The sequence below is a fragment of the Gammaproteobacteria bacterium genome, from assembly GCA_016195665.1.
Lineage (GTDB): Bacteria > Pseudomonadota > Gammaproteobacteria > SURF-13 > SURF-13 > JACPZD01.
The window spans coordinates 1-47,215 of record JACPZD010000026.1; the positions used below are offsets into that span (position 1 = coordinate 1).

Consider the following 47,215-nt stretch of genomic DNA (forward strand, 5'->3'; position numbering starts at 1 on the left):
GGAAAACAAAATGATTTTGATGTTATCTCTTTGCGTTCTCTGCGGTGAACGCAGTGTGTAGGGTGGGCACGTTGTTTGTGCCCACACGGAATCATATGCAGTTGACATGTGGGCACAAACAACGTGCCCACCCTACCAACTGGAAGGCCGCGGCATCGTGGTCAAGAATCATTGCTACGGCTGCACCGCCGGGCAGGGCAGTAGTTGCGGTGGGGCGTTAAATTAAAAACGATTCACCGCGGAGGACGCGGAGGAAAACAAAATGATTTTGATGTTATCTCTTTGTGTCCTCTGCGGTGAATGCAGTTCTTTTATGAGGAAAAGACTATGAACGTGCAACAGAATGTCATGGAGCGTTATTCCGAAGGCGCCAAGGAACGTCAGGCCGCCTTATGCTGTCCGGTGAGTTACGACCAGGGCTTATTAAAAATTCTGCCGCAGGAAATCATCGAAAAGGATTACGGCTGCGGCGACCCCTCCCGTTATGTGCGTGAGGGTGATGTCGTCCTGGATTTAGGCAGCGGCGCGGGCAAGATCTGTTACATGGCGGCGCAACGGGTGGGCCCGCACGGCCGCGTTATCGGCGTGGACATGACCGACGACATGCTCGCCCTGGCGCGCAAGTATCAGCCCGAGATGACGCAAACGCTGGGCGGCGACCGGGTGCGATTCGTAAAGGGCTATATCGAAGATCTGGCGCTCGATATCGAGGCGATGGAGCGCTATCTGGCGGAGCACCCGGTGAGCAACGCCAACGATCTTGCCGCACTCGAAGGCTGGAAGACCGCGCAGCGCAGCAAGCAGCCACTGATCGCCGACAATTCCGTAGATCTGGTGATCTCCAACTGCGTGCTCAATCTGGTGGATGAAAAGCACAAGCAGCAATTGGTGCAGGAGATCTTCCGTGTACTCAAACCCGGCGGGCGCGTGGCGATTTCCGACATCGTGAGCGACGAGGTTGTCCCCGCGCATCTGCGCGCCGATCCCATGCTGTGGAGCGGCTGCATCTCCGGCGCATTTCAGGAACAGGAGTTTATCCGTACCTTCAAAGATAGCGGTTTCCTCGCAGCCTGTTATGACAAGTGGGACGCCGAACCCTGGCAAGTGATCGAGGGCATCGAATTCCGCTCCGTGACGCTCACGGCGGTGAAAGGCGCAGACACGGAGTGTCTCGATTACGGCCATGCCGTCATCTACCGCGGCCCGTATGCCACCATTACCGATGACGAGGGCCATGTCTATCTACGCGGCGAACGAATGGCGGTCTGCGAGCGTACTTATAAGTTTCTGACTGAAGGTCCGTACAGAGATGATTTCATCGGTATCGCACCGGCCGTGCAGCGCGAACCGGTCAATTGGTGCGCGCCCGCCGGCGCCTTGCGCCCCGCGGCGGAGACCAAAGGGGCGGCACATACGCAAACCGGCGTAAGCTCGGGTTGTTGTTAGCCGCAAAATCTTTAAAAAAACGATTCACCGCGGAGGGCGCGGAGGGAAATATTGTGTTTTGATCTTGCCCCCTGCGGTGCATAAGGTCTTCTTGCGCCGCCATTGAATGGCGGTATCATAAGCAATGGCGCGTCACATCGCATTCCTATTCCCGCTCCTCTGCTGCTTCTTCCAAGTCGCGCACGCAGACATCACGCTGCGTCTCTCAGAAGTTGCCAGTGGCCTGAAAAACCCTCTCTACCTCACCAGCCCATCCGGCGATGCGCGCTTGTTTATTGTCGAGCAAGCGGGGCGCATTCGCATCGTCGAAAACGGCAAGCTGTTATCCACCCCATTTCTCGACATTGCTGGAAAGATAAAGAGCGGCGGTGAACAGGGCCTGCTGAGCGTCGCTTTTCATCCTGATTATGCGAAGAACGGATTTCTTTACGTCAATTACACCGACAAAAACGGCGATACTCATATTGAGCGCTACCATGTAGCTTCCAACCCTAACCGTGCTGATCCCGGTTCGGCTAAGCTGCTGCTCAAGATCGAGCAGCCTTACGCCAATCATAACGGCGGGCTGAATCTGTTTGGTCCCGACGGCATGCTTTACATCGGCATGGGCGACGGCGGCGCCGCGGGCGATCCGCACGGCAATGGGCAAAATCTTAAAACCCTGCTCGGCAAAATGTTGCGGATTGATGTGAATAAAGGCGATCCCTATGCGATTCCTTCTGATAATTCCTTTGTCGGGCGCAAAGATGTGCGTGCCGAGATCTGGGCCTACGGTTTGCGCAATCCCTGGCGCTATGCCTTCGATCGCAAGGAAAATCTCTTATATATCGCCGATGTGGGGCAGAACAAGATTGAAGAAATCAACGTCGTCCCGGCCGCGCAGAAGGGGCTCAACTACGGCTGGAACATCTTGGAAGGGTCATCCTGCTTTTCGCTGTTGTTCAGCCCCTCTTGTAACAAAAGCGGCCTCGTTTTACCTGTGTTGGAATACGATCATAACCAGGGCTGCTCGGTGATCGGCGGCTTCGTCTATCGCGGCCGCGCTATCCCGGAACTCGCCGGTCACTATGTGTATTCTGATTACTGTGCAGGTTTTCTCAAGAGTTTCATATACGCCGGCGGTAAGGCGACCGAACAGCGCGACTGGAACGCGGGAGAGATCGGCAACGTATTGTCGTTTGGCGAGGACGCGGAAGGAGAGTTGTATGTCATGTCGGACAAGGGCAGCGTTTACCGCCTGGTTAAAGGCGATTCACAGTAGTTACTTACCGGTGAAGATAATATCGCCATAATAAGCCGTCGCCGTCTCGCCTGTGTTGTCGGTATCGGTCATGATGGCGACGCCGGAGATCATGGGTGGTTCTTCGCCGAAGGCCTTTTTATAATCTTCATAGACGTTGCGGGTTTCCTCCATCCACTGGCCGGCGTTTGCCGCTCCGCTTTCCACAACGACCATTTTTACAAAATCGGTGTAGGCGTTGTCGACGATAGTATCCTTGGGCGTTTTTGATTCCCAGATGTAGTTGATCGCGCCGATGGGCAGTTCGGAGCCGAACAACAGTTTACCTGCGTTGTATTTGAGTTTTTTACCGAAGCCAACCTTGTCGGCTTCGTAAGCAAAGGTGATGTAGATGCGCGCGGCGTAGTCGTCGCCTTCTTTGCGGGTTACATCGCTTTTTTGGATGACGTTATCCACTTTCCAGCGCCAGTGCAGGATGGGAGTCTTGCTGAGATCAATGGCGACCTTGCGGGTGAGGCCCGACGCGGCAGCCTCGCTCACCGCCTTGACGACAAGGGTGTCGTTGTCTTTGACCAGTTCATAATCGGTGTGTTTGGATATCTTGGGAAAGATGAGCGGTTCCCAACCGGCAGGCGGTGTTTTACCTTCTCCGGCGGCGGAGAATTTCCCCGCCTCGATAATTTCCTGAGCGTTGGCTGAGGAAATCGAAAGCAAAAGAAGCGTTGAAAACAGTCGATACTTTAGCGTAGTAGACCGCACTTTATCAGCCCTCGGCGAGCAATGATTGAATCTTCTGCTCAGTCAGCGCGTATTCACCTTCGCCGATGTGCACGTAACGGATGACGCCTTGTTTGTCTATCAGATACATGGCCGGCCAGTAGCGATTGTTGTAGTTTCGCCAAGTGGCGAAATCATTGTCTATCGCCACCGGGTAGGTGATGCCGTGTTCTCGCACATAGCGTTTGACGTTCTCGATGTCGCGCTCGCTGTCGAATTCGGGACTGTGCACGCCGATGACCACCAAACCTTGCGGGGCGAATTTTTTATTCCATTGTTTGACGTAGGGCTCCACATTGCGGCAGTTATAGCAGCCATAGGTCCAGAATTCCACCATGACGACTTTGCCCTTCAGGTCTGTCAGATGCAGCGGCTTGGTATTGAGCCAGGTCTCGTTCAAGAGTTCCGGGGCCGGGTGGCCAAGGTTATCAGCGAGTGTAACCGCATAGGCAGTCAGCATTATCAGACCTGTTAATAAGCTTAAAATTATCCTCATCATAAGGCTCCTTTAGGCACGCTCTGTGCTAGTAGCAGTGCTGTTATCTATTGAAGATAGCTTTATACTCTAGCTATTAAAAATCACATAGTTATCACAAAAGGATCATAATTCAGGGTGTTTGCTAGCGATGCAACGACAGATACGAATATCGGCCGATCTGGAGGCGTTAAGCACCGCCGCCGCAAAGCGCTGGGTGGCGCTTGCGTCAGAGGCCATCGCCGCTCGCGGCGAGTTCCACGTGGCGCTCTCGGGCGGCGCTACGCCAAGGCGTTTGTACGAGCGATTGGCGGCGGCGCCGTTTGCGCGCGAGATTGATTGGTTGTGTGTGCACATTTATTTCACCGACGAGCGCTGCGTCCCGCCCGATCACCAGGACAGCAATTTCTGGATGGCGAGCGAGGCGCTGCTGCGCCACGTCCTCATCCCCCCCGAACAAATCCACCGCATCGGGGTCACCCTGGCCACTATCCGCCAGGATGCCGCGGCCTACGCCGAGTTGTTGCGCAAGCACCTGCCTAAGTCGGTCGCTCCCGGCGTGCCGCAATTTGATTTGGTGCTGTTAGGGCTGGGGCCGGATGGGCACATCGCCTCGCTGTTCCCTGCGGCTGGGATCGCGGTTACCGAGCGGGAAGACCGTTATGCGGTGGCGGTCTATGCGGACAGGCTCAAGGCTTGGCGTATCAGCCTTTCACTGCCCGTCATCGCCCATGCCGAGCATATCCTGATGCTGGCGGCAGGCAAAGAAAAGACCGGGATTGTGCGACGGGCGCTGGGCGCGCCCGAGTCACCCCCCTTACCCGTACAACGTTTGCAACCCGTTCATGAAATGGAGTGGTATCTGGATGAGGCCGCCGCTGCACAACTGCACGATCGGGTGAACGGATGAAGGTGTTGGCGGGCGATATCGGCGGCACCAAGACCTTGCTGCAGATTGCCGACTATCAACAGGGGGATAAAAAGGGACAAGTCATCTTTGAGCAGCTCTATGAGAGCGCGCGCTACTCCGACTTTACGGCTATGTTGAAGGAGTTTATTCAGGCGGCGGGTTGGGCGGCTGGCCGTCATATCAATGCCGCCTGTTTTGGTGTGGCGGGGCCGGTGGAGCAAAATCCGAGCGGGCAGTCGGTCAAGGTGACCAATCTGCCGTGGCAGGTGGACACCAAGACTCTCGGCGTTGAACTCGGCTTCGATAAGATCCTGCTCATCAATGATTTTCAGGCCGTCGGTTACGGCATCGAGGCCTTGGCTCGTGAAGATCTGGTGGATCTCCAGGATCGCCCGCCGGTGCCGCAGGCCCCGCGTCTGGTGGTTGGCGCGGGCACAGGGCTCGGCATCGCCTTGCTGGTCTCGCGGCCGGGGGGCTATGATGTGTTGCCGTCCGAAGGCGGGCACGCCGGATTCGCTCCCTCCGATACCTTGCAAGTCGCGCTGCTGGAGTACCTGATTAAACGCTTTGGCCGCGCCGGTTACGAGAAGATCCTGTGCGGGCCGGGACTGGTGAACATCTATGAATTCCTGCGCAGCCGCAGCCGCTTGGCCAATGACGCATTGCCGCAGCGCCTGGTGCAGAATAACGATCTGCCCACCGCCATCACCACGCTGGCGTTGAGCGGGATGGACAAAACTGCGCAGGTGGCGGTGGATCTTTTTATCGCCATCTACGGCGGCTATGCGGGCAATCTTGCCTTGGTTACGCTGCCGTACGGGGGCGTATACATCGCTGGCGGCATTGCGCCCAAACTGATTGAGAGAATCAACGCGGGCGGATTCATCCGGGCCTTTATCAACAAAGGTGCGATGTCGCACTTGCTGGAAAAGATGCCGGTGCGGGTGGTGATGAATCCCAAGGTGGGGCTGATGGGTGCGGCGCTGGCGGCGGCCCGGTTATGAGCTTTATGAGGCCTTGCATAGCATGATGGTTAGCGAGAAAATGAAGGGCATGAATAAATCTCCTTATAGTATCAAGGTTGATGTCCAGACGGCCTACATCGGCGAGCAGTCCATCCCGGATCTGCACCGCTACGTATTCGCCTACACCGTCACCATCAAAAATACCGGCTCTCTTCCGGCCAAGTTGCTGACGCGGCATTGGATCATCACCGACGCCAACGGCAAGGTGCAGGAAGTGCGCGGTGAAGGCGTGGTCGGCGAGCAGCCTTACCTGCGGCCCGGCGAGGGCTTCCAATACAGCAGCGGCACGATGCTGGAGACGCCGGTGGGGAGTATGCGGGGTAGTTATCAAATGCTGGCCGACAACGGCGTCGAGTTCGACGCCGAGATACCCGCCTTTACGCTGTCACTGCCGAATACGCTGCACTGATCGCCCCCGCTACGATTCGAGCGTAGTAAAAACGATTCACCGCAGAGGACGCGGAGGAGAAACAAACCCATTTGATGTTATTCCTTTTGCATCCTTGATGGTTTGTGTATTTTCCTTTGTGTTTCTCTGCGCCCTCTGCGGTGAATGTAGTTCTATAGAGTGCTTGCCACGTTACTTAAAACCGCATACTCCTCGAGGCTCAGGGTTTCGGCGCGGCGGCTCTGATCTATGCCCGCGGCGCGCATCTGCTCTTCTGTGACCCTGCCGCGCAAAGTGTTGCGCAAGGTCTTGCGGCGCTGTGAGAACGCTTGTTTCACCAGCGCGGCGAACCGAGCTTCATCCTCGATTGTCACCGGTGGAGTCGTATAAGGCGTCAATCGCACCACGGCCGATTCGATCTTTGGCGCGGGCGTAAACGCGCCCGGGCCGACATTAAACAATTTCTCCATCGCGCAACGGTATTGCAGCATCACGCTCAAACGTCCGTAGTCGGAACCGCCGGGCGCGGAGATCATCCTCTCCACGACCTCCTTTTGCAACATGAAGTACATATCCCGGATGCAGCCGGCCTGATCGAGCAGATGAAATAGCAGCGGCGTGGAGATGTTGTAAGGCAGATTGCCGGTGATGCGCAGTTTTCGGCCGTCGCCCGCGAGGTGCGCGAAGTCGAAGCGAAGCGCATCTGCGTTGTGGATGCGCAGGATGCCGTGTCCTGCGCAATATTCAGTGAGCTTGGGGATGAGATCTCGGTCCAACTCGATGACATCTAATTCACCCGTCGCTTGCAGCAACGGCAAAGTGAGGGCGCCCAATCCCGGCCCGATCTCCACGATGTGTTCGCCGCGCAAGGGTTGAATGGCCGCAACGATGCGCCGGATCACGCCGGGGTCGTGCAGAAAGTTTTGTCCGAAGCGCTTGCGCGGCCGGTGTTTGCCGCCCGGCTCAGCCACGGCTGCGTCTCACCAGATCGAGTGCGGCGTGTAGCGCCGCCTTGAGGCTGCCGGCATCGGCCCGTCCCGTCCCCGCCAAATCCAGCGCCGTGCCGTGGTCTACCGAAGTACGGAGGATGGGCAGACCCAAGGTGATGTTGACCGCGTTGCCAAAGCCCTTGTATTTCAACACGGGCAGGCCTTGGTCGTGATACATGGCCAGCACGGCGTCGGCCGCCTCCAGATTTTTCGGAGTGAACAGGGTATCGGCGGGAAGCGGTCCCGTGAGGTGCAGCCCCTCGGCGCGCAGCGCCGCCAGCACGGGCTCGATAACCTCGCTCTCCTCGCTCCCCAAGTGCCCGCCCTCACCCGCATGCGGATTAAGTCCGCACACCAGGATGTGCGGCCGGGCAATGCCAAAGCGCGTCACCAGATCATGATGCAGCACACGTAGCACTGCTTCGAGGCGCGCGTGGGTGATTGCTTGGCTCACCTTGCGCAAGGGTAAGTGGGTAGTCACCAGCGCGACGCGCAAACCCGGCGTCATCAGCATCATCACCGGCTGTGGTGTGTGCGTCTGCTCGGCGAGAAATTCGGTGTGGCCGGAAAAGGCGATGCCGGCATCGTTGATAATACCCTTGTGCACCGGGCCGGTTATCAGGGCATCGAAGGTCTTGTCCATGCATCCTGCAACGGAGGCGCGCAAGGTACCAAGCACGTAAGGCGCGTTGCCCCGATCAAGTCTCCCTGCAACTACAGCACACGCCAGCTTTACGGGAAAAACCTTCAGCACACCCGGCGCGGTTGCGGCAGGCGCCGTATGAGGATCGAAATGCTCGATGCGCAGGGGCAATCCTAAAATGCGCGCACGCTGTTCAAGCAAAACAGGATCAGCCACCACGACGATTTCAGCAGGCCACACCTCTTGAGCGATCTGCACGCACAGATCCGGCCCGATACCGGCGGGTTCACCTGGAGTATGGGCGAGGCGGGGGATCATTTATTAAAGTTGGTAGGGTGGGCACGTTGTTTGTGCCCACATGTCAACTGCATATGATTCCGTGTGGGCACAAACAACGTGCCCACCCTACACACTTACTCCTCAGTCTTATATTCCACATACGCCTCATCCCGCAAACTGCGCAGCCAGGCTTGCGTTTCCTCTTCGGTCTTGCGTTGCATAATCAGTTCACGGGCGCTGGAGCGCCGGAATTCCTCGGTGTTGTCGTGATCCCTGCGATCTATGAGCTGGACGATGTGCCAGCCGAACTGGGTCTGGAAGGGGGCGCTGATCTGGCCGGGTTGCAGTGAATTCATCACCTCCTCGAAGCGCGGCGCCAGGTCGCCGGGATTGACCCAGCCGAGACTGCCGCCGTTCACGGAGCTGGCGGCGTCGTCGGAGTGAGAGCGCGCCAGCGAGGCGAAATCCTCGCCGCCCTCGATACGCAGCTTGAGTTGCGCGAGGCGGGTCTCTGCCTCCTTGTCGGAAACCAGTTCGTTGGTGCGCACCAAAATATGGCGAACCTGAGATTGCTTGACGATGCGCCCGCCTTGCGCGCCGCCGCGCTTGTCCAGCAGCGTGACGATGTGGAAACCGCTGGCGCTGCGGATGAGATCGGAAACATCGCCTGGTTTCATGGCGGGGACAACCTCCGCGAACAGGGTGGGCAATTGTCCCGTCTTGAGCCAGCCCAGATCGCCGCCCTGCAAGGCTTGCTGGTCGTTGGAGACGGCGCTGGCGGTTTGCTTGAAGTCCGCGCCGGCGCGTAATTTGGCCAACACTTCTTCGGCCTTTTTGTTCGCCGTCTGCACCTGCTCCGGAGTAGGCGCTTCAGGAAGCGCGATGAGGATTTGCGCGATGTGATATTCACTGTCGCCGCCGCCTGTGTCGCCTTGCAGCTTCTGGGTGGCGAGCAGGTTCTCCACCTCTTGCTCCGTCACGGTGATGCGATTGGCGATCTGGCGCTGGCGCAGGCGCGAGAGAACGATCTCGGTGCGGATGTTTTCCCGGAAGGCGGCGAAGTCGAAGCCGTCGTGTTCGAGTACGCCGCGAAACTCTTTGAGCGACATGTTATTTTGCTTGGCGATGGTCTCGATGGCGCGATTGAGCGTGTCATCGTCTACCTTGATGCCCGAGGCATCGGCGAGTTGCAGTTGCAGGCGCTTGAGGATGAGCCGCTCCAGGAGTTGTTGGTTCAAAACGTCATTCGGCGGGATCTCGATATTCTGCTGGCGCATTTGCTGGGTCACGGTGTGTTTTTCCGCTTCCAGATCGGTCTTGGTAATCACATTGTCGTTGACCACGGCGAGGATGCGGTCCACCTCCGTGGCGGAGGCTGCGGCGTGAGCGGCGTTGATCGGGAAGAATGAGAGGCAGATCAACCAGGACAACAAAACGATGGATGAGTAGCGTACGGCAACTTTCATAATAATCTTTCCAAATGTTAGAGAAGCTCTGAAAAATATATCGCCAACCGCCAAGGCGCCAAGGTCACCAAGGAAAAAGGCTTGAATTATAAGGGAAAATCTTGGCGTCTTGGCGGTTCAGCACGAGTAAATCAGAGATGCCTTCAGTAAAATTCTCTATCTAAATGTACCAGGGTCCAGCAGACCCGCAAGCCCGCGCTTACCCCGGTGGCCGAAGCTGGTCAAGCCCTTCAACTCCAGTTGCAGAAACAGGGCGTTGTTGGTGTCGCCGCCGACGTTGCTGACGAAGCGGCGGCCCGCAACGCGCAGCGCCCAGCAGCAGGTGTCGTATTCCATGCCGATCAGGGCCTCGAGCGTGCGCCCGTCCCGCAGCGAATAGTTCCAGCGGCCGACCATGTTGATTCGACGATCCGCTTGCTGCGACAGCGGCCACAGCGCGGCCAGGTCGGTCTGTTCCAGTTCATTACGACGCAGCCGATAGTCTAGCTTGAGTATGCGCTGGTTGTCAGGTTTATATTCAAATCCGAGGGTGCTCTTGTCTATGTCCTGGCTCTGTGGGTTCCACAGCAGGCCCGCGCTTGCCTTCCAATCGGGGATAAGTCCGCTGCTGTTCAATTCGGCTACGATGTCGGAGACATTCAGGGTCTCCGCGCTGTTGCCCGGAAGCACCACCCGGCGATCGCTAAAATAGACGATCTGTCCGATCCTGGCGTTGAACCGTTCCCTGCCGCTCTCTTTGTCCAGCAATCGGGAGGTGAGGGCGAGCGTGATTTGATTCGCATCACCGACCCGGTCCGCGCCGCTGAAGCGGTTACCCTGGAACAGGTTGGCGTAACTGAAATCCAGCAGATTGGTGTCGAACACCGGCAGCGACGATTGATCGCGGTACGGTACATACAAATAGTACAGCCGGGGCTCCAGGGTGTGCAGCAGAGCGGCATTGCTCCAGCTCAGGTCGCGTTCCAGATAAACGCCGCTGTCCAGGTTTAATACCGGCAAGGTCCGCGAGGGAGAGCTGCCGCCGGTGCCCGTCGTCTGTTGATCCAGCGCGTACTGGGTATAGCGCAGGTTCAGGCTGGGCGTAACAAAGCCGTAGGCATTCACCAGTGGCAGGCTCATACCGGGTTGCAGGTCAATCCGGTCGCCGACCACGCTGTCGCGCCGGTAGAAGTGCACATACTCGCCGTTGAACAGGGCGTTGCTGCCGTAGGCCTGTTGCGGCAGATTAAGCTTGACGAGCAACTGAGGCAGCCGCTGGTAGGGCCGGGCGCTGCCGGGCAGCGATTCGTCCACTGTTTGATAACTCTGCACGCGCCCGGTGAGCGACCAGAGATCGCCGCGGTACGTGGCATCGGCGCGCCGCTCGAGGTGCGTGGTACTGGCGACGCTCAAACTGGTGCCCAGCTCTCCGAAATAGTTTCTATCCGAGACGTAGCCGAACTCCAGTTCGCTGCTCCAGCGCGGTGCGAAATTCCAGACATTGCGGGTGGAAAGGAAAGCGCGCGACTTGTCGAGCACGTTATCGTTAGGGACATAACCTATGTTGGTGAGGCCGCCGCCGGCCGGGCTGATGTAACGAAACTCCCCCAGAAGCTGCACACCGCGTTTGCTCATCATGCGTGTGGTGAGGGTCGCATCGCGTTGCGGGGCGATATTCCAGTAGAAGGGAATGTGGATGTCGGTGCCGACCTGATCTGAGGTGCCGAAACTGGGCGTGAGAAAACCGGACTTGCGCTCGTCGGTGAGGGAGAAATTGATATAGGGCAGATAGAGAAACGGGACACCCTTGAATTCCAGCCAGACGTTGCGCGCCTCGCCGATGTTTTGCTCGTGATCCAGTTTGAGGTCGCTCGCATGCAGCAACCAATCGTCATGGCCGGGATTGCAGGTGGTGAAGGTGGCCTGGGTAAGGCGTGTGTGGTTGGGATCTTCCATCACCAGCAGGGACGACTCGCCGCGCGCATGGCGCTGCACCAGGCCGTAACGCGTCGCCTCAACCTGACCGTGACGCGCGCCCAGTTCCAGCCTGGCGCTGCCGCCCTCCACGGTCAAGCCATCCTGCTCGAAACGGATATTGCCGTGCGCCTCTACGGTATCCTGCGGCTGATTGTACGTCGCCGTGTCGGCATTGAGCCTTTGGTTGCCGCGGCGCACTTTGACATCGCCGCTGAACTCGAAGATTTCGTTATCCGTGGCCCGGCTCTCATCGGCGTCGAGATAGGTCGCCTCATCGCCCTTGGCGTTGAAGGGCTGTGGCTCATGTTGATGCGAGGGGCCGCCGGGTTCTCCGCACAGCATCCAGTCGGAGGGAAGAACGGCGCCGCCTTGAGCGGCGGCGAGCGGACAAACGAGGATAAGGCCGACCAGGCTGAGACGATTAGACACGTGAGAAACTCTTTAAGGCATATCAAAATTGATTCCCCGCGATTCATGTCGCGGGCTGCAAAATCAGTGTAGTTCCCTAAAATCGCATAGAATGGCTTGCTGTTCAATCCTTAACTCTAAGCAGATAGGTTGCCCCTTGCCGAGCACTTCTAAAAAAATACATAATTATCCTATCCTTAGGCGCTATTCTTACGGTAATAGCACCAATCTGGATCAAGTCCATCCAAAAGGCGATCCCGCCCGCGCGGGGATGGCGACCCAAATTCCGCAGCCGGATGATCTTTTCGACACTACCTACCCCGATGCCTGAACGCCTGGCGCAACTCACCCGCTGGCTGCGCTCGGATATTGGCCTTGCACAGTTTGAGATCACGCCGGCTTCCAGCGACGCGAGCTTCCGGCGCTATTTTCGTATCCGCTACGACGGGCAGACCCGTATCGTGATGGATGCGCCGCCCGCGCAGGAAGATTGCCGCCCTTACATCGTCATCGCGCGTGCACTTTACAGTCTGGGGCTCCATGTCCCTGAGATCCTGGAGGTGAATCTTGAACAGGGCTTTCTGCTGCTCAGTGATCTCGGCTCGCGCCAGTATCTCACCGAACTTAATAGTACTACCGCAGAAAGACTCTATGGCGATGCGCTCGACGCATTGCTGGTATTGCAGTCGCGGTGCACCAGTCAACTCATCGAACTTCCGCCTTATAACCATGCGCTGTTGATGCGCGAGATGGCGCTATTCCGCGATTGGTTCGTGCGGCAACACTTATCCTTGCAGTTGCAGCCCGCGCAGTCCAACGGGCTTGAGCAAATTTTTGAGATACTGGCGCAATCGGCGCTGCAGCAGCCCAAGGTCTGTGTGCACCGTGATTACCACTCGCGTAATCTCATGGTCACGGATATTAATAATCCCGGCATCCTGGATTTTCAGGATGCGGTGATAGGGCCGATCACCTATGACTTGGTATCGCTGTTGCGTGATTGTTACATCGCCTGGCCGCCCGATCAAGTGTATGCCTGGGCCAAGGCATACCGCCAGCGTCTCCTCAAGGCAGGGATCCTGCCGGAAGATGACGAGACGCAATTTTTGCGGTGGTTCGACTGGATGGGCATACAGCGTCATCTCAAGGCCATCGGCATCTTCGCACGTCTGCACATCCGGGACGGCAAACCCGGTTATCTCCAAGACATCCCCCGCACCCTGGGCTATGTGGTGGCGGTGAGCCGCCGCTATCCAGAATTGCAGGCGCTGTACGATTTGCTGCGCGAGGCGATTGTTCCGCGCCTCTCGGTGTTGCCTGAATGAAGGCCATGATACTTGCCGCCGGCCGCGGCGAGCGCATGCGCCCGCTCACCGACCATACCCCCAAGGCCTTGTTAACGGCGGGAGGGGAGCGGCTTATCGGCTATCACATCGAGAACCTGGCGCGCGCCGGTATTTATGAAATCATCATCAATCATGCGCGTCTTGGCGAACAAATCGAACATGTGTTGGGCGATGGCAGTAACTTCGGAGTGCGGATTTTTTATTCGCCAGAGGGCGAGCAGGCGCTGGAGACCGGCGGTGGTATCTTTAACGCACTGTCTCTGTTGGGCGCCGGGCCCTTCATCGTCGTCAATGCCGACGTCTGGACCGATTACCCCTTTGCTCAATTACCCGCCGACCCGGAAGGCTTCGCGCATCTGGTGTTAGTGGATAATCCGCCGCACCATTCAGATGGTGATTTCGCATTGAGCGCGGGATATGTATACGACCACTTCCCCTCTCCCCCTGGGGAGAGCGAAGCGAGGGGGGCGAAGCCGCAGGGTGAGGCCCGGCTTACCTTCAGCGGCATCGGCGTGTACCGTCCGGAGTTGTTCGCCGAATGCAAGCCGGGAAAATTTCCGCTCGCGCCGTTGTTACGCCAGGCCATGGAAAAACGCCAGGTCACCGGCGAGCACTACCGGGGAACCTGGTTTGACATCGGCACGCCGGAGCGGCTGCAACAGCTCGATCAATTTCTAAGGAAGCTCTGATTTATGCATGTTGAACCGCCAAGACGTCAAGACTTTTCTTTACAAATTCAAGCTTTTTTCTTGGTGACCTTGGCGCCTTGGCGGTTGGCGATATATTTTTCAGAGTTTCCCTAACTCAGAACCAATGAAACGCCCTCCGCACCTCTTGGTCGTGCTCAGCGCGCACGGTTTTGGACATGCTGCGCAGACCGCGCCGGTGGTGAATGAGTTGCGCCGGCGCATACCCGATCTACGTCTCACCCTGCGCAGCACAGTGCCTCATACCTTGTTGCGCGCGCGTTTTGAAGGTGAGTTTGAACATCTTCCGACAAACAGCGACATCGGCATGGTCATGTCATCTGCGCTCGATGTGAAGGTCGAGGAGAGTGCTGAGGCCTATGCACAGTTCCACCAGCATTGGGAGAGGAGGATTCAACAGGAGGCCCGGCTACTCAAAGGGCTTGCTCCTGATTTGCTGTTATCGAATGTTGCTTATTTGCCGTTGGCCGGCGCCGCTGCGGCCGGTATATCCGCCGTGGCTATGTGTTCGCTCAACTGGGCGGACATTTATCTGCATTACTGCGCCCCAGCCCATAAACCTGCGGCCGAAGGCCGCACCGATTCTCCCTCTCCCCTTGGGGAGAGCGAAGCGAGGGGGGCGCAGCCGTGGCCCGAAGGGCCGGGTGAGGGAGAGGCTGCCCGATTCATTGGCTCCATACATGGCAGTAGCAAGGCCGGGCGGTCTCGCCCCGAGGCCGAGGAGATCCACCGCCAGATTGTCGAGGCCTACAACAGCGCCGCCGGTTTCTATCAGACCGAACCCGCCATGCCGATGCAGGACATCGCAAAGCGGCGGCCCATCGGCCCGGTCGCGCGGGTTGGGATCGATCGCCGTCATGAAATCAACGAACGCCTGGCTTTGTCTGACAAGGCTCGCCTGGTATTGATTGCGCCCGGTGGCATTGCCCTGCGTTTACCTGTCGAACAATGGCCGTCTGTTCGGGATATCTACTGGATAGTACAGTCGGACTGGAACGTCAATCACCCGAACGTAATCATTCTGGAGCAGTTGGGCATGCACTTTACCGATGTGCTGAGAAGTTGCGACGCCCTGATAGGCAAACCCGGCTATGGCAGCTTCGCCGAGGCTGCCTGCAATGGAACGCCCGTATTGTACGTCAAACGCAATGATTGGCCTGAGGAGCCCTGCCTCGTGGACTGGTTGCAGCGCCACGGCCGTTGTGTGGAGATTGATCGCAGTCGTCTGGGACAAGGCGAGGTCCTGGGACATCTGGAAACACTTTGGGCGCTGCCCGCCCCGTCACCGGTCGTCCCCTCCGGCATCACGCAAGCTGCGGAGTACCTCCACGCCTATCTGGATTGAATATGCCTCATTGTGATGAATTCGGTTTTATCGCGGAGAACGCTGAGTCTCTATTCTGTGTTTAATTTTTCCTATGCGGTTATGAGGGAAAAGGGCGCATGTTTTGTATTCCATTCAAATTTCCTCCGGGTCCTCTGCGGTAAATATTAATACCTCACTCTGTACCAAACCATCCCCGCCATCTCGCGCAGCGCCAGGGCGCTCTTGCTCAGGGCGTGCGCGTTCGGCAGCCAGCGTAATACTTCAGGTGTGTCCTGCGCTGGCATGGAAGCGAATCCGGTTGGCGCCGGGATGGTCTTGATGCCCGCCCGAGCGAAACTGTGCATGGCGCGCGGCATGTGCCAGGCATGGGTGACAAGATAGATCTCGACTCCGTGCTCGTCGAGTAGCGCCTTTGTGTAGAGTGCGTTTTCCGCCGTGCTGCGGCTTTGTTCTTCAGTCTCGACATCAGTGATCTGAAAATCCTCGGTCAGCGTCTTTTTCATCAGAACCGCTTCAGGGATCACTCCGCGCTCAAAGGGGTCGCCGGCCGAGACGATGATCGGCAGGCCGGTGAGGCGATGTAGTCGCGCACCGTAGCGCAGCCGTTCCAGCGCAAGCGCCGAAACCGTGTCGCCGCCATACTCCGGAGCCGCTGCGTACCGGCCTGCTCCGAGGATCACGATGGCCTGAGCGCGCGGCGCCTGCAAATCATTTGCGGTCAGTGCGGGATGCGTTTCCAGAGTGCGCATCAACCACTGCGTCGTCAACGGCAGGCTGAGGGCGTAGAGTCCGATCATGCTTAGCGAGATCAACACCCGGCCCAAAACCTTCCTGCGACGCAACAATATCGCCCCCAGCGCAGCGAGCAGCAGAAAACCGCCGGGCGGAAGTAACCAAGCCTCGATACCACGTGTAATTAGAATCTCCATAAGTGCTCCTGAGCATGTTAAAATCAACTTACTGTGACTGTACTCGAACTTAATCCCTTGTTTCAACGCATCAAGGATATGCAAGGGCGCAGCGCCGCCCTCAGGGGGTATCTTTGACTTCGATACCAAGGCTGAGCGCCTGACCGAGGTCGAGCGCGAGCTGGCGAATCCCGCCGTGTGGAGCAACCCCGAACGCGCCCAGGAACTCGGACGTGAGCGCGCCCAACTGCAACAGATTGTCGCTACTTTAACGCGACTGGGCGAAGGGCTCAGCGAGGCGCAGGAGTTGTTGGAGATGGCCGCCGAGGAAAACGACGAGGCTGCGGTCAACGCCATCTGCAAGGATCTCGACGCGCGCGAGAAGCAGCTCCAGGATCTGGAATTCCGCCGCATGTTCTCCGGGCCGATGGACGCCAACAACGCCTTCCTCGACGTTCAGGCCGGCTCCGGCGGCACCGAGGCGCAGGACTGGGCCAACATGCTGTTGCGCATGTATCTGCGCTGGGGCGAGCGGCGCGGCTTTAATCCGGAACTCATCGAAGTTTCGCCGGCTGAGGTGGCGGGCATCAAGAGCGCAACCATTAAATTTACCGGCGACTACGCCTTCGGCTGGCTGCGCACCGAGACCGGCGTGCATCGCTTAGTGCGTAAGTCGCCGTTTGATTCCGGCAATCGTCGCCATACCTCATTCGCTTCGGTGTTTGTCTCGCCTGAGGTGGACGACAGCATCGAGATTGACATCAACCCGGCTGATCTCAAGGTGGATACCTATCGCGCCAGCGGCGCGGGCGGGCAGCACGTCAATCGTACCGAATCCGCGATCCGTATCACCCACCTGCCGACCAATACTGTGGTGCAGTGTCAGAGCGACCGCTCGCAGCACAAGAATCGCGCCACGGCGATGAGTCAGTTGAAGTCCAAGCTCTATGAACTTGAAATGCAAAAGCGTAATGCCACCAAGCAGGCGCTGGAAGACACCAAGGCCGACATCGGTTGGGGCAGTCAGATCCGCTCTTACGTATTAGACCAGTCGCGCATCAAGGATTTACGCACCGGCGTGGAGAAGGCCAATACCCAGGCGGTGCTGGATGGTGATTTGGACGATTTTATTGAGGCGAGTTTGAAAAAAGGATTATGAAAACAGGGAAAAGGGGAAAGGTAAAAGAGAAAAGGTATAAGCAGAGACTCGGGTTTTTGCCCCTTTTCTCTTTCCCCTTTCCTCTTGTATCTGTTTTTATATGAACGACGACAACCAACAAAACGAAACAGACGAAATCTCACAACGCCGCGCCAAGCTTGCGGCCTTGCGCGAAAAGGGCGATCCATTCCCTAACGATTTCCGCCGCAACGTACTGGCCGGTGAACTGCACGCCGAATACGATGGCAAAGACAATGCCGCGCTGGAAACACAACCGTTCCGCGTAAAGATCGCCGGCCGCATGATGGCCAAGCGCGTGATGGGCAAGGCGACCTTCGCGCAGTTGCAGGACATGTCCGGCCAGATGCAGTTGTTTGTGCAGCGCGACGCCTTGCCGCCCAACGTATACGAAGATTTCAAAAAGTGGGATGTCGGCGACATCCTTGGCGCGGAAGGCACCCTGTTCAAGACCAAGACCGGCGAATTGTCGGTGCGCACGGACGACGTCCGGTTATTGACCAAGGCGCTGCGTCCGCTGCCGGAAAAATTTCATGGCCTGGTGGATCAGGAGACGCGCTATCGCCAGCGATATCTCGATCTCATCATGAACGAACCGACGCGCGACACCTTCCGCATCCGCTCCAGAGTGATCGCCTTCATCCGCCAGTTTCTCGAGGCGCGCGCCTTCATGGAAGTGGAGACGCCCATGATGCAGGTCATCCCCGGCGGCGCCACCGCGCGGCCGTTCATCACGCATCATCACGCGTTGGACATGCAGTTGTTCCTGCGCGTCGCGCCGGAACTGTATCTGAAGCGCCTGGTGGTGGGCGGCTATGAGCGGGTGTATGAGATCAACCGCAACTTCCGCAACGAGGGTTTGTCCACCAAGCACAATCCCGAATTCACCATGCTCGAGTTTTATCAGGCCTATGCGGATTATCGTGACCTGATGGATCTCAGCGAAACCATGCTGCGTCAACTTGCGCAGCACATTCATGGCGCTACGACGATAGCCTATCAAGGTGAGCAATACGATTTCGGCAAACCCTTCACGCGCCTGACCTTGAAGGAAGCCGTGTTACAGTTCAATCCGCAACTCAAGCCGGCCGATATCGAGTCGCCGGAGGCAGCGCGCAAGGCCGCCGCCGGTTTGGGCATCCCGCTCAAGGACGGTTATGGCGTCGGCAAGATCCAGATGGAGATCTTCGAAAAGACCGTGGAGAGCCGCCTGAAAGATCCCACCTTCATTACCGCCTATCCGTTGGAAGTCTCACCCCTGGCGCGCCGCAACAGCAAGGACCCGTCCATCACCGACCGATTTGAATTATTTGTCGGCGGACGCGAAATCGCCAACGGTTTTTCCGAGTTGAACGACGCCGAAGACCAGGCCGAACGCTTTCGTAAACAGGTGCAGGAAAAAGAAGCGGGCGACGAAGAGGCGATGCACTTCGACGCCGACTACATCCGCGCCCTTGAACACGGCATGCCGCCCACGGCGGGCGAAGGCATCGGCATAGACCGTTTAGTGATGCTGCTCACCGACTCCCCTTCCATCCGCGACGTGCTGCTGTTCCCCCACATGCGGCCGGGGGGTTAAAGCCCGCGCCTCAAGACGTCAATAAGCGCTGCACCTCTGCCACCTCGACGGCGGTTTCTTCCTCGGAGGTGATGCTGAGTTCGGGGTCTATCCCCAAGCGAGCGAAGGCGGGAACCGTCTTCCAGTCCACTTGGGCATGCGGATGTTGAGTGCCGTGATAGCTCTGCAGGTTGGCGGCGATGACCACGTCGGTGTAATCGGCGGGGCCGTCCGGGTTGCGTTGCAGATACTCGTGACCCGCTGCGACGGCCACGAGTTCGGTCGGAAAGCCCCATGCCTTGAGGATCAGATGGCCGATCTGGGGGTGCATCCGGGCGACGATCCGCTCGAGTCTCTCTTCATCATCAATCAACTCCGGTACCTTCTCGGCGCGGCTCAAGATCGGGAGGGACCCGATGTCATGCACCAGCCCCGCCAGCATCGCCTCGTCGGGTTTAAGAGAGGTAAAGTGAGCGGCCAGGACGTGGCTGATGGCGGCGACCTGGGTGTTGTGCTGCCACAGCGCGGTCAACCGCTTTTTAAGCCGCACCGACTGACCGCGATGCAACTGATCCATCACCAGGCTGGTGACCAGACTGCGTACCAGGACATTACCCAGCCGCGAGATGGCGGTTTGCAGATTATCCACCGGGCTGCGTCCCCGGTAGAGAGGACTGTTGGCAACCTGGATGAGCCGTGCCGAGAGGGCGACGTCGGAGCCCATGATCCTGGCGATTTGAGAGGCCGAGGTCTTCGGATCGTCCACGACTTGACGTACCTTCAGGGCAACCTCCGGCAGGGTGGGCAACACCAGCCGGTTCTCTTCGATGTCCCGCAACAAATCGGCAAGAAATTTTTCTTCGATCCCGGTCGTCGTTTCGTTCATAGGCTTATCGAAATCTTTATGGGTGTTTTGGTTATTCGTAGTATTCAGCCTGCTTTTCTCAGGAGTCACAAAGTAAGGTTACAATCTTTATGATGTGACTCCTGAGTAAATACCCTGTTTTATCTACCCCCACCCTGTCTTTTGCGCTGTGCTTCCTGCGCCGCGCAAAAGTCCAGGGTGCACATCCCTGTGCACCCGTTCGGCAGCTTCGCTGCCTCACCCCCCTGCATAGGGGGCGGGGACGCGATGGGAAATGTAGTCTTACTTACTGACTTATGAGTACTATTCCCCTAGGGGCGACTCCTCGAGCCTCACCAGCGGTCCCGTGGGCGATTTCAGGTGGAGTGGGTCTTTTCCATGCGAAATTTGTACCACAGCCAGCATTTCAAAGACACCCCTCGGTGAGAGTTGAGCATCCACCACCTGTCCCACCGCCTGGCTGTTGCCGGGAGCATAGAGTGTATCACCCGGCGTGGGCGGGTCGGGCGCGTCAGCCCACGCGGTCACCATGCGGCGCTTGATGCTGCCGAGGTGATGGGTGCGCGCGACGATTTCCTGGCCCGGATAACAGCCCTTGGTAAAGCTTACCCCGCCGAGCAGATCCAGGTTGACCATTTGCGGCACAAAGGTATCCATCGTGGCAGTGTAAATAGTGGGTAGACCGGCGCGGATGTCGAGTAGGCGCCAATAATCCGCGCTCACCCGCAGGGCATCCGGCTGCAAAGCGTCCCACAATGCCTTGATGCCTACGGGTTCTCCGACAATAACAAAGCGCTGCATAGTTCCAGGCAGGCGCAGCACCGTGAACAACCCGTCGGGGCGAGGGATCTGTGCAACCTCGTTGACTTGATTTGGAAGGGTGCCCAACACGCCCGCTGCACGCGTGGCCGCGCCGGGGCCGAAAACGCCGATACGGATGAGCCGGTCGCTGGCGTTGCTGAGGGTCACCTGCGCGCGCAGCACATACATCCGCAAACGTTTGAGGGTTGCGTCGAGAACGTCATGGGGGAGCAATAAATAATAAATCCCGTCGCGCTGGAATAGTCTGAAAATCGCCAGTAACCGGCCTTTGGGGCTGCAATAAGCATTGAGCTGGCTGCGCCGCTCCGAGACCTCGCTTACGTCGTTGCTGAACTGGCCCTGCAGGAAATTCGCGGCATCCGCGCCCAGCACGGCGATCAGGCCGAGTTCTGACAGATCAGCAATCAGCAGCGCATGATCGCCGATTGCGGTAATGTCCGGGGGTGTTCCGCTATTGTTGAGATAGGTTTGCCAGTCGGTGTTCATGTGTAGACTATTAATTAATGCGCTTGCCGGATAGGTTATTCAAGACTACGCTTTCAACCCATTCTATACGAAGAGGGTACAGACAGAGGCGATGTCTATAAGATTGGAAATTGGCCGCTCCCTATGGCTGACCGCGATACTCCTGCTCGGCCACGCCGGTGCCCTGTGGCTACTGATGATTATGCCGCTACCCTGGTGGTTGGCCACCGTACTCACCGGTGCGCTGGCCTACAGCCTGTTGCGCGGCTTGTTTCTGCATGCCCTGCGCAACGGCAGGCAGGCCATCGTCGAGCTGGTATGGGATACCCAAGGCCGCTGGACGCTGCGCTCGGCCGAGGGCCAAAATGTTCCGGCGCGCTTATCGGCGGGTAGTTATGTCAGCCCGTATCTGGTCTTACTCAATTTCGTGACCGGGTGCTGGTGGCAGCGGCGTACTCTGGTGCTGTTGCCGGATGCGCTGGATGCCGGGGGTTTCCGGCGATTGCGTGTGCGGTTGCTAAGTGTGAGGAGTGAGGAGTGAGGCGTGAGGCGTAAAGCGTAAAGCCGATTTCTCCTCACTCCTCACGCCTTACTCCTCACCAGGCGAGTAATTCGGCGGGACGAGAATGGTATTCGCCGGCGGATGAGAGACGTCCGGATCTGGATAATCCAGCGTATAGTGCAGTCCGCGGCTTTCCTTGCGGGCCAGGGCCGAGCGGATGATGAGGTCGCTCACCAGCACCAGATTGCGCAGTTCGATAAGATCGTTGGTGACGCTGAAATTACTGTAGTAGTCGGTGATTTCCTGCTGCAATAACTCCACCCGGTGTTTGGCGCGTTCCAGGCGCTTGTTGGTGCGCACGATGCCGACATAGTCCCACATGAAGCGCCGCAGTTCATCCCAGTTGTGCGAGACGACCACTTCTTCATCCGAATCGGTCACGCGGCTCTCGTCCCATTCCGGCAACGCCGGCGGAACCGGTGCCGGAGCTGACTGCGCGAGGATGTCTTCGCTCGCTGCGGCGGCGAACACCAGGCATTCGAGCAGCGAATTACTGGCCATGCGGTTGGCGCCGTGCAGGCCGGTAAAGGCGGCTTCGCCGATGGCATACAACCCCTCGATATCCGCGCGCCCGTGGAGGTCGGTCATGATCCCGCCGCAGATATAGTGCGCGGCGGGGACGACCGGGATCGGCTCCTTCGTCATATCAAAGCCGAATTCGCGGCAACGCGCATAGACGGTGGGGAAGTGCGACCTGATGAATTCGGCGGGCTTGTGGTGGATATCGAGATACACGCAAGGGATGCCGAGGCGCTTCATCTCATGGTCTATGGCGCGCGCCACGATATCGCGCGGGGCGAGTTCGCCGCGCGGGTCGAACGGCGTCATGAGCGGCGTGCCGTCGGGCAGCAGTAAACGTCCACCCTCGCCGCGCACCGCTTCGGTGATCAGAAACGACTTGGCGCGCGGGTGATACAGGCAGGTCGGGTGGAATTGGATGAACTCCATATTGGCGACGCGGCAGCCCGCGCGCCAGGCCATGGCAATGCCGTCGCCGGTGGCGACGTCCGGGTTGCTGGTGTATAGGTAGGCCTTGCCCGCCCCGCCCGTCGCCAGCACCACGAAGCAGGCGCTGAACACCTCCACCCGATCAGAGCCGCGGTCGAGCACGTAGGCGCCTAGGCAGCGTCCCCCTCCCAAGCCCAACTTTTTTGAGGTGATGAGGTCTATGGCGATGTGTTGCTCGAAGAGCGCGATGTTCGGATGGTTCCGCACCTGCTGTTCGAGGGTGGTTTCGATCTCGCGCCCGGTCGCGTCGGCGGCATGGATGACGCGGCGGTGGCTGTGCCCGCCCTCGCGGGTGAGGTGATATTCAAAGCTGCCATCCGGTTGGGCCTCCTGGGTAAACGCCACACCTTGATCTATGAGCCACTGCACCACCTCTCTGCTGTGTTCCACGGTATAACGCACGACCTGTTCGTCGCACAGTCCGGCCCCGGCGATCAGGGTGTCGCGGATGTGTGAGGCGATAGAGTCGCCCTTGTCGAGCACCGCCGAGATACCGCCTTGTGCATAGAAACTCGCGCCTTCCCTGAGCGGTCCTTTGGTCACTACGGCGATGCGCGCATGAGGTGCGAGGCGCAGGGCCAGGCTGAGACCGGCGAGGCCGCTGCCGATGACGAGGACATCGAAATTGGGGTGTTGAGTCATGGATGGTTGGTTAGGGTCTGTGTATAGTGCGACTTTCGCCGGACTGACAAGAGCGACTATAATGATAAATTGACGTTTCTGTCGAACTATATTGGACTTATAAGGTCTATCACCACTGCAGAGCCCGGTCCAAGGTGACAAACAAGACCCCTATGGGGGAACAGAATATTGATCAGGCCCTGGTAGAGCGTGTACAGCGGGGGGAGAAAAAGGCATTTGATGTCCTGGTGCTCAAGTACCAGCATAAGCTGGTCAAACTGATCTCGCGTTATATTCGTGATCCAAGTGAGGTCCAGGACGTCGCCCAGGAGGCCTTTATCAAGGCCTATAGGGCGCTGCCGAACTTTCGCGGCGACAGCGCCTTTTATACCTGGCTGTACCGGATCGCCATCAACACGGCAAAGAATTATCTGGTCGCCCAGGGACGCAGGCCGCCTGATGAGGATATTGATGTGGTGGACGCCGAGCAGTTCAGCGGCGCGACGGCGCTGAAGGAGTATGCCACGCCGGAGCACATCCTGCTGCGTGATGACATCGAGCAAACCGTGGCTCGGGTCATTGACCAGTTGCCGGAGGATCTGCGCACCGCCATCACACTGCGCGAGCTGGAGGGTCTCAGCTACGAGCAGATCGCCGAGGTGATGGCCTGCCCGGTCGGTACGGTGCGCTCCCGGATATTCCGGGCGCGTGAGGCGATAGACAGCAAACTGAAGCCCCTGTTGGAATCGAGTTGAAGCAGGTAATGATTATGAGTAAAGACGAACACATCTCAGCACTGATGGACGGTGAGCTGAATGAGGCCGAAACCGGCCGGTTGCTGGATCAGTTGCAGCGGGATGCCGGGCTGCGAATGTGTTGGACCCGCTACCACTTAATCAGCGACGCGCTGCGCAGCGATCTCACCTGCCACATCAAACACAATGTCGCAAGCCGCGTCATCCAGGCCCTCGAATCCGAACCCACCCATCTTTCCCCGCGCCGCCTTACGCCTCACCCCTCACGCCTCACCCCTCACATTTTTAAGCCGCTGGCCGGTCTCGCCGTGGCCGCCTCGATCGCCGCGGTGGCGGTACTCGGCCTGCAGACCACGGCACCGCTGCAAACCGCATCCCCTGTCAATCTTGCCGGCCTGTCCGGGGCAGCCCCGGTAGCGCAGGTTTCCAGTGCCGCAGGCCGGTCACGCTGGAGCGCGGGCCGTCCGTCCGTGGAGTCCAAGCTGGACATCTACCTGGCCAATCACAATCAATATTCCATGTCTACCGAGATGCAGGGGATGCTGCCTTACGCCCGGATAGTCGGGTATGAGACGAACCCCTAGGTTTCTCATAATGCGCCTCTGGACAGTGTGCGGCACATGCCTGCTGGCGGGCTTGCCGTTACTCACGGCCAGGGCGGACATCGCCCCCGCCGCGCGCGAATGGCTGGAAAAGATGTCCTATGCGGCGCACGCCCTCAACTATGAGGGCGTCTTCGTCTACATCCACGACCGGCAGATGACCACCATGCGTATCACCCATCGCATGGATGCCGACGGCGAGCACGAACAACTGGTCTCGTTAACCGGCGTAGGGCGCGGCGTGATCCGAAGCAACAGCAGCGTGACCCACATACTCCCCGACGATACCGTCTTGACGATGAGCGAAGGTCAGTTGCGCCCGCCGTTTTCAGGACTGGACGACATGGAACCCGTCATCAGCGAGCTCGGTAAACACTACGATTTTTCCCTGGCGGGGCAGGAGCGGGTCGCCGGTCATCTCGGCCAGATGCTGCTCATCAAGCCCAGGGATCAATATCGCTACGGCTATAACCTGTGGCTCCATAACGGCACGGGACTACTGCTAAAGGCGGACCTGTTAAGCGAGCAAGGCGCGCCTCTGGAACAGATGATGTTCACCGAACTCAAGGTGTTCGATACTCCACCGCGGGACGAACACGAGAATCCCGCTGACTCACCCGCCGCGCACGATAAACACAAACCCTTAGCCGCACATTTACAATCTGATACCCGTTGGCGGGTGACCAAGATGCCGGCGGGTTTTAGGCTGGGTGGGCACACCAAGCATCTTATGCCCCGCAACAAGCGGCCGGTGGAGCACCTGGTGTTGACGGACGGGCTCGCCTCGGTCTCCGTCTTCATAGAAGAATTCGACGAGCGGGAAAAGTTCGAGGGCCTGTCGCGGCGCGGCGCCGTAAACGCCTATGGCAGGGTCATTGATGGTCATCAGATCACCGTGGTCGGAGAGGCCCCGGCGGCCACCGTAGAACTGGTCGGACTATCGGTCATGAACCCCTGATCATGATTGAAGAAACCGCCCGCGTTGGTGGCTTGGAAGACGATTTCGCCTGGGTCGAGACCCAGCGTAAAAGCACTGTGCCGCTTGTGCGGTCAACAAGGGCTGCGGCGCCGCGACGCTCGCTGACGACGACGGAAGGTCTCACGATTTTGTCCGGCTTGGGCGGCCTCGCCGGCGGATTCGCCTGGCTGCGCCACTATGCAAAAAAGATTGCCAGGGACCCGCGCTATCAACCCGTCATCATCCGCCGTGCAACAGCTTCAGTCTCTCCTGGAAATACCGTTTTTAGTCTAACCGCTTAATCTTCATCAACCCTGTGGAGTATTCATGAAACACCCTTTGTCACGTATTACTTTCGCTTCGATCATCAGCGCCTTATTGCTGTTGTCTTCCATAGCCGTCCAGGCGCGGGATCTGCCTGATTTTACCGCACTGGTCGAGCAAAACGGCCCCGCGGTGGTCAACATCAGCACCACGCAGAAGATCAAACATCCGAAGTCGCGCCAGATGCCGAAAATGCCGCAGATGCCGGATCTTCCCGAGGACAGCCCGCTCAATGATCTGTTCCGGCGCTTTTTCGAGGACCGCCCCGACGGCCCGCCCCAGGAGTTCGATGCGCAATCCCTGGGTTCGGGTTTCATCGTCTCGCCGGAAGGTTATGTGCTCACCAACAATCACGTAGTGAAAGGCGCGGACAAGATCCTCGTCCGCCTGAGCGACCGCCGGGAACTGGTTGCCCAAGTAGTAGGCACCGACCCGCGCAGCGACATCGCCCTCCTCAAGATCAAGGCCGAAAACCTGCCGGTGGTGAAGATCGGCGATCCCTCCAAGATGAAGGTCGGCGAGTGGGTGTTGGCCATCGGTTCGCCGTTCGGCTTTGACCACTCTGCGACCGCCGGCATCGTCAGCGCCATCGGCCGCAGCCTGCCCACCGAGAGTTACGTGCCCTTCATTCAGACCGACGTCGCCATCAACCCGGGCAACTCGGGCGGGCCCTTGTTTAACCTCGACGGCGAGGTGATCGGCATCAATTCGCAAATCTTCAGCCGCACCGGCGGTTTTATGGGCCTGTCGTTCGCGATACCCTCCGATGTGGCGATGGACGTTGTCGAACAATTGAAGTCCAAGGGTCACGTTACACGCGGCTGGCTCGGTATCATCATTCAAGACGTCACCCGCGACCTCGCCGAATCCTTCGGCATGACCGATCCGCGCGGCGCGCTGGTGGCGCGCATCCTGCCCGGCGGTCCTGCGGAGAAGGCGGGCATCCAGGTCGGCGATATTGTGACCGACTTCGACGGCAAACCGGTGATCGAGTCGGCCAACCTGCCTAAGCTGGTCGGCCGCAGCAAGGTCGGGTCCGAGTATGAAGTCAAGCTGATCCGCAACGGCAAGCCGGTGACCCTCAGGATCAAGCTCGCGGAACTACCCAAGGAAGAAGAGCTTAAACTTGCGCAGGGTGAGCCGAAGACTGCTGAAGCCAATCGCGTAGCCATCACGGTTGCCGATCTCAGCGCCGAACAACGCAAGCAACTCGACGTCAAGAACGGCGTGCTGGTACAGCAGGTGGACAGCGGTCCTGCACAGCGCGCGGGTATCAGGCGCGGCGACGTGATTCTCAAGATCAACAACCTCGAGATCAAGGATACGAGCCACTTCAGCGAAGTGGTGAAGGGTCTGCCGGTAGATGCTTCCGTGCCGGTGCTGGTACAGCGCGGCAACGGCGCCTTGTTCCTCGCCTTGAAGATTACCAAAGAGGACGAACAATAGCTCACTATAAAACATGCACCGCAGAGGGCGCAGAGGGATGTAATAAATTAGATTTTCCTCTGCGACCTCAGCGTTAACCGGTTTTATTGTGAAAGCTTAAGCCGCCCTAAAGCTTGGCCCATCTGTACGGCGCTCCCGGCGGCGAGGGTGGGATTCCAGGTGATGTCTCCGGACTCAAAGAGCACGATCACGGTCGAACCCATGTTGAAGCGGCCCAACTCCGCGCCGCGCTCGATAGCGATGTTCCGGGTTTGATAATTCCAGCGTTGCAAACTGCTGCGGTAGGGTGGGGTGATGGTTCCCGCCCACACCGTTTCAATACTCCCCACAAATAATGCGCCGACCATGACGACGGCCATCGCCCCGATCTCGGTGTCGAAGATCGCCGCCACCCGCTCGTTGCGCGCGAACAAACGGGGGATGCCGCGCACGCTCAGCGCGTTGACGCTGAATAAACGGCCCGGCACATAGACCATCTCGCGCAACCGGCCGGTGACGGGCATGTGTATCCGGTGATAATCCTTGGGGCTGAGATAAAGCGTGGCGAATTGTCCGTTCAAAAACGGCGCGGCGCGCTCCTCTGAGCCACCCAACAATTCAACAAGACTGTAGTCGCGCCCCTTGGCCTGAATGATCCGTCCTTCCGAGATCCCGCCGATCTGACTCACCGCTCCGTCCACCGGGCAGACAATTTCATTCAGTCCTGCAGCGACAGGCCGCGCCCCGGCTTTAAGTGCACGCGTAAAAAAGCTGTTGAAGTTTTCGTAGGCGAGCGGGTCGGATTGTTCAGCGATGCTCATGTCCACCCTGTAGCGACGGATGAACCAGCTTATCTGCCAGTCCTTCCACACGCGCCGGCGCGCGCGCGTGAGCACGTACATGAGCCGCGATAGCAGGTGTTGCGGCAACAGATAGTGCGGGAGGATTTTTAACCAATCGTTGGACATTGGGTATCGTGTTTACCGCAACAACACCTACAATAAATATCACCGCAGAGGACGCAGAGGGAAATTATATTTAATGACATACCTCTCCTCCGCGGTAAATCGTTTGCAGTTTCATCACCTGCTACTGCTTTTTAGGCCGAAACGCGACCAGCACGTCCGGATTCGTCTCCAGATACGGCCCGCCGATGAGGTCAATACAATACGGCACCGCCGGAAACACGGCCTGCAGGCAATCCGCAATGGAGGAGGGTTTGCCGGGCAGATTGATGATCAGCGCCTTGCCGCGGATGCCGGCGATCTGTCGCGACAGTATCGCGGTCGGGACTACCTTCAGCGACACCGCGCGCATCTGCTCGCCGAAACCGTCCAGAATCTTGTCGCACACCGCCTCGGTCGCTTCGGGCGTGATGTCGCGCGGCGCGGGGCCGGTGCCGCCCGTGGTGACGACCAGACAACAGCCCTGCGTGTCGCACAAGTCCTTGAGCGTCTCCTCGATCACCGGCTGTTCATCGGGAATCACACAGGAAAACGCCTCCCACGGCGTGGCGAGTATCTTTTTTAATTGCTCGCGTATTGCGGGCCCGCCTAAATCTTTATAGACGCCCTTACTGGCGCGATCAGAGACGGTGACGATGCCGATGCGTACAGGTTGAGTGGTCATAAGGGTGTATCGTGCATGGCAGCGGCTTCAACTAACAGTCGTCGTATCTGCGGCTCTTCGAGATCTTCAGGGCGGTCCACATCCCGGCGTGGGGCGAGTTCGCGCCAGCGCCATTGTAGCCGTTTCAGCCGCTCGCGGGTAAGGGCAAGCACTCCGCCACTGCCCCACGCAATGTCTTCAAACAGGAGCGGCGCGGCCTTGCGCAAGCCCAACAACACATAACCGCCGTCCTCGGCCGGGCCGATAACGGCATCAAATCCATCCCGTGACGTACAGGGATGTACTAATGTCGCGGAAGGCAGGATGCCGGGAGCGACTAGGGTATCAATCGCCGTGCGTAAATCCTGAGAGGTGAGGGCTGGGCAATCCGTCCCGATAATTACCGCACAAGGACTCCGCTGCAAGACGGTATCGAAGGCGTGCGCCATGCGCGCGCCCAGATCGTTTCCCTGCTGCTCCCGAAGAGTGACTCCGTAGTCTTTGCTGCATTGTGTGAAAAAGGGATGGTTTGTGTCCGGGCTGCACCAAAGCTCGACCGGGCTAAGCCGCGCCGCGACTGCCGTCGCGATGCAATGCCGCACCAGCATGGCGTGCAATGCCGCTGCGCCTTCTGCGCCCAGCGCCGGAATGAGGCGGGTCTTGACCGCGCCCGCAACGGGCGCCTTGGCAAACACCATGATGCGCGCGTCAGGAAATGGCAGGTTCATGAGGAATAATACCGGCGCACGAGACGTTGCGGGTCCGCACCGAAGGCGTAAGCCAGCCGCAATCGCCACATCAACAAAATCGTGCGCACAATACCACGCCGTTCCCAGCGGCGGCTGGAGGTGATGACTCGTTCGCGTACACAGAGCGGCCGGCTGTACCGGCGCAAAATTCGGCTGATGGCGATGTCCTCCATCAGGGGAATATCGGGAAATCCGCCCGCCTGTTCGAACACATCGCGGCGCACAAAGATCGCCTGGTCGCCGGTGGCGATACCCGTCAGCCGCGAGCGCCCATTCATCAGGGTTTCTACGACGCGCAGCAAAATGTGACTCCCCGACAAGCGCACGTCAAAACGTCCCCAGCGGGCGCCGGTCTGCGCCAGTCCTGCGCGGATCACGCGATCCGCGCCCTCCGGCAATAGCGTATCGGCATGCAGAAAAACCAGGACCTCTCCGCGAGCCGCCGACGCGCCGCGGTTCATCTGCCGCGCGCGGCCGCGTTCGCTGTGCAGGAGTTGATCGGCGAACGGCGCCGCCAGGCTGCACGTGGCGTCGGTACTGCCACCGTCCGCGACGATGACCTCGTGTCCCGCCGCGCGCAAGGCGTGTAAGCCGGTCAGGGTCGGGACGATAGCCGCAGCCTCATTGAGCGTGGGGATGATAATGGAGAGCCCTGGTGCGGCGTCATTCATGGGCTGCATGATAAACGAAAGCCCGATGTGGCGCTGGTGTGGCACACATGGAACCCGGTCCGTTGCGGTGTTACAATGGCGGCCCTGTCCGTGCGGCGCCAAGCAAGCCGCTGGGCATAACTATTATGGGGCGGTAGCTCAGCTGGGAGAGCGCTGCGTTCGCAATGCAGAGGTCGGGAGTTCGATCCTCCTCCGCTCCACCAAATACCTGGCCCGGGTCCGCCTTTACCCTTGCCCCCGGTAGCTCAGAGGGGTGATCTCGTGAAACGAGCGAACGACCGGACAGGGAAGTCCGGGCTGGTGCTAGGCAAGGCTCTGCGGTTACGCCAGGGATGGCGTCATGGGTGTCAAAATTGCCCCGGTAGCTCAGAGGGGTGATCTCGTGAAACGAGCGAACGACCGGACAAGGAAGTCCGGGCTGGTGCTCGGCGGGGCTAAGCGGTTACGCCAGGGATGGCATCATTGGTGTCAATATTGCCCCGGTAGCTCAGATGGATAGAGCATCCCCCTCCTAAGGGGAAGGTCGGACGTTCAAATCGTCTCCGGGGCACTTAAAAAATCAATAACTTATAAAAATAATCTATACAAGAAATATTCAACACTAATTATCCGGAGTTGGCAAGCTTCACTCCCAAAGCCCGCGCCGAGGCGGGGGGCACGGTCGAGCCCGAATCCCTTAATCAACGGATGCCGGGTGTGCTTGCCAGCCAATTAAGCACTCCGTCAATGAACTCATCGCTGGCTAGGCTCAGCGCACTCGCTGCGCCCGCGGCATCCGGGGTCTGGGCCTGACGTTCCAAGGTAAAAGTACGTTCTCTGAGAGGAGTCTGTTCGTTTTTTTGGGTCAGGCTTACGTGGGCGCGAAATAATACCCGGCTCGATTGCGGCGAATCGAATATCTGGCTGAATTCTTCAAGATCAACCCGCAACCGGTTCGGCGGGTCGTTCTGTGGTGTCGGATTCCCCTTGGAGGTGTCGCTGGCTGTGGAGAGGGCCTGACGCAGGCGTAGCGTTATCAAGGCCGCCGGCGGCGCAGCCCAGCGGCTGTCGGCGTAAGAGTCCAGGCGCGCAGCGTTATGATAAGCGAGCCGGTATAAGATTGCCGGGCTGTCGAGCCAGGACGGCGCGGTGACAGGAGAGGCCTCCAACCGGCCGGCCATGCGCGGTGTTTGATCGGGCGCGTTTTCCCGCGGCAGGCCAAAATCATACGCAACGATTGGAGCATTATCTTTCGGCAAGTTGTTGCAACCGTTAACCATCAACAGAATAAGCATGGCAGCCATGCCGGATTCAATTTTTGTTTTTTTCATGAGATGCCCATGAGTCTTTATTCAAGGTGGGGCCGCAAAGCCTGGCTCTCCCGGACCCGGCTGCGAGGGGGGCTTGCCGAAGACCAGGCTTTGCGGCCGCCGCTCGATATCCGTCAGGAGTCTATCAAGATTTTTGGAGGTGCGAGACAGATCATCCAGCAGCCGGTCGAATTTCGGTAATGCCGAAGAGCGCACCTCGTCACCCACCGCCTCGCCTGCCGCTCCGATTTTTTCCGCACTGGCGGCGACCTTTTCCGCGCTTGCGGCAACTCTGTCGAAAGTCATGACTTGCTGCTGAAGTTTGGCCGTCAAGGTGCTGAGATCAACGAGCAGCGCATCGGCCTTCTTGAGTACGCCCTGGGTGTTGGCTACGACGGAAGGCAGCGCAGTGATGGCAGGATCAAGCTTATCCTGGAGCGTGACAAGACGCGCCGAAACGTGTTCGACATTGGCGAGTATAGCCTTCGCGCGTTTAAGGTTTTCATCGTCGAACACATTGCTCATGCGTTCGGTGAGCATGCTGATGCGCGCGAGCAGCAGCGGAGCGGAAGCCCCCACTTCTTGTAACAGCGAAGTCCGCATCTCGATACGGGCGGGCGCTTCGGGGCTCGTTTGAAGCGGGGTTGGCATAGTCCCGTCATCATCCAACTGAATATAGGCAAGACCGGTCAAGCCTTGGTAGGCAAGCTCTGCATAGGTGCCTTGTGTGATCGGGGTGCCGCTGCCTACCAGAATGCGGACTAAAATCGTACGATGTTGTTGGGGGTCCAGCATAATTTTCTCAACCCGGCCTACCTGAAGACCGCGGTAACGTACCGCCGCCTGCGGATTCAGCCCTGACACCGATGATTTCGAGACGAGCAGGTAGACGTCCTCCTTCGCAGTGTCGCCGCTGAACCAAATGGCGGCTGCCGCGAGCGCCGTGACGAAAACGATGACAAACAATCCGGCGGCGATGGCATGGGCGCGGTTTTCCATATCGAATTACCTTAGGACTTATCCATAAATGATTTACCGCAGAGGACGCAGAGGAATACCCTCAAAAAGGATTTGTTTCTCCTCCGCGCCCTCCGTGGTGAAGCCTTTTCATCGCAAGGGACACAGGGGAACTTTTCATGGACATGCTCTTAAACGGAACAATCCCGGAATCCAATGCGCGTTATCATTCCAATATTCTCAGGCGCCGGCAACGGCCGTGCGGCCTGCAAAAAACTTGTGTATAAAAGGATGATCTGATTGCATCACGGTTTTGAGCGGGCCTGTTGCAATGAGCCGGCGATTCGCAAGCACCGCAATCCTGTCGCTGAGTGCAAACAGCGTATCAATATCGTGGGTGACCATCATGACGGTAAAGGACAATTCCTTACGCAAATCCCCGATCAGTTTTACGAAGCTCTCGCTAAGCTCTGGATCGAGCCCCGCCGTGGGCTCGTCGAGCAACAGCAGTTCCGGTTCGAGCACCATCGCACGCGCCAGTGCAACGCGTTTTACCATGCCGCCGGAAAGTTCGGCGGGCATTTTGCCGGCGTGCTTGGGTTCGATCTGCACCATGTCGAGCTTAAGTCTCACGAGCGTGCGGATGGATGCCTCATCGAGTACGTGCAGTTCGCGCAACGGCAAGGCAATATTATCAAATACAGTGAGGGCGCTATATAGCGCACCGCCCTGAAACAGCACGCCCCAGCGGTTACGCAAATCCAGCCGTGCCCGCGGATCGCCCTCGTGCAGGGGCGCCCCAAACACCTTTACCCTGCCGCGTGACGGCGTTTCGAGGCCGAGGATGGTCTTTAACAGAGTGGTTTTACCGCTGCCGGAGCCGCCAACGAGCGCCAGCACCTCGCCATGATGCACGCAAAGATTCACGTCCTCGAGCACAACGGTATCACCGTATCGAGCCCAAAGGCCATCAATTTCAATGATGCAGGGTTTACCCGTCATCACACGCCCACATCGCTAAATACTATGGCGAACACGGCGTCAACGAGTAACACGATGGTGATAGATGTAACGACTGAGTTTGTCGTCCCTGCAGCGAGGCTCTGGGTATTCGGGAGTATACGCAGCCCGAACAGGCACGCGATAAGTGCGATCAGAAATCCAAACGCCATGCCTTTGCCTACCCCAAGCCAGAGATTCGCAACGGGCACCGCGTCGGGGAGCTGATTCATAAAGTGCGCTACGCCGATGTCGAGTTGCACCTTCGCCGCCAGTGCACCGCCCAGCAGTGCAGCGGCATCGGTCCAGAGCACCAGCAGGGGAAGCGATATCGAGAGCGCCACCACCTTGGGTAAGATCAGGCGCACGCTGTAAGGAATGCCCATGACTGCCAGGGCGTCAAGTTCCTGGGTGACGCGCATTACACCGAGTTGCGCCGTCATTGACGAGCCGGAACGGCCCGCGACGAGGACGGCGGCAATCACGGGACCCAGCTCACGCAGTATGCTGATGCCGAGAATGTTGATAATGAAAATATCGGCGCCGAAAATTCTGAGCTGTTTGCTGAACAGATAGGAAAGCACTACGCCTATGAGAAAACCCAGCAGTCCGGTAATCGCCAGGGCCTGGGCGCCGGTGCGGTACAGGTTGGCGGATATCTCGCGCCACGGAATCAGCATTGGACGGCGTGCGAGGTGGGCGACGTCCAGTCCCAACTGGCCCAGCAGTGCAATAAAGCCCTCCACATGATCGGCTAAAGAAAGTGTGCGCTTGCCCAATAAGATGACCGGCGTGAGGAGGTCGCGAGGGCTGCGCGGTAGCGTTGTTTCCGATAAGGCATTGAGGCGGTCGAACAGGACCATGTGTTCGGGGCGCAGCGTCAGGTTTTTCAACCTTTGTCTTCCCCACGCATGCCACAGCAACACGGCGCCGGCGTTATCGAGTTCCGCGATCCCCTGCATAGCCCAATGCAGGGAGGGGTCGGCTGCACACGCCTTAAGTCTCGGGCCTAAAGTACGCAATAACGCTTTGAGATTGTGCAGATTCCATGCACCCGTTAACTCTAAAACCCTTGTACCATCCGTAGCATGCGTCTCGCGTAGCGCCGGAGAAGTATTTGATTCAATGAGGTTATCCGTCATATCGGAAAGGGTAGGTTACTGAGAAGTCCGTAATTCAATTAGTCTACACTTACTCAGGAGTCAGAAAATAAGGCTACAACGTTATAATGTGACTCCTGAGTAAAAACCCTGTTTACTCTACCCCCACCCTGTCCCGCCCCCTCAATAGGGGGCGGAGACGTAGCATGAAGTGTAGTCTTAATTACTGAAGCCGTTTCTGGATTGGCTGGCCGAGGTGCCCGATCCGGAGCCGCTGGAGCTGACGTTGGGGGACCTGCGTCACGACTGCACGGCCTTGTTGATCCCCGACTTTGATGATGAGGCGGATGCCTTGGGATATATCTACGCCTCCTTCGAAGAGCTCTTCGAGATGGAACTGGACGCATGGTACAACGATGAGTCCCTGTGGCCCGCCGACAGGACGTTGGAGATGTTTGAGGAGTGGTTCGACATCGAAATCCACTCCATGGTCACCGACATGGCCGAGGATGAATTCACGGCGGAAGATTTTGACGACGACAATTTACACTGATTGAATGCCAGCCAGGTTGTTGAACGAGATCTCACGCGCCACGCGGATGAAGTCGCGCATATAAGGTATGTCGGCGTCGCTGGTCCGCAAGGCGGCGTAGAGCGTGCCCCACAGGCCTTCGCGGCCGAGCGGGCGCGCGGCGACGTAGTTGTGTTTGAGATATTCCTCCACCACCCAATTGGGCAAGGCCGCAACGCCACGGCGGCTCGCGACGTGTGCCGCCATCATGAGAGTCAGCTCGGTGGTGCGGAGTCCTGCCGGTTCCACCCCTGCGGGTTCCAGAAAACGTTTGAAGATGTCGAGGCGGTTGCGCGGCACGGGGTAGGTGATGAGCGTCTCGCCGGCCAAGTCCTGCGGTTCGATCCACGTGCGTTCGATAAGAGGATGGTCATTCGCTATGACCAGCAGGGCCTGGTAGCCGAATAGCGGTTCAAACAGGACGCCCGGGAGTGATTGCTGATCAGAGGTAATCACCAGATCAATCCCGCCCTTGAGCAAGGCCGGCAGGGAGTCGAAGTTAAATCCCGCCGAGAGGTCCATCTCGACCTCCGGCCAGTGTTCGCGAAAGGCGTTCATGCTGGGCATCAGCCACTCGAAGCAGCTATGACACTCGATGGCGATAGAGAGCCGGCCGGTTTGGCCCGACTGCAGTCGCGCCAGGTCACTCTCGGCCTCGCGTAACTGGCCGATCATCTGCTCGGCGAGCGCCAACAGGCGCTGACCGGCGGTTGTAAAGTTAAGGGGTTTGCTCTTACGCTGAAACAACCGGCTGCCGTAATGGTGCTCCAGCGCCTTGATCTGGTGTGAGAGGGCGGATTGGGTCAGATGCAGCCGCACGGCGGCTTGGGCGAGGCTGCCGCTGTCGCGGATCGCAAGCAGGGCGCGTAAATGTCGTATTTGCAGCATAATCATGAATTATATTCATGTTTAATATTAAAATATAGAAATTGATTCATTATGCTGTACACGTCAAACTAGCCTCAAATCGCTAATAGCGACTAAATTTCCAGGAGTAAAGCAGATGGCTATAGCACACAATCTAGGATTTCCCCGTATCGGCGCGAAGCGTGAATTGAAGCGCGCCTTGGAGGCGTATTGGAAGGGCGAGCAGGACCAAGCCGCGCTGGAAGCGGTCGGCCGCGAACTCTGCACTCGCCATTGGAAGCTGCAGGCCGAGGCGGGCCTTGACCTCGTCCCGGCCGGTGATTTCACCTGGTACGACCATGTGCTTGATATGTCGGTGCTGCTCGGCGTGGTGCCGAAACGCTTTGGTGAGATCAGCGGCAATGTGGATTTCAAGACGTACTTCCGCATGGCGCGCGGCCGCGCGCCCGGCGACAAGGCCGGCAGCGCAGACACTTACGCCTGCGAGATGACCAAGTGGTTCGACACCAACTATCACTACATCGTCCCCGAGTTCACCGCCGACCAGAGCTTCCGCATCGCTTCCAGCAAGCTGTTTAACGAACTCGCCGGCGCCAAGGCGCTGGGCGTGCGCGCCAAGCCGGTGCTGGTCGGTCCGCTTACCTATTTATGGTTGGGCAAGACCAAGGGTGAGACATTTGACAAGCTGAGTCTGTTGGATCGGCTGCTGCCGGTCTACGCCGAGATCCTGGCGCGCCTCAAGGCCGAAGGCGTGGAGTGGGTGCAGATAGACGAACCGATTCTGGTATTGGATTTGCCGCAGGATTGGAAGACCGCATTCGAGCGGGCCTATCAAAAACTGCAAGCCTCGGGTCTCAAGCTGCTGCTCGCCACCTATTTCGGCGCGCTGGAGGACAACCTGCGCCTCGCCTGCCACCTGCCTACCGAGGGTCTGCACATAGACCTGGTGCGTGCGCCGCAACAGTTGGCTGCGGTGCTGGATGAACTGCCTCCTTACAAGGTGCTCTCGGCGGGCGTGGTGGACGGGCGTAACATCTGGCGCAACGATCTCGAGAAGACCCTGGCCGTGCTTGACCCCTTGCAGGCGCGTCTGGGAGAGCGTTTGTGGGTCGCGCCTTCCTGTTCACTGCTGCATAGCCCGGTGGATCTCAGCCTCGAACGCGGCCTGGATGAGGAATTCAAGTTGTGGCTGGCTTTCGCCACGCAAAAGGTTACCGAGGTGGTGACGCTCAGGAATGTGGTCAACGGGGGCCGCGCCAGCGCAGGCAAGGAGCTTGATGAGAGCCGCCGGGCGATGGCCTCGCGCCAGTCCTCACCGCGCATCCATCGCCCGGAAGTACGCGCCCGCATGAAGGCCCTCACCGCCTCGATGGCCTCGCGCCAGGCGCCCTATAGCGAGCGTGCCAAGCTGCAGCACGCCTTGCTCAAGCTGCCGCTGCTGCCCACCACTACCATCGGTTCCTTTCCGCAGACCCAGGCGATTCGTAACGCGCGGCGTGACTTCAAGGCCGGCCGTATCAGCGAGGCCGAGTACAAGACCCGCATGAAGGAGGAGATCGAACTCGCGGTGCGCAAGCAGGAACAGATCGGTCTCGATGTGCTGGTGCACGGTGAGGCCGAGCGCAACGATATGGTGGAGTATTTCGGGGAACTCATGGAAGGCTATGCCTTCACCCAGAACGGCTGGGTGCAGAGCTACGGCTCGCGCTGCGTGAAGCCGCCGATCATCTTCGGCGACGTCAGCCGTCCCAAGCCGATGACCGTGGAGTGGAGCGTGTACGCGCAGTCGCTCACCGATAAACCGATGAAGGGCATGTTGAGCGGGCCGATCACCATGCTGCAGTGGTCGTTCGTGCGCGACGACCAGCCGCGCAGCCAGACCGCCATGCAGATCGCGCTCGCGCTGCGCGACGAGGTGGTGGATCTGGAAAAGGCCGGCATCAAGGTGGTGCAGATAGACGAGCCCGCGCTGCGCGAGGGCTTGCCGCTGCGCAAGGCCGAGCGCACCGAGTACCTGCGCTGGGCGGTGGAGGCGTTCCGCGTCACCGCGGGCGGGGTGGAAGACGACACCCAGATCCACACCCACATGTGCTACGCGGAGTTCAACGACATCATAGACTCCATCGCCGCGCTCGACGCCGACGTCATCACCATCGAGACCTCACGCTCGGACATGGAACTGCTCGACGCCTTCGTGAATTTCTCTTATCCCAACGAGATCGGGCCGGGCGTGTATGACATCCACTCGCCGCGCGTGCCCAACAAGGAAGAGATCGTGCGCCTGATGGAAAAGGCCGCCAAGGTGGTGCCGGCGGAGCGCTTGTGGATCAATCCCGACTGCGGCTTGAAGACCCGCGACTGGCCGGAAGTCGAGACCGCGCTCGGCAACATGGTCGCCGCCGCAGAGACGTTGCGCCAGAAGCTGCAACATTAGATTAAAATCATCACCGCGGAGGACGCGGAGACCAGATCTTATTCCTCTGCGTTCTCCGCGGTGAATAGTAGATTGGCGAGTCCTATCTCAAACTGATAACCGGCCAGCCCTTGCTCGTCGCGCGCCGCGCCAGTTCCGTGTCGGGGTCTACGGCAACGGGATGGTTGACCCGCTCCAGGAGCGGGATGTCGTTATGCGAGTCGCTGTAAAACCAGCTTCCCTCCAGCGTCTGTCCGTGCTCCTGTAACCATTCACCGAGCCGCATGACCTTGCCCTCCCGGAAACAAGGGGCGCCCTTTATCTTGCCCGTGTAGCGTCCCTCCCGGATCTCACCCTCGGAGGCGAGTAGGTGCGGCACCCCGAAGCGGGCGGCGATCGGCTCGGTGATAAAGCGGTTGGTGGCGGTGATGATGAGCAGGGTATCGCCTTGAGCGCGATGCCTCTCCACTAAGGCCACGGCCTTGGGCAGTATGATCGGCCAAATTTTTTCGCTCAGGAATCGCTCACGCCAGCCATGTAGAACATCCACCGGATGTTGGGTCAGAGGCTTGAGCTGAAATTCGAGGAAGGTATGAATGTCCAGCGTGCCGGCCTGGTATTCCTTGTAAAAGCGCAGGTTCTCGCGCTCGTAGTGCCCGGCGTCCACGATGCCCTGTTCGGCCAGGAACTTACCCCATAGATAGTCGCTGTCTCCTCCCAGCAGAGTGTTGTCGAGATCAAAGATGGCGAGACTCATGGAGTGTAATCCGCGGTTAAAACAGGGGCATTGTACACCGGTTGAGATCAGGTCCCGGCGACAAACCAGTTGCTAATTTTAATGATTGTGAAACAATGCAGGTAATTAATCTTTAGGCTGTGGCAGTCACGTGATTCATTCGGATGGTTATAGGCCCAACGTCGGCATCATCCTGAGTAATCAGGAGGGCCGGGTGCTATGGGCGCGGCGCATCGGGCAAAATGCCTGGCAGTTCCCGCAGGGCGGGATTGCCGAGCATGAGACCCCGGAGCAGGCTCTCTATCGGGAGATGGAGGAAGAGATCGGCCTGTTGCCCGCTCATGTCGAGATCATGGGCAGCACCCGGGACTGGTTGCGCTATGAGCTTCCCAAAAATCTTATCCGCTATGACCGGAATCCGCTGTATGTCGGCCAGAAACAGATCTGGTTCTTGCTGCGTCTGCTGGCCGGCGAGAAGGCGGTAAGGCTGGATCGCAGCGGCAAGCCGGAATTCGACCAGTGGCGCTGGGTCAATTACTGGGAGCCGCTTCTGGAGGTGGTCGCGTTCAAGCGGGAGGTGTATGAACAAGCCCTGCGCGAGTTGGCCCCGCTGTTGCCCGAGGCGGGTCCGCCTGCCGAGTTCACCGATCCCCACCCCGCCGCTCCTTCGGTAAAAGGCCGTTAAGCGCATGGAGAGCCCGCCTCCCGGCCCGGTACGCTCCATGCTCGAAGTCCTGCGACGTATCATACAAGAGGTCAATGCCGCGCCGGATCTCGCGCAGGCGCTCACCATCATCGTCCAGCGCGTCAAGCAGGCGATGGCGACCGACGTCTGTTCCGTTTACCTCACCGACTTTGTCAATCAACAGCATGTCCTGATGGCGAGCGACGGCCTCAATCCAGAGGCCATCGGTGCGGTGCGGCTCGGCCTTAACGAAGGCTTGATCGGCGTGGTGTGTGAACGCGCCGAACCGCTGAATCTGGATAACGCCCCCGATCACCCGCGCTATCGCTTTATCGCCGAGACCGGTGAAGATCGCTACCACGCCTTTCTGGGCGTACCCATCATCCACCACCGCAAGGCGTTGGGGGTGGTAGTGGTGCGGCAGCGGGCGCAGCGCAAGTTCGATGAGAGTGAAGTTACGCTGCTCGTCACCATCGCGGCCCAGTTGGCGGGGGCCATTGCCCATGCCGAGGCCAGCGGCGGCATCAACGGACTGCACGGCGAACAGTGGCAGGGCTCCCGTCCAATCGAAGGTCTGCCCGGTGCGCCCGGGGTGGCGGTCGGGACTGCGGTGGTGATCTATCCCCCCACCGATCTCGACGCCATTCCCAACCGCAAGGCGACCGATGTCGAGGCCGAGGTCGCGGCCTTTGCAGGTGCAGTCGCAAAGGTGCGCAGCGACATTGTAGTCCTCGCCGCACGCCTCGCGGAGACTTTGCCCGTTGAAGATCTCGCCCTGTTTGACGCCTACCTGCAAATGTTGCAGGGGGAGAGCCTGGTGGGCAAGACCGTCGCGCGCATCCGCCGCGGCAACTGGGCGCCGGCCGCGCTGCGCGACACCATCATCGAGCACACGCGCGCCTTCGAGGCCATGGGCGACGCCTATTTGAGCGAACGCGCCAGCGACGTGCGCGACCTCGGCCTGCGTCTGTTGGTGTATCTGCAAACCGATACGCGCGGTCAACAGCACTACCCGGACAACAGTGTCATCGTCGGCGAGGAAATCACCGCCTCGATGCTGGCCGAAGTGCCGCTGGGCCGCCTTGCCGGCGTGATTTCGGTGCGCGGCTCCAGCTCATCGCATGTCGCCATCCTGGCGCGCGCCATGGGCGTCCCGGCGGTGATGGGCATCGCCGACCTCAGCGTCGCACGGGTGGACGGACGCGAAGTAGTGGTGGACGGTTACCGGGGACGGGTCTACGTGCAACCTACCCAGGTGGTGCGCACGGAGTATTTGCGCATCGCGCAGGAAGAGAGCGCCTTGTCCGCCGAATTGGCCGAGCTGCGCGATGTGCCAGCGGTTACCCTCGACGGTTTTCACATGCCGCTCTACGCTAATACCGGCCTGGTTTCCGACATCACCTCCACCCTCAACAGCGGCGCCGAGGGCATCGGCCTGTACCGTACCGAATTTCCGTTTATGGTGCGCGAGCGCTTCCCCGGCGAAGAAGAGCAGCGCCTCATTTATCATCAAGTGCTGGAGGCCTTTGCGCCGCGCCCGGTGACCCTGCGCACGCTCGACATCGGCGGCGATAAATCGCTGCCGTATTTTCCGATTGAAGAAGACAACCCGTTTTTGGGATGGCGCGGCATCCGCATCACCCTCGATCACCCGGAAATTTTCCTGGTGCAATTGCGCGCCATGCTGCGCGCCAGCCGTGGCCTTAACAATCTGCACCTGCTGCTGCCGATGGTGAGCACGCTCGCCGAGGTGGACGACTCACTCATCCTTATCAAGCGCGCGCATGCCGAACTGCTGGAGGCGGGTGAAGGCGTCGCCATGCCCAAGATCGGTGTGATGATCGAAGTGCCCTCGGCCGTGTACCAGGCCGCCGCTATCGCCGCGCGGGTGGATTTTCTTTCTGTGGGCAGCAACGACCTTACCCAATACCTGCTGGCCGTAGACAGAAATAACGCCCGCGTCGCCGGTCTCTATGACGCCCTGCACCCCGCCGTGTTGTGCGCCCTCATGCAAGTAGTGGAAGGCGCGCACCACCATGAAAAAACCGTAAGTGTCTGCGGCGAAATGGCCGGCGACCCGGCCGCCGCCCTGTTACTGCTCGGCATGGGCATGGACAGCCTCAGCATGAGCGCCGCCAGCCTGCCGCGCATAAAATGGGTGATCCGCAAATTCAGCCGGGCGCAGGCGCGCTCGGTGCTCGATGAAGTGCTGAAAATGGAAGACAGCGCAGCCATCCGCCGTCACCTCAATGCTGCCCTGGAGCAGGCCGGCCTCGCCGGATTGGTAAGATCGGATTAATAAATATCGGAGGCTACAGTCACAAGAAAGTGTACATCCGGCACGTGCTGACGCACGCCGAGTACGATCGAGATAAGTGGAAGGAGTAACCATGCTGACCAAGCAATTTGATCAAGTTATGCAGGACTATCGCCGGTTGCGGGCCGTTGTCCCGCTGGGTCCGTTGCGCGGTAAAAAAGAATATGACCGTGCGGTCGGATTGCTGGATGACATCCTCGATGAGATCGGGGAGGATGAAAAGCATCCGATGGCCGATCTCGCCGACGCGATCAGCGTTTTCGTCGAAAAATACGAAGCCGAGCATGTGCCGGCTTCCGGCGCCAAGCCGGGGGCGGTGCTGAAGTTCTTGATGCGCGAACATGGCTTGCGGCAGTCCGACCTGCCGGAGATCGGCAGCCAGGGCGTGGTGTCCGAGGTATTATCGGGCAAACGCGAGCTTAACGCGCGCCAGATAAAACGGCTCGCCAAGCGCTTCGGCGTTTCACCGGCGGTATTTATCTGAAGCAAACCAAGCCTGCTCCGCCGCAGGGACATGGACCGCACCGAACGGTTTTATCGAATCGAGCAGATGCTTAATGAGCATCGTGCGGTTTCCATACGCACGTTTCTTGAAACACTCTCTGTCAATATCTCCACCTTCAAACGCGATCTCGAATATATGCGTGATCGTCTATACGCACCCATCGTTTGGGATAGAGACAAGCGCGGTTATCGCTTCGCCGATCCCCATCCCCACGCCCCTCGTCATGAACTGCCTGGGTTATGGTTCAACAGCAGTGAAGCGCACGCGCTGCTCACCATGCACCACCTGCTGGAAAATCTGCAACCCGGTTTGCTGGCGTCCCATATAGAACCCCTCAAACTGCGTATCAAGGCGCTGCTGGAATCACAACATGACAGCGCCGGTGAAGTCATGACGCGAATACGCATTCTGCCCATGGCGGCGCGTAAGGTGCGGCATGATAATTTCGAGATCATCGCCAAAGCACTGCTGCAACGCCGGTGTCTCATCATCAACCACTATAGCCGCGAACGCGACGCTGAGACAGAGCGCGAAATCTCGCCACAACGTCTCGCCCATTATAGGGACAACTGGTATCTCGACGCTTGGGATCACGGAAAAGATGCTCTGCGTATTTTTTCGGTAGACAGCATTCGCAAGGTGATACTGCTCGACAAAAAGGCGCGCAACATCCCCGGCAAAGCCCTGGACGCGGAATTAGGCAGTGGTTACGGCATCTTCGCCGGCCGCAAGACCCAAACCGCAGTCCTGCGCTTCACACCAGAGCGCGCCCGCTGGGTGGCTGCCGAGCAGTGGCATCCCAGACAAAAAGGAAGGCTGCATAAGGACGGTTCTTATGAGCTTCGGATACCCTATGCTGATTCCAGAGAACTTGTGATGGATATCCTTAAATACGGCCCCGACGTCGAAGTGCTCGCGCCGGGGTCACTGCGCCGCGAAGTAACCGAGAGGCTGCGTCTGGCCGCACAACGGTACAATGATGCGGAGAAACGGCCGTGAGCAAGAGCAAAACGCCGATCTATCAAATCAAGGTCACGCTCCGGCACGTCGTACCGCCAATCTGGCGGCGCATTGAAGTCCCGGGAGACATCAAGCTCGGCAAGCTGCATCGAGTGCTCCAGATCGCCATGGGTTGGACGGACTCGCATCTGCACTCTTACCGCATCGGCGGCGCCACTTACGGCACGCCCAACCCGGACTTCCCGGACGACACCCAAAGTGAACGCAGCGTGAGACTCGACAAGATAGCCAGCGCGGGCGACATACTCATCTACGAGTACGACTTCGGCGACGGCTGGGAGCACACGCTCAAGATCGAGAAAATCGTCCCCGCCGATCCCACAGCGCATTATCCGCGCTGCACCGCCGGCAGCCGCGCCTGCCCGCCCGAGGATTGCGGCGGGCCACCGGGCTACGAGCACCTGCTCGAAGCGCTGCGCGACCCGAAGCACGAGGGTCACGAAGAGATGTGCGAATGGATCGGCGGTGAATTCGACCCCGAGGCATTCGACCTCGGCAGGGTAAATCAGGGCCTGTGGCGCATGAAGTAGCCACGCTGTCGTGGCAATCGCTACCGGAAAGCGTTGCGAGACAAAGTGATGCGGCTGTTACATCAAGCCTTCTCTCAATATCAGGAACCGACGCGGTGTATCACGCCGTGAGCGACTGAATAAGTTAGGCTTTACTGGGCGAGATTCACCCGGGAGGATAACCATGAAAAACGACGCGCGGGAGATCCGCATCCGTATCATTTCTGTGTGAAGTGTGACCGCTGCTGAAAGGAGAAAACATGGGGTGGGGGAGCAAAATTGAGCAGATATCCCGTTGAATTTGAGATATCAGACCCTGCTGCGATGTTCGCCCGTCCCGATATTGACTGACGTTATGTATCTCGCACACAGTGAAAACGATGTTGGAGAGACACATCCGCTCAAGGCTCACTTGGCGGCTGTCTCCGCGTTGGCGCGCGAATTCATGAAAGAGCATGCTATGGTCGACGAAACTGCGCTCGCCGGGGTATTACACGATCTTGGCAAATACGGCGATCGTTTCCAGCTACGTTTGCAGGGCAAGGATTCGGGCTTGGACCATTGGTCCCAGGGGGCTTCGGTGGCACTGTCCCAATTTCAGGCGGTTGCCGCAGCCTTGGCTATCGAAGGCCACCACATCGGCCTGCAGCGAGGCAGCAGGGAATCATTGCGGAGACTACTTCCCGATAACCTAGTATCAGCTGTCCTGCCAGGCCTAGCGCTCTCCGACCCTGACATTGCGCGACTACAATCCCGAGCAGTTGCAGACGGACTGAAATTTCACAAGCCCGCTGCACCAGCCATCACCTCGTGGGCGCACGCGGTCGCCGCCATGCTCGATGTGCGCATGTTATTTTCCTGTCTGGTGGATGCCGATTTCCTGGATACCGAAGCGCACTTCAACGGGAATGCTCTAGGGAAGCAGCCGCGACAGGAGGGTCCACGTCTGGATGCTGAAAAGGCGCTGGCCGCCCTCGATGCTCACATGGACGGCCTGCGCGCCAAATCGCAGGCGCAGGCCAGCGTGCGAGATGCGCGCGAAACCCTATGGAAATCCGTCATCCATGCAGGACAGTTGCCATCCAAATTATTCACACTGACCGCACCAACAGGTTCGGGCAAGACACTTGCTATGCTGCGCCTTGCCTTGGAGCACGCGCTCCGTCATGGCAAGAAACGCATTGTGCTTGCCGTTCCATTTCTCACCGTCATCGAGCAGACGGCGCGTGTGTATAGGAGGGTATTTGCCGGCTTCCCCGACCACTTCGTGCTGGAGCACCATAGCCTGGCTGGATTGGGCGAGGAATCAGAAAAGCGCGATGCCGAAGGTTCGCAGGAGCGACAGCGACGCCTGCTCTCCGAGAACTGGGATGCGCCCATCGTGCTCACCACCAACGTCCAATTGCTCGAATCGCTCTTCTCCAACCGGCCGTCCTCCTGCCGCAAACTGCACAACCTTATGGACTCGGTGATCCTGTTCGATGAGGCACAGAGCCTGCCACAACATCTGGCGGTGCCGACCTTGGCGGCGCTGTCGCATCTGACGGCGGCTTATCGCTCCACCGTAGTCTTCGCGACCGCCACCCAGCCCGCATTCGACACGCTGGACGCGGCGGTGAACAAACATGCTGTCAGCGGCTGGCGGCCGCGAGAGGCTGTGCCGGAGCATCCGACACTGTTCAAAACGCTCGAACGCGTCACAGTGCGTTGGCCGGAAAGAGACAAAAAGCGCAGTTGGGCGGAACTCGCCGCCGAGATACACAACGCACATCAGGTGCTGGTAGTAGTGAACCTGAAGCGCCACGCTCTGGCGCTGCTTGAAACACTGGCCGGAACGGATGGCCTGTTTCATCTATCCACTAACCTGTGCGCCGAACACCGGCGCGCTGTCTTGAATCGCGTACGTAAACGTCTCCACTTCGGGAAACCCTGCCGCCTCATTTCCACCCAATGCGTCGAGGCCGGCGTGGACGTGGATTTTCCCGTTGTCTTCCGCGCCATGGCGCCACTGGAAGCCATCGCTCAAGCCGCCGGCCGCTGCAACCGGGAGGGCAAACTCAATGAACAAGGTCGGCTCGGTGAGGTCGTGGTGTTTGAGCCGGACGAGGAAAGCGGTTGGCGAAAACGGTTTCCCACGCACAGCTACTTTCAGGCAGCCCAAGTCACGCAAACCCTGCTCAGCCTGCATGGCAACTTGAATATCAACGATCCCGAGACCTTCCGCGCGTATTACCATCGGCTCTACGACCTGAATGATCCCGCCAGCCAGAATGCCAATCTTGCTGAAACGATTCAGGCTCTCGATTTCCCGGAGATCGCCAAGGCTTACCGCATCATCGAGCAGAATGCGATTCAGGTGCTCGTGCCATGGGCAGATCGTTGGGAGGATTTCCAGTTATTGCGTGCCGTTGCGGATAAAGAGGGCATCACCACAGATTGGATGCACCGCGCCCAAGGACTTGCGGTAAGTATCTACCGCACTAACAACAGCCTGCCAACGTGGGCAATTCCGGCGAAGTTGCGGCGCGGCGGTTTTTCGGATGAGTGGTTCATCCTCGAAGGGGATTTCTACGACGACACCCTTGGGTTGAATCCGCCCAAGGGCGAACTGGTTTTCATCGCATAATCCTTTCTCACCTTCTCCCACTGGGAGAGCAACCGTGTTCCAAGTCAAGCGATTTTGGGGTTCCACGGGGTATTGTTTTTTAACATAGAATTCATGATGGTTAACAATTTTCTCATGCAAGCAACGATCACGACTTTAGGCGGTTTGCCAGCCTTTTTCAG

44 protein-coding genes, 2 tRNA genes and 2 pseudogenes are annotated in these 47,215 nt (G+C 58.7%); 28 read left to right on the top strand and 20 right to left on the bottom strand.

The annotated features are described in order from the left end of the window. Positions 1–139: 139 nt before the first annotated feature. From HY028_07255 to HY028_07265, 3 genes and pseudogenes are all read left to right on the top strand, one after another. Positions 140–226, top strand: a pseudogene (locus HY028_07255) (DUF3641 domain-containing protein). Between the two features lie 101 nt (positions 227–327). Beyond that, positions 328–1,446, top strand: a complete 1,119-nt coding sequence (locus HY028_07260) for a methyltransferase domain-containing protein (protein MBI3344633.1) — start codon at positions 328–330, stop codon at positions 1,444–1,446. Positions 1,447–1,570: 124 nt separating this feature from the next. Next, complete coding sequence (locus HY028_07265) at positions 1,571–2,707, top strand: PQQ-dependent sugar dehydrogenase (GenBank protein MBI3344634.1); 1,137 nt, start codon at positions 1,571–1,573, stop codon at positions 2,705–2,707. On the opposite strand, the gene HY028_07270 is transcribed toward HY028_07265, so the two are convergent. Beyond that, positions 2,708–3,418: a DUF3047 domain-containing protein gene (locus HY028_07270; protein ID MBI3344635.1), complete on the bottom strand. Its 711-nt coding sequence runs from the start codon at positions 3,416–3,418 to the stop codon at positions 2,708–2,710. A gap of 31 nt (positions 3,419–3,449) precedes the next feature. Beyond that, on the bottom strand, positions 3,450–3,962 hold the full coding sequence (locus HY028_07275) for a redoxin domain-containing protein (protein ID MBI3344636.1): 513 nt from the start codon (positions 3,960–3,962) through the stop codon (positions 3,450–3,452). Positions 3,963–4,089: 127 nt separating this feature from the next. Here HY028_07275 and pgl point away from each other — a divergent pair, with 127 nt between their 5' ends. From pgl to apaG, 3 genes are read left to right on the top strand one after another with little or no spacing between them, the layout of a single operon-like run. Then, positions 4,090–4,848, top strand: a complete 759-nt coding sequence (gene pgl, locus HY028_07280) for a 6-phosphogluconolactonase (GenBank protein MBI3344637.1) — start codon at positions 4,090–4,092, stop codon at positions 4,846–4,848. Continuing rightward, entirely contained in the window at positions 4,845–5,852 is a 1,008-nt protein-coding gene (locus HY028_07285) for a glucokinase (protein ID MBI3344638.1), read from the top strand. Before pgl ends, HY028_07285 begins: the two co-directional genes overlap by 4 nt. 49 nt (positions 5,853–5,901) lie before the next feature. Continuing rightward, positions 5,902–6,282: a Co2+/Mg2+ efflux protein ApaG gene (gene apaG, locus HY028_07290; protein MBI3344639.1), complete on the top strand. Its 381-nt coding sequence runs from the start codon at positions 5,902–5,904 to the stop codon at positions 6,280–6,282. 152 nt (positions 6,283–6,434) lie between these two features. On the opposite strand, the gene rsmA is transcribed toward apaG, so the two are convergent. From rsmA to HY028_07310, 4 genes are all read right to left on the bottom strand, one after another. Then, on the bottom strand, positions 6,435–7,232 hold the full coding sequence (gene rsmA / locus HY028_07295) for a 16S rRNA (adenine(1518)-N(6)/adenine(1519)-N(6))-dimethyltransferase RsmA (GenBank protein MBI3344640.1): 798 nt from the start codon (positions 7,230–7,232) through the stop codon (positions 6,435–6,437). Further along, the gene (pdxA, locus tag HY028_07300; GenBank protein ID MBI3344641.1) at positions 7,225–8,211 is read right to left on the bottom strand and encodes a 4-hydroxythreonine-4-phosphate dehydrogenase PdxA; all 987 of its coding nucleotides are present in this window, start codon (positions 8,209–8,211) and stop codon (positions 7,225–7,227) included. Before pdxA ends, rsmA begins: the two co-directional genes overlap by 8 nt. A 95-nt stretch (positions 8,212–8,306) precedes the next feature. Continuing rightward, complete coding sequence (locus HY028_07305; protein MBI3344642.1) at positions 8,307–9,638, bottom strand: peptidylprolyl isomerase; 1,332 nt, start codon at positions 9,636–9,638, stop codon at positions 8,307–8,309. 156 nt (positions 9,639–9,794) lie between these two features. Further along, positions 9,795–12,023: an LPS-assembly protein LptD gene (locus tag HY028_07310; GenBank protein ID MBI3344643.1), complete on the bottom strand. Its 2,229-nt coding sequence runs from the start codon at positions 12,021–12,023 to the stop codon at positions 9,795–9,797. 302 nt (positions 12,024–12,325) lie between these two features. On the opposite strand from HY028_07310, the gene HY028_07315 reads away from it, so the two are divergent. From HY028_07315 to HY028_07325, 3 genes are all read left to right on the top strand, one after another. Beyond that, complete coding sequence (locus HY028_07315; protein ID MBI3344644.1) at positions 12,326–13,327, top strand: phosphotransferase; 1,002 nt, start codon at positions 12,326–12,328, stop codon at positions 13,325–13,327. Further along, the gene (locus HY028_07320) at positions 13,324–14,037 is read left to right on the top strand and encodes a nucleotidyltransferase family protein (GenBank protein MBI3344645.1); all 714 of its coding nucleotides are present in this window, start codon (positions 13,324–13,326) and stop codon (positions 14,035–14,037) included. Before HY028_07315 ends, HY028_07320 begins: the two co-directional genes overlap by 4 nt. A 124-nt stretch (positions 14,038–14,161) precedes the next feature. Continuing rightward, positions 14,162–15,400, top strand: coding sequence for a hypothetical protein (locus HY028_07325; protein ID MBI3344646.1), 1,239 nt, complete (start codon positions 14,162–14,164; stop codon positions 15,398–15,400). 146 nt (positions 15,401–15,546) lie between these two features. Here the strand turns inward: HY028_07325 and HY028_07330 are convergent, their stop codons facing one another. Continuing rightward, positions 15,547–16,311 carry a YdcF family protein gene (locus HY028_07330; GenBank protein MBI3344647.1) on the bottom strand — a complete coding sequence of 255 codons (765 nt, stop codon included), beginning with the start codon at positions 16,309–16,311 and terminating at the stop codon, positions 15,547–15,549. Between the two features lie 78 nt (positions 16,312–16,389). On the opposite strand from HY028_07330, the gene prfB reads away from it, so the two are divergent. Beyond that, positions 16,390–17,449, top strand: a protein-coding gene (prfB, locus tag HY028_07335; GenBank protein ID MBI3344648.1) for a peptide chain release factor 2 whose coding sequence is annotated in 2 segments (ribosomal slippage) — positions 16,390–16,425 and positions 16,427–17,449 — 1,059 coding nt in all. Because the reading frame shifts where the segments join, the coding sequence is not laid out codon by codon here. 100 nt (positions 17,450–17,549) lie between these two features. Continuing rightward, the gene (gene lysS / locus HY028_07340) at positions 17,550–19,046 is read left to right on the top strand and encodes a lysine--tRNA ligase (protein ID MBI3344649.1); all 1,497 of its coding nucleotides are present in this window, start codon (positions 17,550–17,552) and stop codon (positions 19,044–19,046) included. Between the two features lie 10 nt (positions 19,047–19,056). On the opposite strand, the gene HY028_07345 is transcribed toward lysS, so the two are convergent. After that, positions 19,057–19,911, bottom strand: coding sequence for an HDOD domain-containing protein (locus HY028_07345; protein MBI3344650.1), 855 nt, complete (start codon positions 19,909–19,911; stop codon positions 19,057–19,059). A gap of 282 nt (positions 19,912–20,193) precedes the next feature. Beyond that, positions 20,194–21,198 (bottom strand): folate-binding protein YgfZ, encoded by a 1,005-nt coding sequence (locus HY028_07350; GenBank protein ID MBI3344651.1) that lies wholly within the window; start codon positions 21,196–21,198, stop codon positions 20,194–20,196. A 91-nt stretch (positions 21,199–21,289) separates the two neighbouring features. Here HY028_07350 and HY028_07355 point away from each other — a divergent pair, with 91 nt between their 5' ends. After that, on the top strand, positions 21,290–21,718 hold the full coding sequence (locus tag HY028_07355) for a hypothetical protein (GenBank protein ID MBI3344652.1): 429 nt from the start codon (positions 21,290–21,292) through the stop codon (positions 21,716–21,718). Positions 21,719–21,766: 48 nt separating this feature from the next. On the opposite strand, the gene nadB is transcribed toward HY028_07355, so the two are convergent. Next, positions 21,767–23,389: an L-aspartate oxidase gene (gene nadB / locus HY028_07360; GenBank protein MBI3344653.1), complete on the bottom strand. Its 1,623-nt coding sequence runs from the start codon at positions 23,387–23,389 to the stop codon at positions 21,767–21,769. Between the two features lie 152 nt (positions 23,390–23,541). Here nadB and rpoE point away from each other — a divergent pair, with 152 nt between their 5' ends. From rpoE to HY028_07385, 5 genes and pseudogenes are all read left to right on the top strand, one after another. After that, positions 23,542–24,123, top strand: coding sequence for an RNA polymerase sigma factor RpoE (gene rpoE, locus HY028_07365; protein MBI3344654.1), 582 nt, complete (start codon positions 23,542–23,544; stop codon positions 24,121–24,123). 14 nt (positions 24,124–24,137) lie between these two features. Beyond that, a complete protein-coding gene (locus tag HY028_07370) occupies positions 24,138–24,707 on the top strand; it encodes a sigma-E factor negative regulatory protein (protein MBI3344655.1) in 570 nt (189 codons plus the stop codon). A gap of 10 nt (positions 24,708–24,717) precedes the next feature. After that, positions 24,718–25,683 (top strand): MucB/RseB C-terminal domain-containing protein, encoded by a 966-nt coding sequence (locus HY028_07375; protein ID MBI3344656.1) that lies wholly within the window; start codon positions 24,718–24,720, stop codon positions 25,681–25,683. 2 nt (positions 25,684–25,685) lie between these two features. Then, a pseudogene (locus HY028_07380) lies at positions 25,686–25,985 on the top strand (SoxR reducing system RseC family protein). Between the two features lie 25 nt (positions 25,986–26,010). Continuing rightward, entirely contained in the window at positions 26,011–27,453 is a 1,443-nt protein-coding gene (locus HY028_07385; protein MBI3344657.1) for a DegQ family serine endoprotease, read from the top strand. An 83-nt stretch (positions 27,454–27,536) separates the two neighbouring features. Here the strand turns inward: HY028_07385 and psd are convergent, their stop codons facing one another. From psd to HY028_07405, 4 genes are all read right to left on the bottom strand, one after another. Then, on the bottom strand, positions 27,537–28,400 hold the full coding sequence (gene psd / locus HY028_07390) for a phosphatidylserine decarboxylase (protein MBI3344658.1): 864 nt from the start codon (positions 28,398–28,400) through the stop codon (positions 27,537–27,539). A gap of 121 nt (positions 28,401–28,521) precedes the next feature. Beyond that, entirely contained in the window at positions 28,522–29,061 is a 540-nt protein-coding gene (gene mog, locus HY028_07395; GenBank protein ID MBI3344659.1) for a molybdopterin adenylyltransferase, read from the bottom strand. Then, positions 29,058–29,768 carry a TIGR04282 family arsenosugar biosynthesis glycosyltransferase gene (locus HY028_07400; GenBank protein MBI3344660.1) on the bottom strand — a complete coding sequence of 237 codons (711 nt, stop codon included), beginning with the start codon at positions 29,766–29,768 and terminating at the stop codon, positions 29,058–29,060. The genes mog and HY028_07400 overlap by 4 nt, the downstream gene beginning before the upstream one ends. Beyond that, positions 29,765–30,460, bottom strand: a complete 696-nt coding sequence (locus tag HY028_07405) for a TIGR04283 family arsenosugar biosynthesis glycosyltransferase (GenBank protein MBI3344661.1) — start codon at positions 30,458–30,460, stop codon at positions 29,765–29,767. The genes HY028_07400 and HY028_07405 overlap by 4 nt, the downstream gene beginning before the upstream one ends. 127 nt (positions 30,461–30,587) lie before the next feature. On the opposite strand from HY028_07405, the gene HY028_07410 reads away from it, so the two are divergent. Both HY028_07410 and HY028_07415 read left to right on the top strand, forming a co-directional pair. Beyond that, positions 30,588–30,663 (top strand) — tRNA-Ala (locus tag HY028_07410). A 273-nt stretch (positions 30,664–30,936) separates the two neighbouring features. Then, positions 30,937–31,010, top strand: a tRNA-Arg gene (locus tag HY028_07415). Positions 31,011–31,140: 130 nt separating this feature from the next. On the opposite strand, the gene HY028_07420 is transcribed toward HY028_07415, so the two are convergent. The 4 genes from HY028_07420 to HY028_07435 all read right to left on the bottom strand — a co-directional run bounded on the left by HY028_07420 (position 31,141) and on the right by HY028_07435 (position 34,847). Then, entirely contained in the window at positions 31,141–31,770 is a 630-nt protein-coding gene (locus HY028_07420; protein ID MBI3344662.1) for a membrane integrity-associated transporter subunit PqiC, read from the bottom strand. Positions 31,771–31,791: 21 nt separating this feature from the next. Further along, positions 31,792–32,748 carry an MCE family protein gene (locus HY028_07425; GenBank protein MBI3344663.1) on the bottom strand — a complete coding sequence of 319 codons (957 nt, stop codon included), beginning with the start codon at positions 32,746–32,748 and terminating at the stop codon, positions 31,792–31,794. Between the two features lie 198 nt (positions 32,749–32,946). Next, positions 32,947–33,708: an ATP-binding cassette domain-containing protein gene (locus tag HY028_07430; protein ID MBI3344664.1), complete on the bottom strand. Its 762-nt coding sequence runs from the start codon at positions 33,706–33,708 to the stop codon at positions 32,947–32,949. Continuing rightward, a complete protein-coding gene (locus tag HY028_07435; GenBank protein ID MBI3344665.1) occupies positions 33,708–34,847 on the bottom strand; it encodes an ABC transporter permease in 1,140 nt (379 codons plus the stop codon). Before HY028_07435 ends, HY028_07430 begins: the two co-directional genes overlap by 1 nt. A 184-nt stretch (positions 34,848–35,031) precedes the next feature. On the opposite strand from HY028_07435, the gene HY028_07440 reads away from it, so the two are divergent. Beyond that, a complete protein-coding gene (locus HY028_07440; GenBank protein MBI3344666.1) occupies positions 35,032–35,358 on the top strand; it encodes a hypothetical protein in 327 nt (108 codons plus the stop codon). Here the strand turns inward: HY028_07440 and HY028_07445 are convergent. Continuing rightward, positions 35,350–36,264, bottom strand: coding sequence for a LysR family transcriptional regulator (locus HY028_07445; protein MBI3344667.1), 915 nt, complete (start codon positions 36,262–36,264; stop codon positions 35,350–35,352). The genes HY028_07440 and HY028_07445 overlap by 9 nt on opposite strands. Positions 36,265–36,379: 115 nt before the next feature. Here HY028_07445 and metE point away from each other — a divergent pair, with 115 nt between their 5' ends. Next, the gene (gene metE / locus HY028_07450; protein MBI3344668.1) at positions 36,380–38,677 is read left to right on the top strand and encodes a 5-methyltetrahydropteroyltriglutamate--homocysteine S-methyltransferase; all 2,298 of its coding nucleotides are present in this window, start codon (positions 36,380–36,382) and stop codon (positions 38,675–38,677) included. An 82-nt stretch (positions 38,678–38,759) separates the two neighbouring features. Here metE and HY028_07455 read toward each other — a convergent pair whose 3' ends face one another. Further along, positions 38,760–39,413, bottom strand: coding sequence for an HAD family hydrolase (locus tag HY028_07455; GenBank protein ID MBI3344669.1), 654 nt, complete (start codon positions 39,411–39,413; stop codon positions 38,760–38,762). A gap of 130 nt (positions 39,414–39,543) precedes the next feature. Here HY028_07455 and HY028_07460 point away from each other — a divergent pair, with 130 nt between their 5' ends. The 7 genes from HY028_07460 to cas3 all read left to right on the top strand — a co-directional run bounded on the left by HY028_07460 (position 39,544) and on the right by cas3 (position 47,054). Next, the gene (locus HY028_07460) at positions 39,544–40,077 is read left to right on the top strand and encodes an RNA pyrophosphohydrolase (protein MBI3344670.1); all 534 of its coding nucleotides are present in this window, start codon (positions 39,544–39,546) and stop codon (positions 40,075–40,077) included. A gap of 37 nt (positions 40,078–40,114) precedes the next feature. Beyond that, complete coding sequence (ptsP, locus tag HY028_07465) at positions 40,115–42,376, top strand: phosphoenolpyruvate--protein phosphotransferase (protein MBI3344671.1); 2,262 nt, start codon at positions 40,115–40,117, stop codon at positions 42,374–42,376. Next, positions 42,358–42,465 (top strand): type II toxin-antitoxin system HigB family toxin, encoded by a 108-nt coding sequence (locus HY028_07470; protein ID MBI3344672.1) that lies wholly within the window; start codon positions 42,358–42,360, stop codon positions 42,463–42,465. Before ptsP ends, HY028_07470 begins: the two co-directional genes overlap by 19 nt. Positions 42,466–42,494: 29 nt before the next feature. Beyond that, positions 42,495–42,878: a transcriptional regulator gene (locus HY028_07475; protein ID MBI3344673.1), complete on the top strand. Its 384-nt coding sequence runs from the start codon at positions 42,495–42,497 to the stop codon at positions 42,876–42,878. A gap of 30 nt (positions 42,879–42,908) precedes the next feature. Beyond that, entirely contained in the window at positions 42,909–43,898 is a 990-nt protein-coding gene (locus tag HY028_07480) for a WYL domain-containing protein (protein MBI3344674.1), read from the top strand. Next, on the top strand, positions 43,895–44,449 hold the full coding sequence (locus HY028_07485) for a plasmid pRiA4b ORF-3 family protein (protein ID MBI3344675.1): 555 nt from the start codon (positions 43,895–43,897) through the stop codon (positions 44,447–44,449). The genes HY028_07480 and HY028_07485 overlap by 4 nt, the downstream gene beginning before the upstream one ends. A 334-nt stretch (positions 44,450–44,783) precedes the next feature. Continuing rightward, positions 44,784–47,054: a CRISPR-associated helicase Cas3' gene (gene cas3, locus HY028_07490; protein MBI3344676.1), complete on the top strand. Its 2,271-nt coding sequence runs from the start codon at positions 44,784–44,786 to the stop codon at positions 47,052–47,054. Positions 47,055–47,215: the final 161 nt, after the last annotated feature.

Excerpts from the sequence above, each read along its gene's own strand:
- HY028_07260 (MBI3344633.1), top strand. The coding sequence starts at position 328 with ATGAACGTGCAACAGAATGTCATGGAGCGTTATTCCGAAGGCGCCAAG.
- HY028_07265 (MBI3344634.1), top strand. The coding sequence starts at position 1,571 with ATGGCGCGTCACATCGCATTCCTATTCCCGCTCCTCTGCTGCTTCTTC.
- HY028_07275 (MBI3344636.1), bottom strand. The coding sequence starts at position 3,962 with ATGATGAGGATAATTTTAAGCTTATTAACAGGTCTGATAATGCTGACT.
- pgl (MBI3344637.1), top strand. The coding sequence starts at position 4,090 with ATGCAACGACAGATACGAATATCGGCCGATCTGGAGGCGTTAAGCACC.
- HY028_07285 (MBI3344638.1), top strand. The coding sequence starts at position 4,845 with ATGAAGGTGTTGGCGGGCGATATCGGCGGCACCAAGACCTTGCTGCAG.
- apaG (MBI3344639.1), top strand. The coding sequence starts at position 5,902 with ATGAATAAATCTCCTTATAGTATCAAGGTTGATGTCCAGACGGCCTAC.
- pdxA (MBI3344641.1), bottom strand. The coding sequence starts at position 8,211 with ATGATCCCCCGCCTCGCCCATACTCCAGGTGAACCCGCCGGTATCGGG.
- HY028_07305 (MBI3344642.1), bottom strand. The coding sequence starts at position 9,638 with ATGAAAGTTGCCGTACGCTACTCATCCATCGTTTTGTTGTCCTGGTTG.
- HY028_07315 (MBI3344644.1), top strand. The coding sequence starts at position 12,326 with ATGCCTGAACGCCTGGCGCAACTCACCCGCTGGCTGCGCTCGGATATT.
- HY028_07320 (MBI3344645.1), top strand. The coding sequence starts at position 13,324 with ATGAAGGCCATGATACTTGCCGCCGGCCGCGGCGAGCGCATGCGCCCG.
- HY028_07325 (MBI3344646.1), top strand. The coding sequence starts at position 14,162 with ATGAAACGCCCTCCGCACCTCTTGGTCGTGCTCAGCGCGCACGGTTTT.
- HY028_07330 (MBI3344647.1), bottom strand. The coding sequence starts at position 16,311 with ATGGAGATTCTAATTACACGTGGTATCGAGGCTTGGTTACTTCCGCCC.
- lysS (MBI3344649.1), top strand. The coding sequence starts at position 17,550 with ATGAACGACGACAACCAACAAAACGAAACAGACGAAATCTCACAACGC.
- HY028_07345 (MBI3344650.1), bottom strand. The coding sequence starts at position 19,911 with ATGAACGAAACGACGACCGGGATCGAAGAAAAATTTCTTGCCGATTTG.
- HY028_07350 (MBI3344651.1), bottom strand. The coding sequence starts at position 21,198 with ATGAACACCGACTGGCAAACCTATCTCAACAATAGCGGAACACCCCCG.
- HY028_07355 (MBI3344652.1), top strand. The coding sequence starts at position 21,290 with ATGTCTATAAGATTGGAAATTGGCCGCTCCCTATGGCTGACCGCGATA.
- nadB (MBI3344653.1), bottom strand. The coding sequence starts at position 23,389 with ATGACTCAACACCCCAATTTCGATGTCCTCGTCATCGGCAGCGGCCTC.
- rpoE (MBI3344654.1), top strand. The coding sequence starts at position 23,542 with ATGGGGGAACAGAATATTGATCAGGCCCTGGTAGAGCGTGTACAGCGG.
- HY028_07370 (MBI3344655.1), top strand. The coding sequence starts at position 24,138 with ATGAGTAAAGACGAACACATCTCAGCACTGATGGACGGTGAGCTGAAT.
- HY028_07375 (MBI3344656.1), top strand. The coding sequence starts at position 24,718 with ATGCGCCTCTGGACAGTGTGCGGCACATGCCTGCTGGCGGGCTTGCCG.
- HY028_07385 (MBI3344657.1), top strand. The coding sequence starts at position 26,011 with ATGAAACACCCTTTGTCACGTATTACTTTCGCTTCGATCATCAGCGCC.
- psd (MBI3344658.1), bottom strand. The coding sequence starts at position 28,400 with ATGTCCAACGATTGGTTAAAAATCCTCCCGCACTATCTGTTGCCGCAA.
- mog (MBI3344659.1), bottom strand. The coding sequence starts at position 29,061 with ATGACCACTCAACCTGTACGCATCGGCATCGTCACCGTCTCTGATCGC.
- HY028_07400 (MBI3344660.1), bottom strand. The coding sequence starts at position 29,768 with ATGAACCTGCCATTTCCTGACGCGCGCATCATGGTGTTTGCCAAGGCG.
- HY028_07405 (MBI3344661.1), bottom strand. The coding sequence starts at position 30,460 with ATGAATGACGCCGCACCAGGGCTCTCCATTATCATCCCCACGCTCAAT.
- HY028_07420 (MBI3344662.1), bottom strand. The coding sequence starts at position 31,770 with ATGAAAAAAACAAAAATTGAATCCGGCATGGCTGCCATGCTTATTCTG.
- HY028_07425 (MBI3344663.1), bottom strand. The coding sequence starts at position 32,748 with ATGGAAAACCGCGCCCATGCCATCGCCGCCGGATTGTTTGTCATCGTT.
- HY028_07430 (MBI3344664.1), bottom strand. The coding sequence starts at position 33,708 with ATGACGGGTAAACCCTGCATCATTGAAATTGATGGCCTTTGGGCTCGA.
- HY028_07435 (MBI3344665.1), bottom strand. The coding sequence starts at position 34,847 with ATGACGGATAACCTCATTGAATCAAATACTTCTCCGGCGCTACGCGAG.
- HY028_07445 (MBI3344667.1), bottom strand. The coding sequence starts at position 36,264 with ATGCTGCAAATACGACATTTACGCGCCCTGCTTGCGATCCGCGACAGC.
- metE (MBI3344668.1), top strand. The coding sequence starts at position 36,380 with ATGGCTATAGCACACAATCTAGGATTTCCCCGTATCGGCGCGAAGCGT.
- HY028_07455 (MBI3344669.1), bottom strand. The coding sequence starts at position 39,413 with ATGAGTCTCGCCATCTTTGATCTCGACAACACTCTGCTGGGAGGAGAC.
- ptsP (MBI3344671.1), top strand. The coding sequence starts at position 40,115 with ATGCTCGAAGTCCTGCGACGTATCATACAAGAGGTCAATGCCGCGCCG.
- HY028_07475 (MBI3344673.1), top strand. The coding sequence starts at position 42,495 with ATGCAGGACTATCGCCGGTTGCGGGCCGTTGTCCCGCTGGGTCCGTTG.
- HY028_07480 (MBI3344674.1), top strand. The coding sequence starts at position 42,909 with ATGGACCGCACCGAACGGTTTTATCGAATCGAGCAGATGCTTAATGAG.
- cas3 (MBI3344676.1), top strand. The coding sequence starts at position 44,784 with ATGTATCTCGCACACAGTGAAAACGATGTTGGAGAGACACATCCGCTC.